This is a genomic window from Sphingomonas sp. LR55 (assembly GCF_036856015.1).
Taxonomy (GTDB): Bacteria; Pseudomonadota; Alphaproteobacteria; order Sphingomonadales; family Sphingomonadaceae; genus Sphingomonas.
In genome coordinates this window covers 3,357,501-3,413,679 of record NZ_JASPFO010000001.1, presented here as the reverse complement: position 1 = coordinate 3,413,679, position 56,179 = coordinate 3,357,501, and the positions used below count along the sequence as shown (strand labels likewise).

The window sequence follows — 56,179 nt, the reverse complement described above, 5'->3', positions numbered from 1 at the left end:
GCCGCGCTGGAGGCGGCGATCGCCGGCACCGCGGCGGGCGAACTGCGCCCGCTCACCGAAAAGATCCCCGCCCTGCTCGCGTTCGACGAGATCGTCGGCTCCTCCCCCGATTTCCGCGCCGCGCTGGCGATCGCGGCCAAGGCGGCCGCGCGCGCGTCGCGGTGCTGGTCGAGGGCGAGAGCGGGGTCGGCAAGGCGGTCGTCGCCGAGGCGATTCACGCCGCCTCGCCGCGCGCCAAGAAGCCGATGATCACCGTCAATTGCGCGGCGATGCCCGCCAATCTGATCGAATCGGAACTGTTCGGCCATGAGGAAGGCGCGTTCACGGGCGCGTTTGAGCGCAGGATCGGCCGCTTCCACGATGCCGATGGCGGCACCTTGTTCCTTGACGAGATCGGCGAGATGCCGCTCGAGGCGCAGGCCAAGCTGCTCCATCTGCTCCACACCGGCGAGGTCCAGCCGATCGGCGCGCGGCATGCGCGCGACGTCGATGTCCGCGTAATTGCCGCAACCAACCAGCGGCTGCTCGACGAGGTCGAGGCGGGGCGGTTCCGCGAGGACCTGTATTACCGGCTGAACGCGGTACAGGTGACGATCCCGCCGCTTCGCGAACGCACCGGCGACATTCCCGCGCTCGCTCGCCACCTGCTCGCGCGGATCGCCGAGCAACCGGGGCTACGGCCGCTCGGGATCACCGACGCCGCGCTGAAGCTCCTCGTCCAGTACGACTGGCCCGGCAATGTCCGCCAATTGCAGAATGCACTCTTCCGCGCCGCCGTGCTGTGCGAAGGCGCCGCGCTGACCGAAGAGGATTTTCCGCAGATCGCCGCGCTCGGCAACCGCCAACGCGGCCCTGCCGCAGTTGCAGCGGGCGGCGGCGGCGTCACGCTGTTCCGCCCAGACGGCAATTTGCGTGCGCTCGAGGAGATCGAGGCCGACGTCATCCGCCTTGCGATCGGCCATTACCGCGGCCGCATGACCGAAGTCGCCCGCCGCCTCGGCATCGGCCGCTCGACTTTGTACCGCAAGCTAAGCGACCTAGGGATCGACAACGCCGCATGAGGCAAAACGGGATGGCGACCGCCCTGCCGTCGGAATAGCCTATCCCAGGCTTGGACAATCGAGATTGCTCGAATTGTCGTTTGTGCAGCCGATTGTACGTTTCGAGTCGGATGTTCCTGCTGGCACCAGTTCCGCAACGCCCCCGTCCGAAAACTTGATGTGCAACGTCCTCCCTTGCAGCGACCATGCATTCGCCATGCGCATCTTTCGCCAGAACCGATCGGCGACCTCGGTTGCGCGGCTGTCGAGGCATCCGACCACCGTAGTAATCGTCGCTTCGGTCCGATCGCGTTTGAACGCACCTGCCTTGCCGGATGGGCCCGAAAACCACTTGAGCTCGCTGCCGCCGACATCGTTACAGACGGATGTTCCCCCGACGCCGTGATCGGCCAGGAACTGAATGGTCGCCGTTTCGGGGCGGGCGCGGTGCACAGATTTGCCGTCGAGCTGGCGAAGCGCCCATACCTTGTTGGTCACCTCGGTTCGTGAAGTTGGCTGCTCGACGGCGGCTAATCCGCCACACCCTGAAACGGCCATGAGGACGAAAGCTGGCCATCGGAAGGCCCGAAGAACGCCAGCGTGCGGCATCGCCCAAACGGCGCCGAGGAAGATAAGGCCTTGGGTAGCATTATCCGCGTCAGGTCCGTTTTCGCCGGTTCTGACCCGCTGCCAAGACGACGACTGCGGTCGACAGAAGAATACCGGAAACGAGCACACCGACCGAAAGCAGTCCGACAGTCGTCATACGGGCATCGAATGTCACACGGGGTCCGATGTGGACCGACACTTCGGCAGCGGGATAACTCCCGCCGCCGCTTCGTTCGATATGCTGCGATTTCGCCATGCGTAAAACTGGGCTGTAGTTCGCCGTTGGACAAGTCATTTTACGTGCCGTCGACCTGACGGTCTTGCCGCGACAGCCGTCTGCCGCGGTTCAAATTACCAGAGCACACCCTTGTCGGGCGTCAACGGCTCGGGTGCGGGATCGCCGATCGCCTGGAGCAAGTCGATCTCGATCGTCCGGCACATCGCGTTGAGCGGCACGTCGTGGATCGTGTCCGCGAACGGATCGACCAGATCGTCGCCGATCTGCAGCACGGCGAGGAACATCAGCCCGGCGATCGTCGAACCGACCGGGGTCGCATAACCGAGCGTCTCGACCAGGCCGATCGGCAGCAGCACGCAGAACAGCCGCGTGAACAGGCTCGGGAAGAAGCGGTATTGATTGGGCAGCGGCGTGTTCTTGATCCGCTCCATGCCGCCTTGCGCATTGGCGATGTCGACCAGGATCGCCTCGAACTGCGTCTGCTGGATGGTATCGATCCAGCCGTTGCGCCGCGCGATGTCGATCCGGCGGCCGGTGCCGTCGAGCAGGCCGTTGGCGATGTTCGTACGCTCAAGCGCAAACGACGCCTCTTCCTTCGACAGGAATCGCAACACCTCGGGCGGTGCGGGCTGCTTGCGCAACTGACAGCGCAACGCATTCACATACGCGATCTGGCGGAGCACGATGGTCCGCTTCATGTCGTGGCCCTCGGGCTCGGGCAGCATGTTGCGCGCCATGCGCGCGAGGTTGCGCGAGGCGTTGATCATCAGGCCCCAGAGTCCGCGGCTTTCCCACCAGCGCTGATACGCCGAATTATCGCGGAAGCCGAGGAACAGCGCGAGCGCGGTGCCGAAGAGGGTCAGCGGCAAGGCCGGCGCGTGGAACGGCAGGACGTAATAGGTGATCGTGACGATCACGTCCCAGACGAAGAGGCCGAGCAGCGGGCGCCAAACCTCGCTCAGGATCTGACTGAGGCGCGGTGTTGCAGTGACGATCAAACGAAAGCTCCCTTGTTTAATGCGCTTTTAATGCGCGAAGAGGCGTTTCGCTGCAATGCAGCGCCAGTTACCGTCGACGATCAGCCCCCGACGAGCGACTGATCGCGCAGGCCACGCCAGATCTTAACCGCCTGGACCGTCTCGGCGACGTCGTGGACGCGCAGGATCTGGACGCCCGCATCCGCCCCTTTCAGCGCCAGCGCGAGCGAACCGGCGAGCCGCTGGTCGACGGGCGCTTCGTTCGAGAGTGCGCCGATCAACCGCTTGCGGCTCGCACCGAGCATGATCGGGCAGCCGAGGCCGTGGAAGATCGCGAGACCATTGAGCAGCGTGAGGTTCTCGGCGAGCGTCTTGCCAAAGCCGATGCCGGGGTCGACGATGATCCGCGATCGCTCGACGCCGCCCGCGACGACCGCGGCGATGCGCGCTTCGAGCCAGTCGAACACGTCGGTCAGGACGTTGGTGTAGCCGCCGTCGCCGTGTCCGCCCTTTTGCGGGTCGGGCGAGTGCATCAGCACGACCGGACAGCGGCTTTTCGCGACCACGTCGAGCGCGCGGTCGTCCCACAGAAGCGCGGCGACGTCGTTGACGATATGCGAGCCGGCGGCGAGCGTCGCCTCCATGACCGCCGCCTTGCGCGTATCGACCGAGACGATCGCGCCGGCGCGCGCGAGGCGTTCGACGACGGGGACCAGGCGCGCGATCTCGTCGCCTTCCCAGACCGCGGCGGCGCCGGGGCGGGTGGATTCACCGCCGACGTCGATCAGCGTCGCGCCGGCGGCGGCCATGTCGATCCCGGCAGCCGCGGCGGCGGCGGGGTCGTCGACATGCTTGCCGCCGTCGGAGAAGCTGTCGGGGGTGACGTTGAGGATGCCGGCGACGATCGGCTGATCGAAGCGGAGCGTGCGTTCGCCGAGTTGGAGCGCAGCGCGGGGGCGGTGATGGCCGCGTGGAGGTGGGCGGCGCGCTCGCCTAGCGTGGCGACATCGGCGACGGGGATGGTGCGGCGGTTGCGGCCTTCGATCACTTCATAGGCGGCGAACCATTGCATCCCGCCCGCGAGGCGCGCGACGCTGCCGTCTTCGTGGCCGATCGGGGTGTCGACGAACTGGACGGGGCGGAGGTGGGGGCTGGTCATCGGCGTGATCTACTCCAGTCCATCCACTCCGCGAAAGACGTTGCGCTCGCTAACCGTCACGTTCGCCGGACCGGCACGCAGCCAAACCGGTACGTTTGCCAAGACCCGTCATCCCAGCGAACGCTGGGATCTCCCGCCGCATCCGTGGCGCGTCGTTGCGGGAGACCCCAGCTTTCGCTGGGGTGACGGTTTAGTCTTTGCCGGGGTGGCAGTTCTGGCTCAGACCGTGGTCGCCAGCAGATACGTCTGGCGGAGGTCGTCGATCGGCTTCAGGCCCTTGTCGCTTTCGTAATGCCAGAAACTCCAACCGTTGCAGGCGGGGGCGTTCTGGAGCGTCGAGCCGAGCTTGTGGATCGAGCCGATCGTGCCGCAGTCGCTCAGCAGCGAGCCGTCCGCGCGGATCGTCGCGCGCCAGCGGCGCTTCGGATCGGTCAGCACCGCGCCGGGGACGAGATACGCGTTCTCGACGAGGACGCCGAACGCGACCTTGGGCTGCGTGCGCGGACTCATCATCGTGCGGATCGCCGATTCGTCGAGCGGCAGCGCGGCTTCGATCCGCTCGTGTGCGGCCTCGATATAGTCGCCCTCGCGGTCGATGCCGATCCAGCTGCGACCAAGGCGCTTGGCCACCGCGCCGGTCGTGCCGGTGCCGAAGAAAGGATCGAGCACGACGTCGCCGGGCTCGGTGCAGGCGAGCAGGATGCGGTACAGCAGCGCCTCGGGCTTCTGCGTTGGATGCACCTTGGTGCCGTTCTTCTTGAGCCGCTCGGCGCCGCCGCAGGTCGGGAACTCCCAGTCGCTGCGCATCTGGAGCTCGTCGTTGAGCGTCTTCATCGCGCGGTAGTTGAAGTGGTATTTCGCCTTCTCGCCCTTCGACGCCCAGATCAGCGTCTCGTGCGCGTTGGTGAAGCGGGTGCCGCGGAAGTTGGGCATCGGGTTGGTCTTGCGCCAGACGATGTCGTTGAGGATCCAGTAGCCGAGATCCTGCACCGCCGCGCCGACGCGAAAAATGTTGTGGTAGCTGCCGATGACCCAGAGCGAGCCGTCGTCCTTGAGGATGCGGCGCGCTTCCTTGAGCCAGGCGCGGGTGAACCGGTCGTAGGCGGCGAAGGTGTCGAACTTGTCCCAGTCGTCGGTGACGGCATCGACGTGGCTGCCGTCGGGGCGGTAGAGTTCGCCGCCGAGCTGCAGATTGTAGGGCGGGTCGGCGAAGATCATGTCGATCGAGTTCGACGGGAGCGCCTTCATGTGCTCGATGCAGTCGCCACGCAGGATCTGGTCGAGCGGAAGGACGGCTTGAACCGCCGGCTCCGCTGTCTTCTTCGCACGCGGCCGTGCGATCGTGTCGATCAAACCCATGTTTTCCGCCCCTTATCGACGCTCATAGCGGCGGAATTGTCCGACTCCGTCAAGCAAACATTCGTTAACGGCGTTTCGGTGCGATTCCGTCGCTGCGACCAATCGAGTCGGCTTCGTCCAGATGTTGAGTCGTGGGAGACTCGCGGCTCAAGCCCTTGGGGTGTGGCGCGAAAGACTCAGCTCGTCGTTTCCTTAGCGAAAAGTCCCTCGCGCGCCAGATAGGCGGCGGCGACAGGCGCAAAACTGCGGCGGTGAATCGGCGTGGGGCCGTGATCGCGAAGCGCCTTCATGTGGTGCGCGCAGCCGTAACCCTTGTTCGAATGCCAGTTATATTCGGGGTGGACGTCGGCGGCGGCGATCATGATGAGGTCGCGCGTTTGCTTGGCGACGATCGAGGCGGCGGCGATCGACAGCGACTTCGCGTCGCCGCCGACCAGCGGCGTGGCGGGGTAGGTCCAGCGGGGCAAGCGGTTGCCGTCGACCAAAACGTGGCCGGGGGCCTGGCCGAGTTCGATCGCCAGCGCGTCGACCGCGAGCGTCATCGCCTTCATCGTCGCCCAATAGATGTTGAGCGTGTCGATCTCGTCCGGCTGGACGATGCCGATGCCGACGATCGCACAGCCTTTCAGGCGCGCGCAGAGCCTCTCGCGCTCGGAGGCGGAGAGCTTCTTTGAATCGTCGATGCCGCGGGGGACACCTTTTGGCGGAAGGATCACGGCGGCGGCTACGACTGGCCCCGCGAGCGGGCCGCGGCCGGCTTCGTCGACACCGGCGACGGGGCCGATGCAGAGCTTTTCGTGTTTCATGCCGGGCATCGGGTGTCTTTCAACTGGTCGTACGGGCTGGTGCCGAGTGCGTGGCCCATCGGGCCGTGCCCTGTACCCAGCCCCGGCGCCTGCGCAAGCGCTGCGCGGACGAACGCAATGGCGCGCTCGATTGCGTCGGCGAGCGTCATGCCTTGGGCGAGGCCGGTCGCGATGCCGCTGGCGAGCGTACAGCCGGTGCCGTGCGCATGGCGGGATTCGATGCGGGGGTTGGTCCAGCGGGTTTCGCCGATGTCGGTGACGAGGCGGTCGGTGATGTGGGGGCCTTCGGCGTGACCGCCTTTTATGAGGACGGCTGGGCCTAGTCCGCGGATTGCGGCTTCCCCGCCGAGCGCTGCGAGTTCGGGGAGGTTGGGGGTAACGAGCGTGGCGATCCGCATGAGGCGGGTGAAGGCGGCGATAGTGGCGGCGTCGGCGAGGACGGAGCCGCTGGTTGCGATCATCACCGGGTCGAAGAGGATGGGGATGCGTGCCGAGTGATGGTGCTCTGCCCTTCCTGTTCTCCCGCGAAGGCGGGAGTCCAGTCTGGGCTCCCGCCTCCGCGGGAGAACAAGGAGGTCAGGTAGTCGGCGACGGCATTGGCGGTGTCTGCCGAGCCGATCATGCCGATCTTCACTGCGTCTACGCCGATGTCCGAGACGACAGATTTGATCTGCGCGAGGACCATGTCGGTTGGGATCCGATGGACTGCCTGAACGCCGAGCGTGTTCTGTGCGGTGATCGCGGTGACGGCGGTCATCGCATGGCCGCCGAGCATGGTGACGGTCTTGATATCCGCCTGGATGCCGGCGCCGCCGCCGGAATCCGAGCCGGCTATTATGAGGATTCTGGCAGTCATTGGAGGTCGGCGGAAAAAGTGAAGTATAGGAAGTGTAGACGCTCGCACGGTTTCGTTTGGGCGCCGTTTGGGGTCGCTGATCGGGGTTTGGCGCGGTTGGCGGTCATATGCTGGGCTATGTCATACCTGGTGAGATGTAGGACGGGGGTATGCCCCTTTACCACCCCGGCGGAGGCCGGGGCCCAATTGGGAAGGGCAAAGTAACGGAGCGATGCCCTTGGTTAGCACCGTCCCCCCATTTGGGCCCCGGCCTTCGCCGGGGTGGTAGAAGGGTTAAAGTGGCCGAAAGGAGCCAGGTGGCGCCTAATCGAACGGCGCCTAGTGCCGCCTGCCCGCTGCTGGCTTTTGCGGCGGTGCCTCGCCCAGCCTTGTCGGGCGGTCGAGCAGTTCGCCACCGCAGTTCGGACAACGCTCGTCGAGCGCATCCGCGCATTCCGCGCAGAAGGTGCATTCGAACGAGCAGATGAACGCGCCGGGTGCATCGGCGGGCAAGTCGGTCGTGCAGCGTTCGCAGGTGGGGCGCATCTCCAGCATCAGGCGGCGGCCTTCCGGACGGCGTCGCAGATCCGGTCGACGACGCGTTCGACCTGGGCGAGATCGTCGCCCTCCGCCATCACGCGGATCACCGGTTCGGTGCCCGACGGGCGGATGACGAGCCGGCCCTTGCCGGTGAGTTCGGCCTCGGCTTCGGCGATCACCGCCTTGACCGCGTCGTGATCGAGCGGCTTGCCGCCCGCGAACCGGACGTTCTTGAGCAGCTGCGGCAGGGGCTCGAAGCGGTGGAGGACTTCGCTAGCCGGTGCGCCCGAGCGCTTCACTTCAGCAAGAATCTGCAACGCCGCGACGAGGCCGTCACCGGTCGTCGCATAATCGCTGAGGATGATGTGACCCGATTGTTCGCCGCCGACATTATAGCCGCTGGTGCGCATCTTCTCGAGCACGTGGCGATCGCCGACCTTGGTGCGGACGAGGCCCAGGCCCTGCGCGGCGAGGTGACGCTCCAACCCGAGGTTGGACATCACCGTCGCAACCAGCCCGCCACCCGCGAGCCGGCCCTGCCGTGCCCAGCTTGCCGCGATCGTCGCCATAAGCTGGTCGCCGTCGACGATCGTGCCGGTCTCGTCGACGACGATCAGCCGGTCGGCGTCGCCATCGAGCGCGATGCCTATGTCCGCGCCGCTGGCGACCACCGTCTCGGCAAGCGCCTGTGGGGCGGTCGAGCCGACGCCGTCGTTGATGTTGGTGCCGTTGGGCGAGACGCCGATCGCGACGACGTCCGCGCCGAGTTCCCACAGCGCCGACGGTGCGACCTTGTAGGCGGCGCCGTTCGCGCAATCGAGCACCACGCGCATGCCGTCGAGGCGGAGATTCTCGGGGAAGGTCGACTTGGCGAAATGGATGTACCGCCCCTGCGCATCGTCGATCCGACGCGCACGGCCGATCTGGCTGGAGGGCACGAGCGGGATATCGCCGTCGATCAACGCCTCGATCGCCGCCTCGGCTTCGTCGGACAGCTTGTAGCCATCGGGGCCGAACAGCTTGATGCCGTTGTCCGCGTACGGGTTATGGCTCGCGGAGATCATCACGCCGATATCCGCGCGCATCGACTGGGTAAGCATTGCGACCGCGGGGGTTGGCATCGGCCCGACCATGACAACGTCCATGCCAACGCTGGTAAAGCCCGCGACCAACGCCGATTCGAGCATGTAGCCGGACAGTCGCGTGTCCTTGCCGATGACGACGCGGTGGCGGTGATCGCCGCGCTGGAAATACGCGCCCGCCGCCATGCCGACCTTCATCGCCATCGCCGCGGTCATCGGCGCGGTGTTGGTGGCCCCACGAATGCCATCGGTGCCGAAGTATTTTCTTGCCATCGCGTCCGCTTTCCGTCCCGTATCGGTGTCCGATCCGTTGATAGCGCGGTACATCACGAAGGGCGAGCATGTCGCAGACTACACGGATTCTAGCCGCCCTGATCGGCGGCATCGCGATCGGCATCGCCGCCGCCGCCCTATCGCCCGCCAACGCGATCGCGGCGACAGCGGTGACGCAGCCGATCGGGTCGGCGTGGCTGCACGGGTTGCAGATGGTGATCGTACCGCTCGTCGTCGGGCTGCTCGTAACCGGGATCGGCGCGACCACCGAGGCGGCGCGCGCCGGGCGGATCACGGTGCGGGCGATGGTGATGATCGTCGTCATCCTGTGGAGCACGACGATCATGTCCGCGCTGGTCATGCCGTTGATCCTGGATGCCTTCCCGCTGCCCCGCGCGTTAGGCTCCGCACTGCGCGCCGCGCTGACGGGTGCCGCGCCGGTCGGGCCGGTGCCGGGGATCGGCGCGTTCTTCGATACGATCGTGCCGACCAACATCGTCGCGGCCGCGTCCAGCGACTCGTTCCTGCCGCTCACCGTCTTCGCGCTGACGTTCGCGTTCGCCGTGACGAAGCTGCCCGACGATCGCCGCCGCATCCTGACCGGCTTCTTCCAGGCGGTCGTCGACGCGCTGCTGATCATCATCCAATGGGTGCTGAAGCTCGCGCCGATCGGCATCTTCGCGCTCGCCTACGGGGTCGGCGCGCGCACCGGTACGGCGGCGTTCGGCGCGCTCCTGCACTACATCATCTGCGTCTCGGCGATCGGGTTCATCGTCCTGCTGTCCGCCTATCCGATCGGGATGATCGGCGGCCGGGTCGGCTTCGGCCGGTTCGCGCGCGGTCGCGCCGGCACAGGCGGTAGCGATCAGCACGCAGTCGTCGCTCGCCTCGCTGCCGGCGATGCTGAAGGCGTCGACCGATCTCGGTGCGTCGCCCGCCACCGCCGGGATCGTCCTGCCGCTGTCGGTCGCGGTGTTCCGCGCGACCAGCCCGGCGATGAACCTGGCGGTCGCGCTCTACGTCGCGCACTGGCTGGGGCTGCCGATCGGGCCGGGGCAAATGGCGGCGGGCGTGGCGACCGCGGCGATCACGACGATGGGGTCGATCTCGTTGCCGGGCACGATCAGCTTCGTCGCCTCGGTTGCGCCCGTTGCGCTGGCGATGGGGATCCCGCTCGAGGTGCTGGGTCTGCTCATCGCAGTCGAGACCATACCCGACCTGTTTCGGACCGTCGGGAACGTGACGATGGACACCGCCGTTACCATCTCCGTCGCAGCGCGGTCCGATCGCGTCGGCGCTCAGGAGAACACTCATGAAGTATCGCACGCTCGGCCCTGATTTCGAGGTTTCCGCGCTGGGTCTCGGTTGCATGCCGATGGCCGGCATCGGCAAGGGCATGTACGGCGAGGCGAACGCCGACGAGAGCATCGCCACGATCCACCGCGCGATCGAGCTTGGCGTGACGCTGTTCGACACCGCCGAGATCTATGGCCCGCTGGTCAACGAGGAGCTGCTCGGCAAGGCGATCTGGGGCAAGCGCGACGGCGTCGTGATCGCGACCAAGTTCGGCTTCCGCTATGACGAGAACGGGATGACGGGGGTCGATTCCACGCCGGCCAATGTGCGGCGTGCCTGCGAGGGATCGCTCAAGCGGCTGGGGGTCGAAACGATCGACCTGTTGTACCAGCACCGCGTCGATCCTGGCGTGCCGATCGAGGATACTGTCGGCGCGATGGCCGAGCTGGTGCGCGAGGGCAAGGTTCGGCATCTCGGGCTGTCGGAGGCCGGGCTCGACACGATCCGGCGGGCGGCGGCGACGCATCCGATCGCGGCATTGCAAAGCGAATATTCGCTGTGGGAGCGCGATGTCGAGGACGAGATCCTGCCACTGTGTCGCGAACTCGGGATCGGGTTCGTGCCGTATTCGCCGCTCGGGCGCGGCTTCCTGACGGGGCAGATTACCGCGCGGTCGGATCTGCCCGAGGGGACTATCGGCGCAACGATCCGCGGTATTCGGAGGAGAACTTCGCCAAGAACATGGAGATGGTCGCGGTGGTGAAGTCCATCGCCGATGCGCATGGCGCTTCGCCGGCGCAGGTGGCGCTCGCGTGGTTGCTGGCGCAGGGGGATGACATCGTGCCGATCCCGGGATCGAAGCGTCGGGTTACGCTGGAGGACAGCATGAAGGCGGCGGACGTGACGCTGTCGGCAGACGATCTGACGAAGCTGGATGCGGCCGCGCCGCGGGTGGGACGGCGGGGCCGCGCTACGGCGAAAAAGCACTGTCGATGACGCGGATCTGACTGCTCCCCTCCCGCTTGCGGTAGGGGTCGGGGAGGGGTGTGCCTCATACACCGGACGCCAGCACGTACGTCGCGCCCTCCCTAACCCCTCCCGCGAGCGGGAGGGGAATTTTGCTTCACCCTCGCGGCACCTGTTCCCCGCGCGTGTCGAGCCCCGCCGCACTCGGCTCGCCGAGTTCGTTCTGGCCGGCCATCGCGTGATCGACCGTACCCAGCTGGTCGAGATGCATCAGCTTGGTGACGAACGGCGCGAGCACCAGCACGACCACGCCGACGCCGATCGCGAACCAGCCGATCCGGCTGTAGACTTCGAGCACCAGCCCGACGCCGGCGCCCTCGCCGCCGGTCGCCTGCGCGATCAGGCCGGCGAGGAAATTGCCGCCCGCGGTCGCGAGGAACCACGTGCCCATCATCAGCCCGGTCATGCTCGGCACCGAGAGCCGCGTCATCGACGACAGCCCGATCGGCGAGAAGCAGAGCTCGGCCATCGAGTGCAGCATGTAGAGCAGCACGACGAAGATCGCCGGGGTGAGGCCCTGTGCCGGCGCGCCGAGCGTCAGCACGAAGAAGCCTGCACCGACCAGAATCAGGCCGATGCCGAACTTGAACGGAGCGCTCGGCTCGCGCCCTGCCCGCCCGAGCTTGGTCCAGATCGCCGCGAAGACCGGTGCCAGCGTGATGATGAAGAACGGATTGACCGACTGGAATACCGACGCGGGGATGGTCCAGCCGAACACGACGCGGTCGACCGACTGGTCGGTGTAGACGTTGAGCGACGAGCCGGTCTGTTCGAACAGCGCCCAGAACAAGGGCGCGAGCGCGATCAGGAACAGCGCCGCGAAGATCCGGTCGCGGTCGACGCGCGGCAGCTTCGCGACCGCGGTCCACAGGATATAGCCGACCGTGACGAGCGACGCGACGATCAGCGCGGTGCCGACGACGCCCTGGCTACGCACCAGCCACCACGAGACGGCGACGCCGACGATCCCGCCGAGGTAGATCAGCCATTCGATCGACAGACCGGCGACCGGCTTCGAGGCGAGCTTGGCCGGCGCGGGGGATTCACCGACGCCGTGCAACTCGCGACGGAACAGCACGAACACGATCAGGCCGAGCGCCATGCCGATTCCGGCTGCGCCGAAGCCGTATGACCAGCCAACCGTCTCGCCGAGGATACCGACCGCGATCGGCCCGACGAACGCGCCGGTGTTGATCCCCATGTAGAAGATCGAGAACGCGCCGTCGCGGCGCATGTCGTCGCGCGCATAGAGCTGGCCGACGAGCACCGAGATGTTCGCCTTCAGGAAGCCGGTGCCGACGATGATGAAGGCGAGACCGAGATAGAAGCCGTTGAGCGCAGTGCCCTGCACGCCCTGCGGTGCCTCGACGATCGCGAGCAGCAGATGGCCGAGCGTGATGAACACGCCGCCCGCGAGCACCGCCTTGCGCGGCCCCAGGAACCGGTCGGACAGATAGCCGCCGATGATCGGCGTGATGTAGACCAGCGAGGTATACGCGCCGTAGATCGCGTAGGCGGGTTGCTCGGCGAACAGGAAATGCTTGGTGAGGTACAGCACCAGGATCGCGCGCATGCCGTAGAACGAAAACCGCTCCCACAGCTCGGCGAAGAACAGCATGAACAGCCCGCGCGGGTGCCCGAAAAACGTCTTCGCATCGGCGGGAACGCCGCTGCTTGTACTCGCTTTGGCGATAGCGCTGGCCATGGGGTGGTGATGCTCCGTGTGTGCGCCGCTGACGGACGCTCGATCGCGCGCAACTTAACGACAAAGCCCGGACTGTAAATATCGCACATCAGGGCCTATCTGCCGGGACATGCTCAACGATCGCTCCACGCCGCTCTCGCTGCTCGCCACCCGAAGGTCGGGCAAGCCGCGCGATTTGATCGCCCCCGGCCCCGATTCCTACCAGCTGGCGACGATCCTCGAGATCGCGGCGCGGACGCCCGATCATGGCAAGCTCGCGCCGTGGCGGTTCGTGGTAGTCGGCGACGAGCACCGCAAGGCGCTGTCGGCGCTGATCACCGACGCGTATCTCGCCGAGCGTCCCGACGCGTCGCGGCTCGAGCTGGAGTCGCTCGACCAGTTCGCGCATCAGGCGCCGACTCTGGTGGTCGTGCTGTCGTCGCCGAAGGAGAGCAAGATTCCGCTTTGGGAGCAGGAGTTGTCGGCGGGCGCGGCGTGCATGAACCTGCTTCATGCGGTTCATGCCGAGGGGTTCGCGGGCGGCTGGCTGACCGGCTGGGCGGCGTTCTCGGACAAGGTGCGCGATGCGTTCGGATCCGCGTCGGAGCGGATCGCGGGCTTCATGTTCATCGGCACGCCGTCGCGCGCGCTCGACGAACGGCCCCGCCCGGATATGGCACGGCTGGTAAGCCATTGGGGTTCCTGAGGACTCGACTTCCTACGCAATTACTGTATTAAGCCACTATGACAGCGCTCAGCAGCGACGACAGCCCCGTATACATCCGCCTCCGCAGCACGATCGCCGCGGGAATCCTGCGTGGCGACTATCGTGCGGGGGATCAGTTGCCATCGGTCCGCGCGTTCGCCGCCGAGCAGGGTGCGAACCCGCTGACGGTCGCCAAGGCGTATCAGAGCTTCCAGGACGACGGCTATGTCGAGGTGCGGCGCGGGGTCGGGATGTTCGTGATGCCGGGGGCGGCGGAAGCGTTGCGCGTGGCCGAGCGCGAGAATTTCGTGACGACGCAGTGGCCTAGGATTTTGGGGCATATCGATTTGCTGGGGCTGGATGCGCATGACCTGCTGGAGCGTGAGCGGGCCTGAACGTTCGCGAGCGATGCCCTTCTCCCTGCGTTTGTCCTCACTCTTACGAGCTCGGCATAGCGCTCTCCCGTTCGTACTCCCCCACCCCCGTTCGTCCTGAGTAGTCACCGAGTAGGCGCGAAGCCGCGTATCGAGAGGACGTATCGAAGGACAGGTTGGCGCGCGGAACCCATGCTTCGATACGCGCCCTCGATACGCTCCTGACGGAGCTACTCAATCGCTACTCAGCACGAACGGCAATGGGGATAGAAGCCCAACCAGGCCTCAGAAAATCCCCAGCGCGGCGACATCCTCGACGCTCAGGTCGATCCCGAACAACAGGCTCATGCGGATCCGGTACACGCGCGGATCGGTGACCTCGCCGACGCTGGTGTCGGTCCCCGAGCGCCGCCGGTAATTGCGCCCGATCAAAGAGGCGAAGCCGTTGGGCAGGACGATGCTGGCGATCGGCGTGTGCGTGAAACGGCTGGACGGCGCGGTCGAGGTCCAGTGGTTCGACAGCGCGAGATCCGCGTCGAACACTTGCGCGAGCGTGAAGCTATATTGCGGCTGGAACCCCTCGCCTGCCCCGCGACCATCGGTGGTCATCGGATCGCCGTCGCGGAGCAGCATCCAGCCGTTTTCGGTCGCCTCGAGGCGGAAGCGTGCACCGTCGGGCGCGGTCGCCTCGGCGCCGTCGGCGAGCGGGAGGACGGGCGTGTAGCTGCCGCCGAAGCCGGTGTCGGCGATCCAGTCCTGCCCGTCGATCGTCACCAGCGCGAAGGTGTGGGTGAGCGGTGGCGGCACGTCGGTCGCGGCATACCACACGCGCGCGAGCAACGGGCGGGCGGTAAAGCCGAGCTCGGCGAGGGCGTCGAGGAACAGGCGGTTATGCTCGAAACAATAGCCGCCGCGGCGTGCGGTCACGAGCTTCGCGAACACCGACGCGCTGTCGATCGCGAGGCCACGGCCCAGCACGACGTCGAGATCCTCGAACGGGATGGTTTGCCGATGCGCGAGTTGCAGGCGGCCGAGACCGATCGAGTCGAGCGTCGGCCGCGCGGGCATGGCGATGCGGTGGAGGTAGGCGTCGAGTTCGAACATCTGACAGGGTTTCCCATGATTCCCTCACCCCATACCGTTCGTCCCGAGCAGCCGTCGAGTAGCCCTGCAAATGGCGTACAAGGAACGGGCGGGATGCTGGCCTCACCTCATCCCGTCATCCTGGGCTCGACCCAGGATCCAGAGCCGTGGACGCAGCCGCTTTGGCTCTGGATCCTGACTTTCGTCAGGATGACGTGGGGTGGGGTGCGGGCCGCTAGATCAAGCCGCGAACAATTCCGGCTCGATCGAGTAGAGCACCGCCGCGCTGGCGTTCGCCGCAGCGTTGAGGCCCATCGCTTCGGGGACGATCTGGTCGAGGTAGAAGCGCACCGCTGCCGTCTTCATCCGGCCGAAATCGTCGGTGCCGGCGACGCTGCCCTGCCGTTCCATCAGCCAGCCACAGGTCGCGACCGACAGCATCGTGAGGAACGGGTAGCTCGCGGCGAGCTTGTCGTCGGCATCCGCGGTGGCGAGCTTCCGCCCGATCGCTTCGCAGGCATCGACCAGCGCCAGGAGCCGCTCGTCCTTCGCTTCCGCGCGGATGTCGGCGATCAGCGTGGCGAATGCGCCGCCGTTGTCGAGGCCGAGTTTCCGCCCGACCAGGTCCGCCGCCTGGATGCCGTTGGTGCCCTCGTAGATCGGCGTGATGCGGGCATCGCGGAAATACTGCGCGGCGCCGGTTTCCTCGACATAGCCCATGCCGCCGTGGACCTGGATGCCGAGCGATGCGACTTCGTTGCCGAGATCGGTGCCGTGCGCCTTCGCTAGCGGCGTGACGAGTTCCAAGCGATTCCGCGCGGCGCGGTCGCCGAGATTGGCGCGATCGACCTGCCCTGCCGCGTAGTAGACGAGCGCGCGTGCGGCCTGGGTCTGCGCCTTCATCCGCATCAGCATGCGGCGGACGTCGGGATGCTCGACGATCTTGACCGAGTCCTTGCTTGGCGAACCGGCGCGCGCCGACTGCACGCGGTCGAGCGCGTAGGCGACCGCGCCTTGGGTCGCGCCCTCGGCGACCTGCACGCCCTGGAGGCCGACGTTCAACCGCGCGTTGTTCATCATCGTGAACATAGCGCGGATGCCGCCGAGCTCCGCGCCGATCAGCTCGCCGATGCAGTCGTCGTTGTCGCCGAAGCTCAGCACGCAGGTGGGGGACGCGTGGAGCCCCATCTTGTGCTCGATCGAGACGACGCGGACGTCGTTGAAGTCACCCGGCGTGCCGTCTTCCTGGAGGCGGTACTTGGGGACGAGGAAGAGCGAGATGCCCTTTGTCCCGGCCGGTGCGCCCGGTGTCCGCGCAAGGACGAGGTGGACGATGTTCGGCGCCATGTCGTGATCGCCGAACGAGATGTAGATCTTGGTGCCCTTGATGCTCCACTTGCCGTCGCCGAGCGGGGTAGCCGTCGCGCGCAACGCGCCGACGTCGGAGCCGGCCTGCGGCTCGGTGAGGTTCATCGTGCCGGTCCATTCGCCGGTCGCGAGATGGGGCAGATACAGCGCCTGCTGCTCGGGGCTGCCGTGATGCTGGAGCGCCTCGATCGCGCCGACGGTCAGCGTCGGGCACAGCGCGAAACCCATATTGGCCGAGCCGAGCGTGTCGAGCACCGCGGTCTGGATCGCGAACGGGAGGCCCTGCCCGCCCCATTCCTCCTCGACGCCGATCGTGCCCCAGCCGCCTTCGACATAATCCTTGTAAGCCTGGGCGAAACCGTCGGGCATGACGACGCCGTCCGGGGTCCATTTCGCGCCGACCGTGTCGCCGGTGCGGTTGAGCGGGGCCCATTCGCCAGCGGCGAGTTGGCCGACGCCTTCGAGGACCGCGTCGACGACGTCGTCGCTGGCGGCGGCATAGCGTTCGGTGTCGGCGAGCTCGCCGATCCGCACGACATGGTCGAGCACGAAACGCTGTTCGGTGGTTGCTGGAGTGAAGGCCATCGCATCCTCTTATCGCTACGGTTTGGACCCGCTATAGGCCCTCAGGATGACCCGTCCACACCCCGGATTTTACCGTACGGCACGGCCGCGATCGCCGAGGCCGCCGCGCTGATTCGCGACGGGGGAATCGTCGCGGTGCCCACGGAGACGGTGTACGGGCTCGCGGCGGACGCGACCAATGCCAAGGCAGTGGCGCGGATTTATGCCGCGAAGGGCCGCCCGAGTTTCAATCCGCTGATCGTGCATGTGGCGGATCTGGCGGCGGCGGAGCGGATCGCGGTGTTCGATGCGGATGCGTTGGCGCTGGCAAAGGCGTTCTGGCCGGGACCGTTGACGCTGGTGTTGCCGGTGCGGGAGGATTCGGGGATCGCTTCGCTGGTGACCGCAGGATTGGCGACGATAGCGATCCGGGTGCCGCGGCATCGGGCCATGCAGGGGGTGATCGCTGCGTCTGGCCGGCCGTTGGCGGCGCCGTCGGCGAATGCGAGCGGGGGATTTCTCCGACGACGGCTGCGCATGTTGCTGGGAGTCTTGGGGGGAACGTGTCGTTGATTATCGACGACGGGGCGACCGAGGCAGGGCTGGAGTCGACGATCGTGGCGGGGCGGACTGTGCTGCGGCCGGGGCCGGTGACTGGGGAAGCGATCCTAAAGCACTTCCCCGGTGGAGGCCGGGGCCCAGTTGGAACGTCTAAAATAACTGCGCGCAACGCCGATCATAACCGTCCCCCAACTGGGCCCCGGCCTTCGCCGGGGGGCGTGAGAGTGTGGTGACGGCGCCTGGGCAGCTCGAGAGCCACTACGCGCCGAGCAAGGCCCTTCGGTTGAATGCTACGGAGACACATTCGGACGAGTGGCTGATTGGGTTTGGCGAAGTGGCGGGCGACGTTTCATTGTCGGCTTCGGGAAACCTCGTCGAAGCCGCCGCGAAGCTGTTCGACCTGCTCCATGCGGCCGACGCGAACGATCACGCAAAGATCGCCATCGCGCCCATCCCGTTCGACGGCATCGGCGAAGCGATCAATGACCGCCTTCGCCGTGCGGCACATCGTTAAAAGAAGATCGGTTCACGCGAAGGCGCAAAGGCGCGAAGAGGTTTAAGTCTCTCGATATGCCGGAACGGATATACCTAAATCCGACATCTTTGCGCCTTCGCGCCTTCGCGTGAACCCATTCTATCTTACGCGCTAACCGCCGCCTTAGACCGTGCCGCAAAGCTCTTGCGCAGCTTCTGCAGCTTCGGCGGGATCACCGCCATGCAATACGGGTTCGAACGGCCCGACGTCTCCCAGTAATCCTGGTGATAGCCCTCGGCCTCGTACCACGTATCCATCGGCTCGATCGTCGTAACGATCGGCTTGGGCGAATCCGCCTGGGCACGCTCGAGCGCCGCCTGCATCTCGGCCTTCTGTGCATCATCCGCCGGGAACATCGCCGAGCGGTACTGCGTGCCGACATCGTTGCCCTGCCGGTTCAGCGTCGTCGCGTCGTGAGTCGCGAAGAAGATGTCGAGCAGGTCGCCGAGCTTCAGCTGCTCCGGGTCGAAGCCGATCCGGATCGCCTCGGCATGCCCGGTGTCGCCACCGCAGACCTGCTTATAGGTCGGGTTGGGCACGTTCCCGCCAATATACCCGCTCTCGGCGCTCTCCACACCGATCACATCCTTGAACACGGCCTCGGTGCACCAGAAGCAGCCGCCGGCGAGCGTTACATAATCCGTCATCACGATCTCCTTTCCGCCAATGTAGGAAGCCGCTACCGCGCAACAAAGAGGAGACGCGTATGATCGACGGTAAGGTTATGGTCACCGGCGGCGCCGGTTACATCGGCAGCCATGCGGTATTGGCATTGCTCGACGCGGGATACGACGTCGTGGTGCTCGACAACCTCGTCACGGGATTCGACTGGGCGGTCGATCCCCGTGCGGCGCTGGTCGAGGCGAACGTCGCCGACGATGCGAAGGTCCGCGCGGCGATCCGCGAGCACAATGTGAAGGCAATCATGCATTTCGCCGGCTCGGTCGTGGTCCCCGAATCGGTCAGCGATCCGCTCAAATATTACCGCAACAACACCGCCGCGAGCCGTGCGCTGATCGAGAGCGCGGTCGTCGAGGGCGTGCCGCACTTCATCTTCTCGTCGACCGCCGCGACCTATGGCACGCCCGAAAAGGTGCCCGTCGCGGAGGGCGATCCGACCGTGCCGATCAACCCGTACGGCATGTCGAAGCTGATGACCGAGGCGATGCTGCGCGACGTCGCCGCGGCGCACCCGATGAATTACGCGGCGCTGCGCTACTTCAACGTCGCGGGTGCGGATCCGCAAGGGCGCAGCGGCCAGTCGACGGTCGGCGCGACTCATCTGATCAAGATCGCGGTCGAGGCGGCAACCGGCAAGCGCGGCCATGTCGGCGTCTACGGGACCGATTTCGACACCCCCGACGGCACCGGCGTGCGCGATTACATCCACGTCACCGACCTCGCCGCCGCGCATGTCGCCGCGCTGGAGGTGCTGGTCGCCGAACCCACCAAGAGCCACACGCTCAACGCGGGCTATGGCAAGGGCTTCTCGGTGCTCGACGTGCTCGATGCGGTCGACAAGATCACCAACCGCACGATCGAGCGTCGCCTCGAAGGGCGTCGTGCGGGCGACCCGGCGATGCTGATCTCGGACAATCGCGCGATCCTGAAGGCGCTCGACTGGACGCCGCGCCACGCCGATCTCGACGGGATCGTCCGCGATGCGCTGGCGTGGGAGCGTGCGCTCGCCGAGAAGGGTCGCTAGGACGCGGCCGGATCGGTGGGCGGCGTGCCGAAAGCATGCCGCTCGCCGCCGATCGCCTGCCGCGCGCGCGCGCGGTCGCCAGCCACCAGGCGAGTGCCCACAGCGTGCCGAAGCTCCACCCGGCCAGCACGTCGCTCGGCCAGTGAACGCCGAGATACACGCGGCTGCAGCCGATCGCGCCAACCAGCAGGATCGCGACGACGAGCATGTATGCCCGCGTCGCGCGATCCTGAGTCACCTGCGAGGCGAGACCGGCGAGCGTCAGATAGACGATAGCGCTGTTCGCCGAATGCCCGCTGGGGAAGCTCATATGCGTGACCGTGACGAGGTGCGTGACGATGTCGGGACGCGGACGGGCGACGTGCAGCTTGACCAGCTCCACGACGATATTGCCGCTGACGCTCGACGCGACGATCGCGAGTGCGGTCAGCCAGAGCCGCTGGACGATCAGCAGGCCGGCGACGATCACCACGACGATCGTCAGGACGATCCCGCCGCCGAGCGCAGTGACGTCGGCGGCAACCTTCGGCAACCAGGACGGGCCACCCCAGGCGCGCAGGCCGAGGATGATCGAGCGGTCGAACGCGAACGGCCAATGGTCGACCGCGAGACCGACGAGCAGGATGAGAACGATGCCGACCGCAGCGACCGACGCGCCGGCGAGAACCGCGGGCAGACGTCTTTGCGCGCCCTCAGGCGGCGTGCCGTCGATGGTGGGTCCGCCGGGGCTCGAACCCGGGACCTCTCGATTAAAAGTCGCTTGCTCTACCAACTGAGCTACGGACCCCCGCCATCGTGGACCGCGCACCTAGTCGCGCGGGTGCCGTCGGTCAACCATCTGTGCCAATTGGCGGATCGTCCGATGGGTCAGCGGATCGCGCCATTTCGGGACGAGCGCGGCAAGGGGGCCGAGCACGAAGCCGCGGGTGCGGAACGCGGCGTGCGGCACGGTCAGTCCGGGCGACGACCATGCGCCGCCGGACCAGAGGATGATGTCGAGGTCGAGCACGCGGCTGCCCCAGCGGCGGCCGGGGCGGCGGCCGAACCCGCGTTCGATCCGTTTGAGGCGGACCAGTAGCGCGGCGGGGTCCTCGGGCGTTTCGATCAGCGCGACGGCGTTGGCATAGCGGCGGTTCGAGGGACCGAGTGGAGCGCTGGCAACGGTCGGCGATCGGGCCACGACATTCCCGAGCGCCTCCAGCGCGGCGGCGATCCCGCGCTCGGGGGCGCCGTGTCGGCCGCGTCGATTCGAGCCGAGCGCGATCGCATAGGTGGTTGCGGCCGGCGCGATCATCGGGTGCGGGGTTGCAGGCGACATTTGGTCCGCCTAGCGCACTCCGATGGATTCCACACCTTACACCACCGAGCTTCCCGAAACCGTCGACGAGACCGGCGAGATCGACGTCACGACCGTCTTCGCGCCCGTCTCCGCGCTGCCCGAGACCGAACCGCCGCATGACTGCCCGCTCTGCCCGCGCCTCGTCGGCGTGCGCGAGCAGTTGCGGACCGAGTTCCCGACCTGGTGGAACGCGCCCGTCCCCGCGTTCGGCGATCCGGCGGCATGGCTCGGCATCATCGGCCTCGCGCCCGGCAAGCATGGCGCGAACCGCACGGGCCGCGCGTTCACCGGCGATTATGCGGGGCAGTTCCTGTACGAGACGCTCGGGCGGTTCGGGCTGGCCACCGGTACGTATGGCGCGAAGGCCGAGGACGGGCTGGCGCTCGACGGCGCAATCATCCTCAACGCGGTGAAGTGCCTGCCGCCCGAGAACAAGCCGACGCCGGAAGAGATCCGCACCTGCCGGCCGTTCCTCGAGACGCAGGCGGATGCCGTGCCGACCGCGCGCGTGTTCGTGGCGCTGGGGCATATCGCGCATCAGTCGGCGGTGAAGATGCTCGGCGGGCGGTTGCCGAAAGCGCGGTTCGCGCATGGCGCGGAGCATGTGATGCCCGATGGCCGCGTGCTGATCGATAGCTTCCACTGCTCGCGCTACAACGTGAATACCGGCGTGCTGACCGCGGAGATGTTCGACGCGGTGTTCGAGCGGGCGCTGGCGTTGCGCGAGACGGTTTGAAGCCCCTCCTTCGTCATCCTGACGAAAGTCAGGACCCAGGGTAACGAGATGCAGTCCTGTTTGGCTCTGGGTCCTGACTTTCGTCAGGATGACGGGAGGGCGGTATTCGACCACACGATCCTCCCCCGCCAGGGGGAGGTGGCTGGCGCTGGCCAGACGGAGGGGGAGGTAAGTGCAACCCCTGCTCCGTGTCCTCCCCCTCCGTCACCTCCGGTGCCACCTCCCCCTGGCGGGGGAGGATCGTTCGGTTTCTACTACTCGATCACCCAGGCCTCGCCGGCCTCTGGCGTACGGAAGCGATCCGCCGCGATATGCTCGCGGGCCAGCGCTGCGCGGAGGTGGTCGGGCGGTTCGTTAATGCCCTCGGAGGTCAGCTCGAACGTGCCCCAGTGGACGCCGAGCGCATACGCCGCGCCGAGTTGCTCGAACGCCGTCACCGCCTGGTCCGGGCCGATATGGTTGTCGGTCTCGTGCCCCGCGAAATGATACGCGCCGATCGGCAGGATCGCCAAGCGGACCGGTCCGGCGCGGCGAGCCTCGATCGCCCAGCGCATGTCGCCGGGCCCTGTGTCGCCCGCGAAATACAGGTTGCCGCCGGGGAGCGTCACGGTGAAGCCCGCCCATAAGGTCTTGTCGCGGTCGCCGGGGTCGTATTCGCTCCAGTGATGCGCGCGCTCGACGATCACGTCGATGCCGGGACGCAGCGTGACCCGTTCGCCCCAGTCGCGTGCGACCGCGTGGACGCCGTTGCGGGCGAGGATCTGGTCGTTGCCGAGGCCCGTAACGATCAATGGTTTGTCGCGGTGCCAGAGCCGCTTCATCGCGCCCATGTCGAGATGGTCGCGGTGGTCGTGACTGAGCAGGATGAGGTCGATCTTCGGCAGGTCCACAAGCCGCACGCCGGGTTGGCGGACGCGCTTCACGCCGAGGAACTGGACCGGCGACGAGCGCTCGAGCCACATCGGATCGGTCAGGATGTTGAGCCCCTGCGTCTGCACCAGCACGGTCGAATGGCCGATCCAGGTGACGCGCATCGACTGGCCCTCGACACGCGACGGGGGCCGCGTCGGGGTCACGGGGACTTCGGGCCAGCTCCGATAGGGCGGCTTCACCAGATTGCGGAGCAGCGCGACCGGGCCCTGCTTCTGCTCGCCGATACTCCCCTGCACGCCATCGGGGTTGAAGAAGCGCGTGCCGTTGAAGTGATCGCTCGGCGGGATGCTCTTCACCGACGGCGTCGCGCAGCCGGCAAGCAGCGCGAGAACGGGCAATATCGAGCGGGGGCGGAGCATGTCGCGCTGACGAATATGTCACCCGATCATCAGGGTCCAGTCACGCGCGGCGGGTCAGAGCGACCGGCATGGACGATGATTTCGAGGTGCGCGGGTTGCACGAGCAGCTGTCGGAAGAGCGTGCTGCCAGTGGGGAAGCGTTCGATCAGCGGATCGCGTTGTTCACCGCGATCCTGGCGACGCTGGCGGCGGTGACCAGTTTCCTCGGCGGGCATACGCAGAACGAGGCGTTGCTCCACAAGAACGAGGCGGTGCTGATCAAGGCGCAGGCGTCGGATGCGTGGGGCTATTACCAGGCGGAGGATCTGAAGCGGCATATCGCGGAGATGGAGGTCGATCTCGCATCGCCCGGGTTCGGTGCAACGCAGATGGCGAAGCATCGGGCGGATATCGCGCGATACAAGGCGCGCGGGGCTGGGTTGAAGCGGCAGGCGGAGGCGCTCGACCGGCAATCGGCGATGGCGAACGGGGAGTCGGACGAGGCGCTTCGGCCGCATACCAAGCTGGCGCTGGCGGTGACCGCGATCCAGGTGGCGATCGCGCTGGCGTCGATCACCGCGCTGACCGGGCGGCGGTGGTTGCTATGGGTCGCGGGGGCGGCTGCGCTGGTGGGGGCGTTGCTGGCTGGACTGGCTTGGTTCTGATCCTCCCCTGCAAGGGGAGGTGGCGCGAAGCGGCGGAGGGGTGATGCCCTATCGAGAGCGTGTCACCCCTCCGTCATCGCTGCGCGCTGCCACCTCCCCTTGCAGGGGAGAACTGAGCGTCAGATATCCTGAATCAGCCGGCCGTAGAGATCCGGCCGGCGGTCGCGGAAGAAGCCGAAGGCGGCGCGGTGGCGCTTGACGATGTCGAGGTCGATCGTCGCGGTGATCACGCCTTCGTCGTCGCGGCCGAGTTCGGCGAGGATGTCGCCGCGCTCGTCGGCGATGAAGCTGGTACCGTAGAAGGTCTGGCCGTGCTCGACGCCGACGCGGTTGGCGGCGACGATGGGCACGACATTGCTGACCGCGTGGCCGACCATCGCGCGGCGCCAGAGCCGGGCGGTGTCGAGCGAGGTGTCGTGCGGCTCGCTGCCGATCGCGGTCGGGTAGAACAGCACTTCCGCGCCCATCAGCATCATCGCGCGTGCGGTCTCCGGGTACCATTGGTCCCAGCAGACGCCAACGCCGAGCTTGCCGGCGGGGTGGGGCCAGACCTTGAACCCGGTGTTGCCAGGGCGGAAGTAGAACTTCTCCTCGTAGCCGGGACCGTCGGGGATGTGGCTTTTCCGATAGACGCCTTGCACGTTGCCGTCGGGACCGATCATCGCGAGGCTGTTGTAATGATGCGGGCCGTCCGCCTCGAAGAAGCTGGTTGGGATCGTGACTTTCAGCGCTTCGGCGAGCGCCTGCATCGCGAGCACCGCCTTGTGCTCGCCGACCGGGGCGGCGTTGGCGAACAGGCCCTCGTCCTCGACGCGGCAGAAATACTCGCCTTCGAACAGCTCGGGCGGCAGGATCACCTGCGCGCCCTTCGCGGCGGCCTCGTGGACGAGGCGCGAGACGTTGGCGATGTTGCGGTCGATGTTGGGCGTGAAGCCCAGCTGCAGCGCGGCGACGGTGATCTCGGTCATGGCGGCGCATATAAGGTGACGCGCCATGGAGTGCGAGCCTTCTTGCTGTTCCCCGCCTTCGCGGGGGAACAGGAGCGGCGATTGACACTGCCCTGCCCTGTCCGACATGCGCCGGGGATGATGACACCCACCCTCCCCGCAAGCTGGCAGTCGCTCCAAGCCGAGCTCGAGGCGCCGTATATGCGGGCGCTCGATGCGTTCCTGGAGACCGAGCGGGCAGCAGGCGCGCGGATTTTTCCGGACGAGGCGGACCGGTTTCGGGCGCTGGAGCTTACCCCGCTCGATCAGGTGCGGGTCGTGATCCTGGGGCAGGATCCGTATCACGGCGAGGGGCAGGCGCATGGGCTTAGCTTCTCAGTGCGGAAAGGCGTGCGGACACCGCCGAGCCTGGTGAATATCTACAAGGAGCTGGAGGCGGATCTCGGGATCCCGCGAGCGCGCCATGGCATGCTCGATCACTGGGCCGCGCAGGGCGTGCTGTTGCTCAACGCAGTGCTGAGCGTGCGGATGGGCGAGGCGGCGTCGCACCAAAAGCGCGGCTGGGAGCAATTTACCGACGCCGTCATCGCGGCGGTGAACGCGCAGGACAAACCGGTCGTGTTCCTGCTGTGGGGGGCGTATGCGCAGAAGAAGGCGGCGTTCGTCGACGATATCGAAAAGGGCGGGCGACACCTGGTGATCCAGTCCGCGCACCCGTCGCCGCTGGCCGCGCGAACCGGGTTCTTCGGATCGCGGCCGTTTAGCCGGGCCAACGACTTTCTTAGAACCCATGGGCGCACCCCGATCGATTGGGCGCTGCCGGAGACCGACCGATGAGTGACGAATACACCTATGACGAAGCAACCGGCGAATGGGTCGCCGGCGGTGCTACGACCGCGGTGGCGGTGGATGACGGCGCGGTCGTGGTGCGGGATTCGGTCGGCAACGTGCTGGCGGATGGCGATCAGGTGACGCTGATCAAGGACCTGACCGTGAAGGGCGCTGGCCAGACGCTCAAGCGCGGGACGCTGATCAAGTCGATCCGGCTAACCGGCGACGCGCAGGAGATCGACTGTCGGTACGAGGGGATCAAGGGGCTGGTGCTGCGCGCGGAATTCGTTCGGAAACGGTAAGACTGCAACCACGGCGCCGTCGATGCGCGATGAGATGGTGGACATCCGATCGCGTCGCCAAAGTCGGGGTAGTGCCCGATCCATCGCATCACAGGGACATCACAATGGTCAGATGCCGGATGCCCGCCGGCCAGCCTTTTCGCGAAGGACCAGACGGAAAATCCGGGGGCAATCGATCAGATAGCGCCGCCACAGCCGGGCAGGATTCGACATCAGGCGATGCAACCATTCCACGCCGGATTTTTGCATCCAGACCGGCGCCCTGCGCTGGCGGTCGGTCAGGAAATCGATCGACGCACCAACGCACAACGCCACGCCGGGCCGCTCCCGAAACGCGGCCAGCGCGTCGGCGAATCGTTCCTGCTTGGGCGAGCCGAAACACACGAGCAGGATGTCCCAATCGGCATCCGCAGCGTCGTGCAGACAGGCAGACCAGGCCTCGCTCCCCACCGCCATGCTGGCCGGCGATGCGATGAAGGTGGTTCGTGCCTTGGGGAAACGCGCCACCAACGTTCGCCAGTCATCATGGCTGGGTCCGATGATACCGATATTGTGCATCATGTTGTTTGCCAGCAGATCGGCGACGAGATCCGAACCGGGATAGACGTCGAGCGCTACGCCGGTCATCCCGGCCAGCTTTGCCAAGACCCGGCTGTCGCAGATCTGCAGGGCGGCGTGGTCGTACACCGCTTTGATCGCGGGATCCTGATCGGCCCGGGTCACGAAATCGACGTTCGGCGTGATGACGAAGCCGTAGGACTGTCGGGACAGCGTTTCGATACGACGGGTCAATGCCTCGTGGCTCCCCTGCGCGAAGCGGAACCCCAGGAATGCCTTGTCGTCGTGCACCGGCATCGTTGTACTTCGCACTATATCGTCATCCTCGCACCACGGTAGACGACCGGGCAGACCACCCTGCCCCGTCATCCCGTACCGTCTCAATTATTCCTATGGTCGGCGTCCCTATCAGCGGATCGCCATAGTGCAAGCCACGACCTTCGTTCGATCTTTCCCGAACATGGCATGCCGGGATCACTATTGCGCGGCGTGCGGGACCGGCTTGATCATGGCCAATACTGCGCTCTTTTCCATGGAGACGAGGGCGCTCGCCTTGTCGCCGAGACCATAGGACATGACGACCCTGCCATCGTGCTCCGCCAACCCCGCGCAGAACTCGATACCGCGCTTTTCGAAGAAAAACGGCTCGGACATACCGACGACATTCCAGTCGGGATCCAGGACGACGAACCGATGAGGATAGAGCGGCTCCATCTTCGGCAAGCTTGCCGTCAATTTGCGCGCCGCCAGATGCGCCACGCACAGCCAATTTCCATCCCACGCAATGATCTGAGACGACCCGGACCAGTTGGCCAGCGCGGGAATACGGGTCGAACGCCGATATCGCTTCGCCAGACGCTCGCCATCGAACGCATAGACCTGCATGTCTTCAAGACGGTACAGGAACGTCGGCTGCTCGGCGTCCAGCACGGGCATCCAGTTTTTCACGCGGAGCGCCGTGCGGCGAGGGCAACAGCTGGAGCGGCCCGACATCCGTATCGCGGATCTCGGCGATGCACATCGTGTTGCGCGTTCCCGTCCAGTCCGGCATCACGGCGCCTTCCAGATCGGGGACGGCGGCCTGCGGGGCGAGTTGCAGCGCGCTCCATAGTCCGAAGAGCCGTCCATGATCGATGAAGAGGCGTGGATCCTCCAAACCGTTCCGCGCCTCGGGCACGGTCGACCGCGCGACATGGTCGTCGAGACGAAAGGCAGCGACGGGGTTGAGGGAGTCATCGCACTCGACCAGCCAGGTTTCCGACGCGAGATTGTCGATCCCGCCGGGCACGACATAGGCCCCCTGCGCGGTCATGCGATAATTCGGCCGCCGCGCCGCGACGAGCCATTTCCCCTGCCACCGCAGAATGCTCGGATTGCAGAGCCCCTCGACACCCGCCACGCGCAATGGCGTGTGCCGAACGCCTGGGCGCCTCGCCAGCAGCGGCGCGCGAACCGCAAGCAAGGCTTCGCGGATCTGACCAATTCTGAAGTCCAGATATGAGGCAGCCTTTGCGGACCAACGTGCCATGCTCATCCTCGTAAAAATTCAGGTTTTCACCGCGCGAGCGGCGGTACTGCGGTTCGGTCGAGTCGTCCACGAAGCAAACGCTGTGCAAACCCGCCGCTGCGAGCGGAACGACACCAGATCGGCGTGCCTGATACTCGCATGTCCGGCGGGGTGGAGCACCGTGCTCGCGAACGTTGACGGGGGTGCACGCAACGCCTTGCAAGGCCTCGCTGCGGGACATCGGAAAACCGACCGCTCGGCGTGGAATCGAGGCTTTCTACATCAGCTTTTAACCTGCTGTAAAAAAATTGTAAAAAAGTCTTGTCAACGCCAGCAAGATGGTGAACCTTGCTCATGTGTCCGCGTTTGGGACACATATGGAAACGAGACCGGGATACCGGCTTACCAATGGAGTGGGTATGAATAATCACCAGACCGTCATCCGAGAGGCTCCGTCCGCTCAAGGTGCCATGTCCCTGTTGGGCGCTGTGCTCGTCGGTATAACAGTCTGGGCTGGAGCGATTACATACCTGCTGTGACCGACGCAAAACCGCCGCTAGCGGAATGTGTCTAGCGGCGGCGGAGCAGACGCGACGCGCTTCCCCGAGCCCCCCACGGTCTTTGGGCTATTGTTAAGCACGCGAACAAGCTTGTCCCTGACCTTGCGAACGTCCTTGAACAGATTGCTGGTTGCGGCCTTGTCACAGCCGGTCTCGGTCACAGCCAAAGTTTCCGATCCCACCGACGCGTCGACGACATACCCGCCGAACCGCTGGTAGGCACGAGCCAGCGCAGCACCTTCGCGGGTCAATCCCAGCGATGCGATATCGACATCGGGTCGGATCCCGATCAGCGCGCCCATCGGCACAAGTCCCGTATAATTATTCTTGCCGCCGCCGTCGCTCATGCTCGCCGGCCAGACCTTCTGGCCCGCCATGGTCGGTGATTTGCGCAGCATCGTCGTGCTAAAGACCATCGCGACGGCATGCGGGATCTCACCGCGCCGCAATTCGTCGCACCGCACCAGTCCGCCGAGCAGCGATCCGCCGAAGCCGCGAATCCCTTCCGATCGCCCCTCGCCGCTGGCGATGCCCGATCCCTTCAGATCGACGCGTACCAGATAGTTTGCGTGGATCGTCCGATGCGCCGAATCCCAATTGCCGATCCAGGCCTCATACGCCACCTGCCCGGTCGGATCGATCAAGACGGCATGTCCGTCGCTGCCACCGAGAAACTGTACCGAGGACGGCGTCCGCAGGTCGATCGAGCCATTGGTCATTGCTCCACCCGCCGGCCAGGCCGCGGTCGCCGAGCGTCGTTCGAACGTCCACCGCACGAGCGGGTCGCTCTCCTTGGCGCGGTACACGCCAAAGGCTCCGACCGCGATCCAGGCGTAGGACCCGCTATGGTAACCCACGTCGTCGCTGTGGATCATCGCCGTTTCGGCCGCGGTATCGGACTGGAATACCGCACCACGCCCCAGCGGCGTGTTCCATATGCTCGTATCGGCAAACGGCTGGTCGGCGGCTTGCCGCGTGGTCGTCTGGGCCGGGCTCGACGTCGTCAGCACCAGGCTTGCGCCTGCCAGAGCAAGCGCCGGGCCGAACCGCGAATTCACTCTTTTCGTCACGACTGTTCCCTTCGATGCGTCTCCGTTATAGTGAGCGCAATCAGACGCGTATGTAGTGGACGCGTCCGATCCCCTTCCATTCGCCGATGCAAATGCATCGTTCGATCGATTTCGAGGGCCCTCCCCAAAATGACGACGACGCCGCGCGAATTGCGCATCATCGCCCAAGCGGCATCTGCAACATCGGGTGAGAATCCCTATACGAAGCTGCTCTACGACGGGATGTCGGGGCTTCCCGTCCGCATCATTCCGTATACGCGCCATGCCATCGCGACGCAGGCGCCCGATGTCATCCACATCCACTGGCCGGAGTTTCTCGTCAGGTGGGATGCCGGACGGGTGGCCATGATCGCCGATGTCCTCAAGGAGTTTTCGCTGCTCAGGCTGGCGAAGGCGCGTGGCGCGCGGATCGTATGGACCGCGCATGATCTCGGTGCGCATGATCGTCCGGAAGCGGGCCGGCTCTACCGCTGGTTCCTGGCGCGCTTCAACCGAATGATTGATCTGGTGATCAGCCTCAGCCCTTCGGCGCTCGAATCGGTTCAGGCGCGGTTTCCCGAACTTGCCAAAACGCCCGCGCGGGTGATCCTGCATTCGCATTACATCGGCTATTATCCCGCAGCTGCGCCCGTAGCGCCCGCTGCCCCGCTCGCTACTGGCCGCGCGCTCACATTCATGACGTTCGGCCAGCTGCGGCGCTACAAGAACGTCGACGGCCTGATGCGGGCGTTCGGCGAGCGTGCAGCGGGCGAACGACTCATCATCGCTGGAGAAATCCGTGGAACGCAGGCGTTCCGCGAGGAGATTCACGCGCTGGCGGAGACGCCGGGCGTCGAGCTGATCGAACGACGCATCGAGGACGATGCGGTCGCCGGGCTCCATGCACTCGCCGATGTGGTCGTGCTGCCCTACGATCTCGGCACCGCGCTCCATTCGGGCGCGGCCATCCTCGCCTTGTCGTTGAACACGCCGGTCGTGGTGCGCGACACCCCCACCATGCGCGACCTTCAGGCGGTGGTCGGATCGGAATGGCTGGGGGTGTTCGAGGGCGAGCCCGCTGCCGCGCTGGCAGTAGCGGTGGAGTTGGCGGCAAAGCCACGCGCCGCGACGCCCGACCTCAGCCGGATGGACCCGACCCTGCTCGCGCATCAGACGCTCGACGCGTACGCCGCCGCGACGAACCGCGCCGCCGTTTGAGGCCAGCAGCGATTGCGCCGCGCCGCTAGCGCGGCCGGCGCAACGTCACGAACAGCGACCGACCGCTTTGCCCCACCCAGCGCATCCCGATCGACATCAGCTCACGCCCGAATGGGGACAGGAACTGGGCCGCGATCGACGCCGTGTAACTGACGATGAGGAGCACGCCGGGACGGACGACCGCCGGCAGCGTCGTCGGTAGCACCGCCATGACCGCCAGATCCGCCACCAGTGCGAACACCGTGACCACGTGTAGACCGAACAGATGGCGGACTCGCACCGACGTACCGCGCGTTGCGGCGACGAACAGCGCCGGCGCGCGGATCGCCTCACCCACGAAATAGGCGATCGCCATGCCGAGCGGGCCCCAGGGCAGCCCGGCGACGAACCCGATGATGACGGTTACCGCCGAGAACAGGCTCCACCGGACCAGCGCCCTGGTACGCGTCGTCGCAATGAACAGCGACAGCACGGCATCATTGACGATCAGCAGCGCGCCGGCCGCGGCGAGCCAGCGAAAGATCGGCGCGGCGCTGCTCCAGCGCGGGCCCATCAGCACCTGAACCACGTCCTCTGCCGCCACCGCGGCGACCAGGATACCCGGCACGGCGACGGCGGTGAGCGCCTGGAGGAACAGCATGAAGGCGCGTCGAAACCGCTCGCCATCGTCACGGGTTCGCGCCAGCACGGGCAGGACGTTGCGCGACATCGGCCCGGTAAAATTCTGCAGCGGGAACAGCATCAGCTTGTAGGCGCGGTCATAGAGACCAAGCGGCGCTGCCCCCCAGAACCGCGCGAGCAGCACGTTGTCGAGGTTGCGGGTGACGAACACCGAGATGTTCGCCGCCGATACTCCGCCACCGAAGCCGACCATCGTTCGGATCGCGCTCCAGCGAAACACGAATTTCGGCCGCCATCGTTCGAGGATCATGAACATGGCGGTATTGGCGATGGTCGACAGCAGCGAGCCGATCCACAGGGCCCAATAGGACCGCAGGACGATCGCGGCGATGACGGTTGCGGCAAAGCCTGCGACGCTGCTGACGATCTCGACCAGGCTCTGTGCGTGAAACCGCATCGATCGGTTCAGCATCGCATTGTAAAGCGGGTTCGGCGCGGTCGAGAGCAGCAACAGCGCCGACGCCGCAACAAGGACGCCACTGGCCGAATTGTGATAGAAGACCGAAACGAGCGGCGAGATGGCGACCAGAATGATCGACGTCACCGCGCATAACCCGACGTTCAACCACAAAAGCGACGACAACTGAACGTCGTCCACCTCGTCGGCTTGCACGATCGCATGATCGAAACCGATATTCTGGAACAGCATTGCAAAGCCGATGACCGGCGCCGCCATCGCATAGGTTCCGTAGTCGCTCGGCGACAACAACCGCGCGACGATGATCGTGCTGGCAAAGGTCAGGACGATGCGGATGACCTGCGCGGCACCGGTGCTCAAAGCGCCCGACATGACGCGTGCTTTGTATCCGTTGTCCGCCATCATCTATTCTCCCGCGCGTCCCCCTAGCGTCTCAGCCGACGATGTCACGATAATACACGGCCGACCGTGCGGCTGAGACGACCTCTCGGCCGGATCGCGGCCGACATAGGCTGAGCGATGGCCCCGTGCCGAAAGGGCGACGAAATACCCGTTCCCGGCCATACCCGCGTTACCGGACGCTTTGATCGAGATTAACCACGTGCCGGAACACTATATTGATAGACGACCGCTAGCACTCGGCCCTTAAGTTGGTCGGAGAACGTGCGTGGCACGACTGAAGCGACATTTGCTCTACGGCCTGACGGCGCAGTGCATCGTGATGCAGCCTGCGCTTGCGTCGCCGAAACCGTCTCCCTTCCTGATACTGGGCGGCAGTGCCGAGGCACCGAGAGGCTATCTCGCGATGTGCGCGCAGACGCCGGTCGAGTGTGACGGGGACCCCGCGGCATCATCGCTCTCCGCATCCGCAGACTCGGTCGACGTTCATACGCCAGTCGGTGCCTCGATCGGCGCGACGGGCGCTATCGTCGTCGCCCGCCCAGTCCTGCCTGCGCTCGCCCCGGCTGTCGCTTTTCGGCAGTCCCGGTTTTCGGTCAAAGTTCATGGACCGATGCTCAACGATCGCTTCGGGGATTCACGCTCACGATTGGATCGCCCACCCCACCGCAGGCGCTCGCCTTCGTCTACAGGGTCGATTCGACACCGATACTCGCGCCGATGCCGCATCCGGCGCCGGCACCGATGGCATCGATGTCGCCAGATATCGACGAGCAACAACTGCTTCGACAGATCAACGTACGCGTCAACCGGATCGTTCGCCAGGCTACCGATCTGGCGATCTACGGGCGCGAAGAAGTGTGGCACGCGAGCGGCGCGTATGACGGCGCCGCCGGCGATTGCGAGGACATGGCCCTCGAGAAACAGGCGGAGCTGATCACCGCCGGCTTTCCCAAAAGCCGGTTGTCGCTGGCCGTGGTTTATGCGCCGGCGGTCGGCCTTCACACGGTCCTGGTAGCGCGGACTCGCGACGGGGATCAGGTTCTCGACAGCCGCACGCCCTATCTGCGGCCCTGGTACAAGAGCGGCTATACGTGGCTTTCCGTACAGGCGTTCGCAGGATCGAAAGCCTGGCGCCAGCCGCTGTCGGAACGGCAGATCGCGCTGGCGGCGAGTGATACGGCCGATACCGACCGTTCCTGACGGTCACCGCCCACGCTCAACCGCCTATCTTCAATAGGTGTTCTTGTGAACGAGCACCTTGAACGTCGCGAATATGATGATCAGGTCGCGCTTCAGTCGCCAGCCATCGGCATATTCAAGATCGGCCTGAAGACGCAGGACGAGATCGTCGCGGGTATGCGTCGCACCCCGGAACCCACGGACCTGCGCCAGACCGGTAATGCCGGGCTTCAGCGCATGGCGATGCCAATATCGCTCGTCGACCTCCCAGAACAGATCCTCTCCAGCCAGCGACCCCAGCGCATGCGGTCGCGGTCCGACGATGCTCATATGGCCCAGCAGGACGTTCATCAGCTGCGGCAACTCATCGACGCTGGTGCTTCGGATCAGCCGCCCGACGCGAGTGATGCGATTGTCATCGCGCTGGGTCGAGCGAGCACCGTCGGCATCGCTGCTCTCGACGCGCATGCTGCGGAACTTCAGGATGTCGAAAAAGGCGTTGCCACGTCCCACGCGCCGCTGCCGGAACAATATCGGGCCGGGGCTGTCGACCTTGATGGCGATCGCGATCAGCAACAGGACCGGGAACATCGCGATCAGCGCAGCCGCCGAAACCGCGACGTCGAAGGCGCGCTTCATCGCCCGGTTACGCAACGTGAGCGGCCCTGCGGATACCCCGAGCGTGAAACGGCCATCGAGGGCGCCGACGCCGATCGGGCGCAATTCGTCGACATCCTCGACGATGATCTCGCCCCGGACGCCGGCCCCCTTGAGCATCATCGCCCAAGCCCGACGCGCGTCCGGCGGACACAGGATGACGGCACGGTCGAGCCCGCGAATGACCTGGCTGAACCTATTGAGCATCGTCGGATCCTGCAGATCCGGACGAAGCCCCAACGCCTCCGCATCGACAGTCGTGATACTGGCCCTGTCGCCGAGCGAAACTCGGTCGACGATAAGGATCTCGGCGGTGACGGCCGTGCCCAGATACGGGATCAGCCACTGGCCGACGACCTCACGGAAACCATACATCAGGATCGCCGCCGCAACGGCGGAACAGATCATGATGAGCCGCGACGCCAAAGGGTCGACCTTGAACAGGTAATAAGTGAGAAATAACAGCGTGTAGGAAAGAAACAACGACTGCAGGCTCGCCCAAATACCGGTCTCGGTCGAATGGAGTGCATCGACCGAATAGGCCTTCGAATTGAACGAGATCGTCACGAACAGCGGCAGGAGGAGTATCAGCACGCCAAACCAATTTGCATGCGTCACGCGCAACGGTATCGCCATCACCACGCCGAGGATAATCGCGGTCACGTCCAGCGCGAGCAGCAATGCATAAATGCGGATACGTACCATGTGTGCCGAGGCCCGCACCATCCCGGTTTTCGCGTGTACGCCAATAGCGGAATCGTCGGCCGTACGATTCATGAATTACCCTCCAACCACCACGCGAGACCGGGAAACTACCCAATCCGGGTGCGTTGATAGGTGCCTTGGCGGCGTAGTCAACGGAGTTGTTTGCCAACCCATTCCAACACATACGGTGAAATCGGGACAGTTTTGGGTGTCGCTGAACACTTTATTAACCGCGCGCAATTAGGTCGGGAGACCGGAGGACTTTATGCGTGCCATGCGTTCCCAGGCCAAAGTAAACACGACCGACTTGCGAAGCGAACCGCGCGTGCCGCTAGGCCGTTCGGGCACGTTGCGCAGCGAGAATCGCGCCCAGCTGGTCATTCGTATTGCCGATCTCACGCGCGACGGATGTCGTATCGAGACCGACGAGACGTTGCTGCCCGACGAGCAGATCACGATCGGCATCGCCGGCGTCGGCAGTGTCAAGGCGCGCGTCGTCCGGCGCAGCGCAACGGGCTATGGCTGCGTGTTCATGACGTCGCTGCCGCGCGGCCGGGTTAGCGCCGCGTTCGAGGAAAACGTCGTTACGCTTCCGGTCGGTGCAAACCCGATTGCCCCCGATTCGGTCGCGACCGGCACGACCGATGCCGACCGCGCTTCCGATGTCCGCCGTGTGGGGCCTTCGCCGCGGTCCGCCATGACTATCATAGCCGCCATCTCGATCACCGGCTGGGCATTGCTGATCTGGGGATTCACCGCCTTTTGATCCCGACGCCGGTGGTGTGCCGGCGTCCGCATCGCGCCGGCCGCGACCGATTTAGTTGATGTGATAGCCACCGAATGTATCGCGAGATGGTCGCAGCCGGTGCAGCGGCGACGCGCGCCGGCGGGCCTTTCGCAATGCCTCATACGGTGACACCGCGTGCCGGCCGCGTTCGGCCCAGACGATGCGGTAGTGGCTGGACAGCTTCCACCAGCGCCCGCCGGCCGTGCTGATGACGGTGGCCCCGCAATGATCGCAAACACCGACGCAAAGCCCGGCATTGCGCTGGCTCGCACGGGCTTGATGACCAAATACACAGCGGATCGACATGGCCGCACACTGGCGCGATCGTTTCGCATTGCAAGATCGGAATCGGTCCTGGAATGGCACATCGCCGGTGCGCTGGTGGCCCGCCAAAAGCGCTGGAGTATTCCAGGCCGCGCTCTATGACCGCGAACAATTCGCCGACCTTAGCGCGATAAAGCAAGAGGATAGCATGATGACGCGCTCCGGGTCGGATCGTCGGACCCGCATTGCCGCAGTGATCGTCCCCGTCGTCCTGTTCGGCCAGATGATGGCTCTGGCCGCCGACGGCCCCTTGCTGGCCGCCGCCGCCGCGGCTGTGGAAATCCTGGCGACGATCCTGGTCTTGCTCCTGGTAGCGCCGCCGTCGACGTTCTGGCGGCGTCTGGCACCGCCGCTGGCGGTGCTCGGTCTTGCCGCCGTGTGGCTCGCCTCCGGCACGATGCCTGGCATCGATCTGCTCCATCGTGGCTGGATCGCCCCGGATCTCAATCTTGGCGGCGTCGTCCGCTATATCGGCGGCGTTGCTGTCCTTGTCGCCGCGGCGGCGGTGGCGTGGCGACCGGGCGGCGCGCGCGTCTCGCTCGATGCCTGGATCATGGTCTCGCTGATCCTGCTGGCGGCCGGGTTTGCGATGAACGAAGCCGATCCGAGCCGGGTCTGGGGCTATGACAAGGGCTTCCTCGCGGGTCGCTTCACTGGGACGATCTTGAACGCGAACGCCGCCGGATGTCTGTTCGGCATCCTTGCGGTGCTCGGCCTCGGACGATTTCTCACCTTGCTGCCACGACGGCTCGATCCTGCCCCGCTGCCGATCATGATCGCCGCCCCTGTCGCGCTGCTGGCGGGGATCGGCGCGTGTGCGATCACCGCGTCGCGGACGGCGCTGGCGGCAACCCTGGTGGCCCTTCTGCTCGCGACGATATTCGACCAGGAGCTGCGAGAACAGGCCCGACAGCGGACCCGGTACGTCGTCTTGCTGCTGGCGGCGCTCGCGATCGGCGTCGCAGTCATGCTGTTCCTGGTCGGCGATGTCGTCAGCGACAGGTTTCAGACGGTGTCGACCGACGGTATCGAACGGACCAGGATTTGGGCGTTCTACGGCAGGATCGTGCTCGCGCATCCCTGGGGCGTAGGACCCGGCGGACTCGACGACATCACGCTCCACGCGCTCTCGTCGACGACGGACGCGGCGCGGATATGGTTCGTCCATTCGCCGCATAACCTATTCCTCTCGCTGCTGCTGGTCGGCGGATGGCCCTATCTAATGTTGATCCTGACCGCGGCGGGGTTGCTCGCCTGGCCCGCGATCCGGTCATCGGCCATCCGGCGACAACCGATGATCCGCGCCTCGATATCGGCGATCGGCGTCATCCTCGCCTGTGCCAGCGTCGATATCACGCTCGATATACCGGCCTTCGCATCGCTCGCGGCGTTCCTGATCGGAACCGTCTGGGGTGGCTCGGTGAGACAGCCCATGACGATGGCATGATCGACGGTGCCGCCGCCGGGATCGATCGGGGCGCAGCTTCGGCGATCGTCATAGGACGCAGGCAAACGGGACCGAACGATCTTCGCCCCCTCCCCGCGCCACCATCATACGAGCCATTGGTCTAGCGCGCGGTCTCAGCAAGTCTCGCTGCCACCGGCGCTTCGGCCGGGGTCCCAGCAACCAGTCCGGTTGCGTAGCCATAGGTTCGCCCCGACGCACCCGCGAGCCAGACCGTCTCGTCCACGATCCGGGCATGATCGGCCGCTGAAAGCTTTGCCCACAAGGCCGCGCCATAGCGTATCCGCCACGGCGCCGCACCGCGCAGGAACGGCGCCGATTCGTAGCTCCGCACGAGTCCCGCCAGCGCGGCAGGCGAGTCCGGTCCGTCTGCCAGCAACGCCCGATACGACTGCGCCACGTCCGCTTCGGCCCACCAGGTCCGAACGCCCCGCGTCCGCGCCAGATCTACCGCGGCGTCCGCCAGCATCGCAGCGCGACGCGGCGCAGGTTCGTCCAACGCATCATAGGTCCGCAGCATCCCCCGCAGCAGCGCAGTGCGGGGCGCGAGCATCGCGGCGGGTCGATCGTCGATCAGCCAAGGCCATGCGACCTCGGCCTCGGATTGCTGTGCATCGAGTGCGGTTCGCATTGCCGCGACACGGAGTTCGGTGACAAGATTGACCAACGCCAGACACAGCGCCGCTACCAGAACCGCGATAGCGGCGCGCTGCATCCAGTGGCTCGCATAAGGCGCATCATAGTCGCCTGGCCGGAGGGGCACCGCCCCTCCGGCCCGCCGCGTACCGATCGCCGCAGACTGTGCCCCGAAAGGGTCAGTCCGCATTGTAATAGTTGGCGTATTTCTTGGAGTAGTACATCCCGCCATACGCCTCGGACGAAATCTCGACCATTGAGAAGACCGCACCCGCGACATCGACGCCGTCATGACTCAGCCACGCCAGCGCGCTGCGAACCGCATTCTCCGGCGTCGCACCCCACTTCACCACGATCACGGTTCGCTCGGCCACATTGGCCGCCGACCGCGCGTCGGCGACACCCAGCAGCGGCGGCGTATCGATCACGATCCGATCGTAGCGATCCATCTGCGACGCGATCAGATTGGAGAGCGCGTTGCCCGCAAACAGATCCTCGGCGATGAACGAGCTGTTCGCGACCGGAATGAGATCCAGCCCAGGGACGGCATCGGGGATGATCACGTCGCTAAGCGAAGCCTCGCCGCGCAGCAACTCGACCAAGCCACGCTCGGGCTTGATGCCGGCTGCTTCGATCAAGCCCGCCCGACGCAGATCGGCATCGATCAGCAGCACGCGCTCCTTCGACATCGCGCAGATCCGGGCCAGCGCCAGCGCGCTGCTCGTCTTACCTTCGTTGGGAAGCGTGGACACGATCGCCACGCTCTTGGCGGGGCCGATCGAACGCCGGAGCGTGCGAAACGCTTCGGCATAGGCACTCATCGGACGATCGATCAGATACGTTGCCGGCGAATGCTTTGCCGAGCCGCGACCAGACCGCAACTTGGGGATCGTCGCGAGCACCGGGAGGCCAAGCTGTTCCAGATCATCGATCGAGTACAGTCCCTTGGCCAGCACTTCCTGTGCGCCGATCACGACGATGCCCGCACCGATCGCGGCGATGATCGTGAGGATCACCAGCATCGGCCGGTTCGGCGACGTGGGCGCAGACGGCGGCACCGCCGACTCGATGATCTGCGCCTGCGTCAGCGAACTGCGCGCAACCTGGTTCATCGTCTGCGCCTGCTCGGCCAGACGATTATACGCCGCATGCGCCGCGTCGGCCTGACGCTGGTAGGTTTCCGCGAGCGCGGAGGCGCGGGTATCGCTGGACTGCTGGCCGCGAAGCTTGCCCATTTCGCTGCGCAGGCTGCCGGCCCGCGCCGCGGCGGCACTGGCTTCGCTGCGAAGCCCGCCGATGTTGCGATTGGCCTCGTCCTGGATCTGCTTGTCGATCGCGGAAAGCTGCTCCTTGATCTTCACGCTCTCGGGATGCCGCGCTCCGTACCGCGACAGCACCTCGCCCTGACGCTGAACGATCTGCGCCCGCTGCGAACGGAGATCGGCGATGACCTTCAGAATCGAGCACGGCCGAAACCGCATCAATGCCGCCGGACGCAATCTGGCTGCCGGCGACTGCCAGGCGAGCCTGCGCTGCAGCGGCTTCGGACTCGGCGGTCGCAAGCTGACCCGCAAGCGGGCTGATCTGCTGATCCGTCACGGTCGACGATCCGCCGCCGACGATACCGGCCTGCGCACGATATTGCGCGAGCCGTGCATCCGCCAACGCAGCCTGCTGATTCAGCGCGGCCAGACGTTGATCGAGATAGCTGGTTTCCCGCGACGCCGCGCCGGTTCGCTGGCCGCGGCTGTACGCGATATACTCGCTGGCAAAGCCGTTGGCGACCTCGGCTGCGAGCAAACGATCTGCCGCGGTGTAACCGATGTTGACGACGTACGTCATCTTGTCACGGTCCGCGGAGATCTTCGACAGCAACCGCGAAGCGATCATGTCGACCCGCTTCTGCTCTTGTTCCGGGGTCGGATTGCGCGGCAATTCCGGCAGGCCCTTGGTCAGGTCGGCCCGATTGGCGAGCCCGAGCTTGCGCACGACGCCGATCGCGACGTCGCGCGACTTGACGACGTTCACTTCGGTATCGAAGATATTCTGGTCGGGGCGCTCACCGTCCATCCGACCCAGCGCGGCGTTTGCCGACGGGTCGATCTTGACGCGCGCCACCGCTTCGTACCGCCAGGGCATCATCATGACGAGCGCGATGCCGACGACCAGCACGGTCGCCGCCACCGCAACGAACGTCCGCCACCGCCGCTGGAACATCGCCTTTACGGCGCCAGACAGCGACCGAATCACGCCGACACCGCTCGGCGGCATCGCAGGACCATTCAGGTCCCCCGGACGTTCCATTACCATGAGTTTACGTCTCCGTACGTGATTAGCGGTGATTTAGCGGTGGATCGCGACGCCGACGAGCGCCCGGAATTCGGACAATCGCGGACCGTTCACGCCGACAAAATCGCTCTTGCGGTTTGCATAGGTCAGATCAAGGTTGCCCGTCAGCAGTCGGTTCATGAGATAGCGTGCACCGCCGCTCACCTGCCCGATCTTGGCCTTGCCCGGTATGCCGATATACGTATCGACTTCGTACGACACGGCGTAATTCAACAGCAGCGTGCGCAACAGCTCGTGATCGAGACGAAACGCCGTGGTGGTGTTGAAGAAGCCGCCGCTAGCCAGCGTGGCATCCTGAACCGTGCGGTTGACGGCCAGCGTCGCCGTCGTCAGCGGCGTCGGGAAATATTCCAGCCGGGCATCGATCGTCAGGCCCTTGGCCGTCTTGTAGGCGGCGCTCTCGAAATTGCGCGTGATATACCCTGCGCCGAACGAACCGCGCATCAACGCGGTCAGATCGAAGGTGACGCCGGCCAGTGCACGCACTTCGTGCGAGCTGCGGCTCGGCTGGTCGAACGTCAGCGGCAGGCGATAGCTCGTGTCGGTATAACCAAGCTGGACGAAAACACCGGCGTCCGGGCTCAAGCCATATTCGAACTGGCCCGCACCGCGCGCAACCTTGCGGTCACGCCCGTCCTGCGACACTTCGACATTGTCGAGCGTGCGAACCGGCTTGAAGTTATAGTCGGTATAGTCGCCGGACAGCACGGCGCGAATCCGGCCGAACCGTGCGTCGCCCAGCAGCTTGGCCTGCGAGCGCTGATACGGCGTGATCGTCAGGACGTTGACCAGCGAGGCGCCGGAGAACTGCGTCTCGTACCGGCGAGCGGTATCGAGCTGTCCGCTGATCGCGATATCGCCGTTCACATCGTAGCGACCGCGGCTGCTCACGCTCCAGCCGTTTTCGTTGCGGGCGGTCTGGTCGGCGTAGCGGACGAAATCGCCCGCGCCCTCGAGCTGCAGACTGTGCAACGACCAGTTCGACTTCGCGAGCAGGCGCGGCTGAAACCGCACGAACGCGTCGGACTTTTGATTGTCCGCGGTCTGCAGAACGTTGCTGGTATACCCCAGCTGACTGGTAAATTGGGGCAGGACCGTAAAGCTGCCGAGCGGTACGCCGACTGCGTTCACTTCGGGCCTGGGTCGATCGAGAACGCTCTCGTTGCGACCGCGGTTGTAGATCAAGGGGACGACAGCATCGATCGGATCGTTGCTGATGTAGATCTGAGCCTCGGCGACCCCCGTCCAGAGCGAAGAAAGGCCGACACAAGCGGCCGCGTAACGTTTAATCATGATACGCTCCCGCGCTATTCAAAGGCGGGATCCATTTGCTCCCGCGATGGTCAAAAGCGGGCCGGGCCCGTCTGGCTTTAGTTCGGTGCCGAATACGTCGCGCCGGCGTTCCCGCCGGTCACGATCGGCCCCGCAATCAACGTCGGGTCGCCACCGTCGGCGATCGACGCCGTACCGCGCTGTCCACGCCGCACCGAAAGGCGCACGTTCACCAACGCCGCCCGAACCTTGTGGGCATAGTCGGGGTTACCCAGCAGATAGTTCAGCGCGGTGAGAGACACCGGAGCCGGTTGCTGTTGCTGGTCGAGCGCGAAGACGAGCGCAGCCTCGATGTCCTGAGACGTGGCGCTGGCCGCCTGTGCACGCATCACGCCGCGCAACGCCGCGATGACCGACTGGACCGCCAATGCGTCCGGCTCGGCTGCACGCACGACCGGACGCACGGCGTTGGCTGCCGTCGGCAGTGCGACCGCACTCAATGCGACAACGACCATCGCCCTAGAAAACTGCTTCATCGTATCCCTCTCTTTACCCGCCCCCTAAGCCCGCTCGTTTAGAAAAAGCGTTCGCCAATTCGTACCGTGTCCCCGGGGTAAACGCGCAAATCAGCCTGCAGCGGATAGCGACGTTCTTCGGTCTCTCCCGCGCGCTTGATAAACACTTTTCCCTTATTTGCCCGGTAGGTGAAACCCTCTGCGCGCGCGACCGAATTCATCACGGTCAGCCCGTTTGTGTAAGGATATTCGCCGGGCTTGGTCACTTCGCCCATGATGTAGAACGGGCGATAGGTCAGCACATCCAGGCTGACGCGGGGCTCGCGAAGATACCCGTCGGCCAGCTTGGCGGTGATGTCCTTGACGACTTCGCGCGGCGAACGGCCGCGTGCCTGGACGTCACCGATCAGCGGCAGCGACAACGTTCCCAGAATCGCTTACCGAAAACTCGCCGGACAGCGTTTCCTCGTTGAAAACGATGATGCGAATCTTGTCCGCCACGCCGAGTCGATAATCGTCCTGCGTGCTATCCGACACCGTCGTCGAACCCGGCGATGCCCCTGCCGAGGCCGTTGCCGATGCCGTGACAGGCGGGGCGGCAGAGGTCGCCGTCGCCGTCGCCGTAGCAGGCGTCGCCGACTGAACCTTACCCGCCGGTGCCACCGGATCGGCCGGCCGCTGCGCCACGGCGAGCGATCCCGACGCGAACAATACCGCAAATAACATTGAGCGAATTAAATGCATTAGCCACCATTCCTTCGGCTCGTCATATTCCAGGCGCGACAAATCGGCAACTTGCCTGCTGCGATTCACCGCTCGATGCAGCATTATGGGACACTTCGTGACAATCGTCTGAATGCACGTAAAAAAGATTGGCGCGATGCGGCCATCGAACAGGTCAGAAAACTGGCCGTCCAGACAGTCGCGGGGGGCCTGTTAAGGCAATTTTCCCGGAACGCCATGGCCCCATTCTTACTATTCGATCGCCTGTGACGAAGATGCGCCAGAGCCCACCGCATTTTGCCTAGGGTTCGCGATCCTCGCTATCGCGCGGTCCGTACCCAGCCCTGCTGCGGGCGCCGTGCGAGCCGGACATAAAAGGAATCTTGGCGAAAATTTTCAGCGGCAAGGCGATAAAGTCGCCGAAGTTGAGCAGGTCTCGACCATATACCAGCCAGCCGGTCGTCACGGTGATGAGAAACACGGCGAGCTGGATCGCTGCAATGATGAAGCCCGCGGGCGACGCACCGAACAGCATGCCGGCGAGCGTGACCACGACCAAACCCATCAATGCAACCGCGAACAGGCTGAGCGGCGGAATTGCGATGTCGATACCCATGCCGATCAGCCGGGGCGAACGACGACGAAACCCCGCAGCGACGAGGCGCCAGGCGAAACGGCGCGCGACCGACAGATACCCGCGCTCCCACCGGGCACGCTGACCATCCGCCGCGGCACGATCGAGCGGCAACGGACTGGTGATCCGCGCGTCGGGGCAGAACCGTGCCGGTGCGCCAGCAAGCGCCAGGTCGACCGACATCAACAGATCCTCGACGATTTCGCCCGATCCCAGGTGGATGTCGTCGAGTACCGCGCGGAAACGCCATGCCGCTGCCGGTGAGAACGCACGGAATACCGAGCCGCTGCGAACCCAGGAGCCGCGCCCGGTTCTTGATCCGAATCGCGAAGGCACTGAAGCGTGTGCCCGGCCCTGCACCCGCAGGCGCCTCGAGCAGGTAATCCCCCTGCACCGGCCGACCGCTCACCGCCGCCTCGCGTGCCAGCGCCTCCAGCCCCCCGGACTGACCAGACAATCCGCATCAACGACGATCGTGACCGCGGTCGCCCGCGCCAGATCGTGGCGGACGCCCCATTCCAACGCATAGCCCTTGCCACGGCGTTCGGCGTCGAACCGCTCCGTCACCATGGCCCCTTCGGACCGCGCGATCGCGGCGGTATCGTCCGTGCAATTGTCGGCGACCACCAGCAGTCGGTCGTCGGGGCGCAACTGCGCCCGCAGCGAGCGTATCGTCGCGGCGATGACCGTAGCTTCATCATGCGCCGGCACCACGACCGTGAAGGCGGGACAGGCCGCCCCCGTCCCCGTTCCCGTCCGCGACTGGAGGCGGTCCGGTCGACGCTTGAGCGAGGCCAACATCTGTGCCGCCAGCAGCATGCTCGCCGGAAGCGGCACCAGCGCGATCACGACCAGCACCGCACTCAATAGCGTCATGCGCGGCGTTCCATCTTATGGCCCATCTTATGGGCGGTCATCAAATCGTAGATCTTGCGCGCCTCGCGTGACGCGTCGTGACGGTCGCGAATCAAGGCCCGGCCGCGCTCGCCCATCGCTGTGCACGTCTCGACCGGCGTTGCGATGCAATCGGCCATCGCCCGCGTTACCGCATCCACCGACCCTGGCGAAAAGAGCCAGCCGGTTTCACCGTTGACGACGAGATCCGCCATCGCCGCGACGTTGGAGGCCAGGACCGGGCGGCCAAGCGCGAGCGCTTCCATGACCACGATCGGCAACCCTTCGGCGAAGCTCGGCATCACCATCGCGCGCGGCAACGATATGCGCGCGCACCTCCGCCTCGTCGGCCCAGCCGGTGATCGTGACATCCTGCGCGATCCCGAGACGCGCGATCGCCGCTTCGAGCTGCCCGCGGGCATCGCCGTCGCCGACCAGCGTCACGTGGACGGGCGTCCCGGCGGCCCGCAGCCGCGCCACCGCCTCGACCAGGATCAAATGCCCCTTTGCTGATCCAGTCGCCCGACGTTCACGAAATGCGGAACCGCCGGCACGGGGGTCGGCACCTGTTCCAGAAACGCCTGCGACAGGCCGCAGTGCACGACATGGATCTTGTCCCAATCGGCGACCTCGGCCCACCGGTAGAGCTGGCTCGCGCAATAATTGGTGATCGCCACGACGAACGCGGACCGCGCGACCTTGAGGTTCAGCTTGAGCGCAACGGGGGCATCGAACTCGCCCTGCCCGTGCACCGTCATGCTGTACGGCACGCCGCTCAGACACGACGCGATCATCGCGATCTCCGCGGCATTGGTCCCGAAATGCGTGTGAAGATGATCGAGCTTGGCCGCCTGCATGCCGCGCGACAGCATCGCGCCCTCGAGAAAGGTGATGAGATGGAGCAGCGGCCCACGATCGGACCGCTTCATCATCCGGAACGACAGGCGCAACGCCGCGAACCACGCCTTTGGCGTCCGCAGCAGCTCTACGAATGCCGCGGTCAGGAGCGGAAGCGCCCCGCCCCGCAACAGATACCGCGTACGCTGCTGCTCTGCCGCGTCGAGCGGGTCCGCGATCTCGGCATCCCAGCCCCTGATCGCCCAACGCTCGACGGTTGTCCCAAGATTCTCCACTGCGGCGATCTCGCGCCGAATGAAGGTATGACTAATCTTAGGATATTGATTAGTAAAATAGCCAACGTTCATGCGCCGCACCTCCAGTTCAGGCCCGCGGCCGCCGCACGCGCTATCAATACCTCAGGTCGCTCGCAAGTGGTGTTGTACAAGCGTGAACATCTCAATGTGCCATCGTGGCAAAGGATGAATATGGTCCAGTCCGGTTCCGATAGTATCGCCAAAACGCCGCTCGGCATCGCGACTGGATTGCCGCCTTTTGCGTGGGGGATACTCGCGCTGATCGCGTTGCGCCCCTCGCTCGACGTGATCTTTGCCAGCGTCACGATGCAGGTCGGCGCCCTGAATTTGTCGGCGGGCTTCCTGTTCAACCTGCTGCTCGTCGGCCTCGCCGCAGCGATCGCCGTCAATGCCGCTTTGGTCCACCGCACGCCCGATCGCGCGGTCGTGACGACGCTGATCATATGGGCACCGATGCTGGTGGCGGCGGGAATCGCGGCAGCGCGATCGCCGGTCCCGGCGCAGGCGCTGCAGGTTCTCTTCAACTATCTGTCCTATGCGGCGGTGTCGTTGCTGGCGCTGACATGGGCACCGCATATCGGCCGTGAGCGACTGACGATGCTGATCGCGGCGTCGGGCGTCATCCCGATCCTGACCGCCTTGTTCCAGGCCGCCACCGGCGGCGCCGGCACGCGGGTCATGGGTACCTTCCCGCACCCCAACATCCTCGCCTTCTTCCTGCTGATCTACGTCGCCTTCCTGTTTCATGCGCAGGTCAGCGCCTATCTACAGAGTGCCGGCGCGCGTCTGGTCCTGTGGCTGCCGATCGCGCTCGGCCTGCTGGCACTGCTGCTGACCGGCACGCGCGCAGGCTATGCCGGGATGTTCGTCTTCCTGTTTCTCTATGCCGCCCTGCGCCGGCCGATCTACCTGATACCGCTCATCATCCTGCCACCGCTCGCGCTGCTGGTGCCGGGCGTACTCGACCGGATCAGCGACGCGACCAGCGGCCCACCGGTCTTCACCTATGACTATCTCGTCAGCGTCGCGCGCGGCGATATCGCCGATTCTGGGCTATGTCGCGGTCGATTCGGGGACATGGCGTCGCTACCTCTGGGAATCGGCATGGCCATGGGTCACGAGCCATCCCCTGCTCGGCAGCGGGCTAGCGTCGTTCCCGCATTATTCGAGCCAGTTCTTCGCGCTGCTGCCGAACGGCGAGAGCGAGGTCTTCGCGCACAACACCTATCTCCAGCTCGTGTTCGAGGGCGGCGGCGTCCTGCTGCTCGGCTTCCTGTGGACGTATATCGCGTCTGCCTTGCAGAACGCGGCCAATCTCCCGTTCGGACGCGGCGAGCTGATCTTCGCGCTTCTCCTGGTGCTCGCCTATGCGATCGTTCTCGCGAGCGACAACATCCTCTATTACCTGTCCGCCAACCTTTCGCTGTTCTTCGTCCTGTTCGCGATCCGCGGCGTCGGGGCGGATGATTCACGGCGATGGCACTCGCAAGCACGTTTAGCTACGAAGCGAAGGCGACTGGCGGCGAACGGATCGCGGAGCGCTTGAAACCCCGCAGCGATAATGCAAAACGCGGCGCCAATGGAGAGGTATCTCGCCGTCGCCGCAACGCCATGGCCTGTACTGGAAGAGCCAGGGCTTACTAGAGTCGGACCGAGGTGAGAGCCGGTCCGCAACCGGGGGAACATCGCTCCATGATCGCCGTGCCCCAAAGACGAACGCTGCCGTTCGTATCAATCGTACTGCCTATGCTGGTGGCGCGTCCTTCGCTGGATCCTTTATTCGGTCTTGGTCGGATGAATCTTGGTGCTTTCAGCATCACACCAGGATTCCTGTTCAATTTCCTGTTCGTGGCCCTGGCCAGCTTGGTGATGCTCCATGCGCTACTCGTGGATCGACGGGCACAAACCGTCATTCGCACAGCAGCGATTATCTGGGCTCCATTCTTGCTGGCGGCGTTGATCGCAGCGGTGCACTCTCCAGTGTTCGCGGAAGCCATTCAAGTTCTCTTCAATTACCTGACCTTCGCAGCAGTATCCATGCTCGCGCTGTACTATGCGCCGTATATCGGGCGACGTGTATTAACGCTGGCGGTTGCACTGTCAGGCGTGGTGCCATTGGCAACCGGCCTTATACAAATCGCGTTAGGAGATATGGGAGAACGGCTGGAGGCTAGTTTCACGCATCCGAACATCCTCGCCTTCTTCATGATGATCTACATATCGTTCCTGTATCATGCGCAGCTGAGCAACTACCTACGCAGCGGATGGCAACGCAATGCCGTCTGGATATTGCTCGTTGTTGCGGCACTGGAACTTCTACTCACCGGGACGCGCTCTGCCTATGTTGCGACGGCGTTGTTCTTGATCGTCTACACGGCGTTTCAGCGTCCTCTGTATCTGATACCGATATTATTGGCGGGACCGCTCGCCATGTTGGTTCCGGGCGTTATGGACCGCATCACCAATGCGGCGGAGGGCGCACCGGAAATGAGCTATGCATATCTGGTCAGCATATCGCACGGTGACGTTGACGCATCGCAGTTCGTCGAAGTCGATTCTGGAACATGGCGTCGCTACCTGTGGCAGGCGGCATGGCCTTGGATCGAACGCAAAATGACGTTCGGATATGGCCTGTCGTCTTTTGCCCCGCTGTCGCGGGACTTCTTCGCCCTCACCAGCACCAACGGAAGCGGTGCGCACAATGTGTATGTCCAAACGATCTTCGAAGGCGGCCTCGTGCTCATGCTTTCGTTCGTCTATCTCCTGGTCAGCATCGTTGCCGTGAGCCTGTTCCGGGCTACAACGTCGTCGGAAAAACTGTATATTTTCCTAGCGATAGTCGGTTATGCGGTCGTGTCTGTCAGCGACAATATGCTGTATTATCTGTCCGTAAACGTAGAGTTTGTCTTCATACTTGGGTGTATAATAGGGCAGGCTCCAAGCCTTCCTAGCTGGCTGACTGCAAGTCGGCGTCAACCGCAGCTTATGATTGGTGGCCTGCGGTAAAAGGTACGATGACCGAAAAATTTGCTTACGACCCCCGCGCCAAAGCACACCTCGCGGTGCTTGACGGATGGAGGGGGCTTTCCATCTTAATGGTTCTCGCGGGTCATATGCTCCCGATCGGGCCAAAAGCGTATTTTCTAAACGAAGCCGTCGCCGCTGCGGGAATGGCGATATTCTTTGTGCTGTCCGGATTCCTGATAACGACCACGTTGCTGAGAGATCAGACGGTCGTGACGTTCCTGATCAAACGCCTGTTTCGCATCGTGCCACTCGCCTGGACGTTCATCGCCTTCGTTTTGATTGCCCCGGGACGTCCTATGGACATCGTCGTAGCCAACCTGTTTTTCTATGCGAGATCTTTCGCAATATTATTTGCGATACGCACCGCATTTCTGGAGTCTCTCCATCGAAATGCAGTTCTATATGTTCATTGCACTGATCGTTTCGGTTTTTCGTCGCAAGGGACTCTATCTGTTGCCGTTGTGTGGGATTGCGATCACCGCGGCACGTGTGTGGCGCGGGACAACAGTCGGCGTAACCACGTTCGACCGTGTCGACGAGATCCTGGCTGGCGCAATGCTCGCGCTATTGCTGTCCGGACGCAAACCTGTCGCGCTAGGGAAGGCCTCGGGCGCCGCATCGGCGTTGCTGATTGCGCTGCTCCTGGCGGGCACGCAGCAATATGTGCGCCATACCGTGCCCCTACTCGCTTATTTGAGGCCCTATTTCGCAGCCGGCTTGGTCGGCCTGTCTTTCGGCTATCCTCATTCCGGCTATCGACGCGTTCTAGAAAGCAAAATCTTGCGATACTTCGCCACGATTTCCTACGCATTATATGTGGTTCATCCCATCACATATGCGGGATGGTTGGGTTCAGGCGACCGGACAGAACGGTACCTCAAGAGACCACTCAGCTTCCTGATTACCTTTGTAATCGCGCATCTGAGCACACGCTACTTGGAGCGACCGTCGACCGATTTCGGGCATCGTCTGGCAGCACGCTATAAAGCGTCGCGCATAAGCAATGCATCCGCATGACTGAGCCGAGATCCTGGGCCGTTCGCGTTGCTCCGCGAAGATCGACGCAATCACCGCGAGGGCTGGCTGTCCCAGGGCTTCTGGGCGCTGGCGGTCTATCGGCTGTCGGCGCCCCGTCTGGCGCGCCGGCGCGGGATCGTTCGCACGATATGGGGCATATGGACCAAGCTTGCGGGCAAGTGGGTCGAGGTGCGGTGCGGTATCTCGCTGCCGGAAACCGCGCGGATCGGGCGGCGGTTGCGGATCGAGCATTTCGGCGGGATCGTCGTGCATGGCTCCAGCGTGATCGGCGACGACTGCCTACTGCGTCAGAACGTCACGCTCGGCAACCGTAGCGAACGGCGCCCGCTCGATGCGCCGACGCTGGGAAACCGCGTGCAGGTCGGCGCCGGTGCCGTCATCCTCGGCGCCGTCACGATCGGCGACGATGCCGTGATCGGTGCCAATGCCGTGGTGCTCGGCGATGTCCCGCCCGGTGCACGCGCGGTCGGCAACCCGGCAACCATCCGCATGCCCACGCCCCGCCCCTAGCCTAAGCTGCTACGGCTGCGACTGCGGATGCGCACGCAGCAACGCTGACCACACAGTCCATGCTCACCTCGCAGCCGTCGCGCAGTACCGCTACGCGGCCGATCAGCGCGGCGTCGCCATCTCCAGGCCCGGTTTGCCGGCGGCGCGCGACCGGATGCCCAGGAACAGCAGTGCGGTGATGCGGTTTCGGATCAGCACCTCGCCCATGATGATCGGTCCGATCAGCCCGGCACCAAGACCGCCGGCAAAATAGAACAATACCGGCATGCCAGGCGCAATCTTTTGCAGCGCGATCCGCGTCCCCGCCGCGAACAGGACGTGAAACAGGAATATCGGATAGGATTTGCCGCCAATCCACGCCAGCCACGACACCCGCGCCCGGATCGAGACTGCCAACAAGCAGATCGCCAGCCCGGCGGTATAGCCGAGCATCGACCCCATGAGGCTGTGGCCGGCGGTATCGGCGTTGATGCCGACCAGCATCAGGCCCAACACGCCGATCGCTAGCAACACCCGGCCCGGCAGCGTGTCCAGTCCGCGTATCCCCTGCAGCAGGTCATGCCGACGCATGAAGAGCCCCAGCAGGAAATAGGGCGCGAGGTACACGGCTTTCCCGGCCGAAAAGACGTCGGGCTGCCACGCGGATACCAGCGGATAGAAATATCCGATCGGTACCAGCGCCAGCGCATAGGGGGCAAGATCGCGGCCTGGCAGGAGCAGACTGACGGTGAGGATCGCGACCATCAGGACGAACGTCGCCTGCAGATACCAGAACTGATCGTACGAGAAGAAGAAGATCTCCCACAATGGCGGCGTCGCATTGTGGAGCACGAGCGACTGGATGCACCAGGACAGCGCGCTTACCGATGCCATCGGTACCAGCAAACGTCTGGCCTTCGCCAGGACCTTGCCCCGCCAGGCACCCGCATTCGGCACGAACGATGCGAAGACCGTCCCCGAAATAAAGGCGAACAGCGGCATCCGTACGACGTGGAGCGCATGATTGGCGATCGACAGCCAATGGTCCGCGGGCAGCCGTAGCCCCCGGATCGGGCTGTCGCCGACGACGTGAAACGCCACCAGCAACAGGCAGGCGAACCCCCGCAGCGTCTCGAGATATTCGATCCGCGACGTACCGCGCCGTTCCGCACCCACGGTCTTCGACCCTGTCATACCGCTCATCGACGACGGACCGTCTTGGCGGCGTATGCGCGAATGGTTGCGAGCTCATCGCTGTCGGGTCGGTGGGACAGGCTGAACCGGGCGAATCTGGCGAGCATCGCGGGCAGGCTGCGGGTCCCCAAAACGCTACGGAAGGCCAATTCTCGACGGACGCCGGGCGTGTCGCCGAACGCCGCCAGAATTGCCTGGCGCAAGGGGGGCCATTGCTCGGCCAGGTCCGTACCGGACGCGGGCTCTAGTCGCGCGCCATGATTACAGAACGGGGTCGGATCGCAATACGCCACGCCCCGCGTTGCCGCGACCAGCGCCATCAGGTGACGCGAGATGTCCAGCGACAGCTCCATCTGGCGTTGAAAGCCGACCGAACTCGTATTGCCGCCATGCCAGCGGTACAGCACGAGTTGCTCCGCCACGGTGGCGCACAGCCCCTCGATCGCGAGTTGGCCGAACATCAGATAATCCTCGACCAGCGTCGCCACCGTCATCGGCGCAGGGCCTCCGGATGGCGTGAGGAAGGTCTTGCCGTAGCGCGCACCGGCCTTGTCGAGCGCGAGACGTCGCAGCATTACGGTAGGCTGCGCGATCGGGTTGCTGAAGAGCGCAGCCACCGCAAGCCGATCCGGATCGCTTGGCAGCTTGCGCGTGCCTAGTGGTTTTAGCTGGGTATCGACGGTGACGTAATTGCTGCCGACGAGAACGAGATGGGGCTGGCGCTCCATCTCGGCCAGCAGCACCGCGATCCGCTCGGGCACCGACAAATCGTCGGCATCGTGGAGCAGGACGAACGGTGCGTCGCTCCGATCGAACCCCGCATTGCGGACATCCGACAGCGTCATGGCAGGACCACAATCTTGACGCTGTACGCGACGATCCTCCCCCCAGCCGATCAATAATCTCCCCGGTCGCATCGGTCGACGCATGATTCAGGACGATCAACCGCCAGTCGCGCTCGGTCTGCACCATCACCGATCGGATGGCGTCCTCGACAAATGCTTCCCCGTTTCGCACGGGCATAACGACATCAACGCGCGCCATGTGTTGCTCCAGTAGGTTCGGGACGGCGCCCGTTGGTTGGGCACTTATTGGTGTAAAGAGCCGTTGTAAATGCGGGTGTTATGCGACGGTTATGCAAAGCGGCGTCGGATGATCAACCAGGATCTCAAAAGAGAATATGACGCGGGACCTGAAATATCCGCAGAATTTATTGAATTGATCTCGCTCGGCTTCGCGGACGGACGAGGTGGGGCAATCGTGGGTGGCTCGGTTTGCCCTGACCTGCGATGTTCGAAGACTGCCTGCATATATCGATACAGAAATGCCAACGGCCCCGGAGCTTGCGCTACAGGGTTGGGAGTATTGTAGAAGATGGTTGCGGGGACAGGATTTGAACCTGTGACCTTCAGGTTATGAGCCTGACGAGCTACCGGGCTGCTCCACCCCGCGACTGTTCTCGTTGGAGAACGTGGGTAGAAGACATGGTGAATGGGTTTTAAGCGTTCTGTGTTACGTATCGTCGCACGGGCTTCAATGCCTGGCGACGACCTACTCTTCCATCGCTTGAGCGATAGTACCATTGGCGCGGTCGGGTTTCACGGCCGAGTTCGGAATGGGATCGGGTGGGACACCGACGCTATAGCCACCAGGCAATGGAGCCGGTGCGACGATACGTTGGGGAATGCTTTGGGTACCCCGTCGGCGCTTTCGCTGAGACGGGGCTTAAAATCGATACCGTGCACATATTGGTTGCCAGCCTCTCGGAACACCGAGTGCTGGTGTATTTGTAGTTGGTACCAATCCCTCGACGGCGAGGGGATTGGCAATCTGGCGTCGTCTTAATCATCCGCACGCATCGTTTGTCGCTACTGGTGACCCAGTGTTGTCATTGATGGTGTGAGACTCTCAAGCGCGAATAGAGCAATTAGTATCGGTTAGCTCCATGCGTTACCGCACTTCTACATCCGATCTATCAACGTCGTGGTCTCCGACGGCTCTATGAAATCTTATCTCGAGGGAGGCTTCCCGCTTAGATGCTTTCAGCGGTTATCCCGTCCATACATAGCTACCCAGCTGCGCTCCTGGCGGAACGACTGGTACACCAGAGGTATGTTCAACCCGGTCCTCTCGTACTAGGGTCAACTCCTCTCAAATTTCGACGCCCACGGCAGATAGGGACCAAACTGTCTCGCGACGTTCTGAACCCAGCTCACGTACCACTTTAATTGGCGAACAGCCAAACCCTTGGGACCTGCTCCAGCCCCAGGATGTGATGAGCCGACATCGAGGTGCCAAACAACCCCGTCGATATGAGCTCTTGGGGGTTATCAGCCTGTTATCCCCGGCGTACCTTTTATCCGTTGAGCGATGGCCCTTCCACGAGGGACCACCGGATCACTATGACCGACTTTCGTCTCTGCTCGACTTGTCAGTCTCGCAGTCAGGCGGGCTTATGCCATTGCACTCTAACAGACGGTTTCCGACCGTCCTGAGCCCACCATTGCGCGCCTCCGTTACTCTTTAGGAGGCGACCGCCCCAGTCAAACTACCCGCCACAGAGGGTCCCTGTTCCGGCTTACGGAACGAGGTTAGACATCAGAAACAAACAGGGTGGTATTTCACCTATGGCTCCACATCAGCTGGCGCCGATGCTTCAAAGCCTCCCACCTATGCTACACAGTTTCTTCCTAATGCCACTCTGAAGCTGCAGTAAAGGTGCACGGGGTCTTTCCGTCTAACCGCGGGTACTCCGCATCTTCACGGAGAATTCAATTTCGCTGAGCATGTCCTGGAGACAGTGGGGAAGTCGTTACGCCATTCGTGCAGGTCGGAACTTACCCGACAAGGAATTTCGCTACCTTAGGACCGTTATAGTTACGGCCGCCGTTTACCTGGGCTTCATTTCAGAGCTTGCACCCCTCCACTTAACCTTCAGGCACCGGGCAGGCGTCAGGCCCTATACGTCGTCTTGAAGCCGACTTAGCAGAGCCCTGTGTTTTTGCTAAACAGTCGCTACCCCCTGGCCTGTGCCCCCTCAAAGTGCTTGCGCATAGTGAGGGCCTCCTTCTTCCGAAGGTACGGAGGCAATTTGCCGAGTTCCTTCAGGACACTTCTCTCAAGCGCCTTGGTATACTCTACCTGACCACCTGTGTCGGTTTCGGGTACGGTCTATACGGTGGGGCTATTTCCTGGAACCATTTCGAAGCCATCCCAATCCGATAAGGGATGACAACACACATGATCCGTCACACACCACCAGGCCCACGAATATTAACGTGGTTCCCATCGACTACCCCCTTCGGGCTCGTCTTAGGGGCCGGCTCACCCTGCGCGGATTAGCCTTGCGCAGGAACCCTTGGTCTTTCGGCGAGAGGGCATCTCACCCTCTTTATCGCTACTCATGTCTGCATTCGCACTTCCGATACCTCCACGACCCATTACCAGATCGCTTCACAGGCTTACGGAACGCTCCGCTACCGCGTACCACATAAGTGGCACACCCTAAGCTTCGGCACGTATCTTGAGCCCCGTTACATCTTCGCCGCAGGACCTCTTGTTTAGACCAGTGAGCTGTTACGCTTTCTTTAAAGGATGGCTGCTTCTAAGCCAACCTCCTGGTTGTTTTGGAAGTCCCACATGCTTTCCCACTTAGATACGATTTGGGGGCCTTAGCTGTAGGTCAGGGCTGTTTCCCTTTTGACGACGGACCTTAGCACCCGCCGTCTGTCTCCCGCATATCACTCTTAGGTATTCGGAGTTTGGTTAGGTTTGGTAGATCTCGCGACCCCCTAGCCCATCCAGTGCTCTACCCCCTAAGGTGTTCGTGCGAGGCACTACCTCAATAGTTTTCGCGGAGAACCAGCTATTTCCCGGCTTGATTGGCCTTTCACCCCTAAACACAACTCATCCGGTAACTTTTCAACGTTAATCGGTTCGGACCTCCAGTGCATGTTACTGCACCTTCATCCTGGTCATGCCTAGATCGCCGGGTTTCGGGTCTAATACATCAAACTCTGGCGCCCTATTCAGACTCGCTTTCGCTGCGCCTACACCTATCGGCTTAAGCTTGCTTGATACATTAAGTCACAGACCCATTATGCAAGAGGTACGCTGTCAGGCCATAAAAGCCCTCCAACTGCTTGTAGGCAATCCGTTTCAGGTACTGTTTCACTCCCCTCATCGGGGTGCTTTTCACCTTTCCCTCACGGTACTAGTTCGCTATCGGTCACATACGAGTATTTAGGCTTGGAGGGTGGTCCCCCCATGTTCAGACAGAATTTCACGTGTTCCGCCCTACTCGAGTCCTGAATTCTCACTTTCGTATACGGGGCTGTCACCCGCTATGGCGTCACTTTCCAGAGACTTCTACTAGTTGAAATTCAGGCACTGGCCTGGTCCGCGTTCGCTCGCCACTACTAACGGAATCTCGGTTGATGTCTTTTCCTCCAGCTACTGAGATGTTTCAGTTCGCCGGGTTCGCTTCACGAAGCCTATGTATTCAGCTAAGTGATACCTAACCTAATTAACTCGACCTGTGCGTTACCGCGCAAGTAGAATTAATCGGGATAGGTGGGTTTCCCCATTCGGAAATCGTCGGGTCAAAGCTTGCTCACAGCTCACCGACGCTTATCGCAGCGTGCCACGTCCTTCATCGCCTGTATGTGCCAAGGCATCCACGAATTGCCCTTACCTCACGCTTGAGAGTCCACACCACCAACGACATCACTGGGTGCGTTCCGAAGAACGTCACCAACTCGGCAGAGCAGTGCGCGTTAGCTTTTGTCAGGTGCGGATGATTATAATCTCAGCCAGATTATTAGTTATGATGAT

General features: G+C 64.3%; 51 protein-coding genes, 2 tRNA genes, 2 rRNA genes and 8 pseudogenes (1 of these 63 running past the window's edge). 21 read left to right on the top strand and 42 right to left on the bottom strand.

The annotated features are described in order from the left end of the window. Positions 1-1,061, top strand: a pseudogene (locus QP181_RS16530) (sigma-54-dependent transcriptional regulator); it begins 354 nt to the left of the window's first position. Positions 1,062-1,100: 39 nt separating this feature from the next. Here QP181_RS16530 and QP181_RS16525 read toward each other — a convergent pair. The 8 genes and pseudogenes from QP181_RS16525 to glmM all read right to left on the bottom strand — a co-directional run bounded on the left by QP181_RS16525 (position 1,101) and on the right by glmM (position 8,918). Further along, on the bottom strand, positions 1,101-1,538 hold the full coding sequence (locus tag QP181_RS16525; RefSeq protein ID WP_333929212.1) for an META domain-containing protein: 438 nt from the start codon (positions 1,536-1,538) through the stop codon (positions 1,101-1,103). Between the two features lie 462 nt (positions 1,539-2,000). Continuing rightward, positions 2,001-2,885 carry a bestrophin family protein gene (locus QP181_RS16520; RefSeq protein ID WP_132742392.1) on the bottom strand — a complete coding sequence of 295 codons (885 nt, stop codon included), beginning with the start codon at positions 2,883-2,885 and terminating at the stop codon, positions 2,001-2,003. Between the two features lie 80 nt (positions 2,886-2,965). Continuing rightward, positions 2,966-4,023 (bottom strand): annotated as a pseudogene (gene folP / locus QP181_RS16515) (dihydropteroate synthase). Positions 4,024-4,242: 219 nt separating this feature from the next. Then, a complete protein-coding gene (locus tag QP181_RS16510) occupies positions 4,243-5,382 on the bottom strand; it encodes a site-specific DNA-methyltransferase (protein WP_333929211.1) in 1,140 nt (379 codons plus the stop codon). A gap of 176 nt (positions 5,383-5,558) precedes the next feature. After that, positions 5,559-6,197, bottom strand: coding sequence for a ribonuclease HII (gene rnhB / locus QP181_RS16505; protein WP_333929210.1), 639 nt, complete (start codon positions 6,195-6,197; stop codon positions 5,559-5,561). Further along, a pseudogene (gene thiD, locus QP181_RS16500) lies at positions 6,185-7,044 on the bottom strand (bifunctional hydroxymethylpyrimidine kinase/phosphomethylpyrimidine kinase). The gene rnhB and the pseudogene thiD overlap by 13 nt, the downstream one beginning before the upstream one ends. A gap of 318 nt (positions 7,045-7,362) precedes the next feature. Beyond that, complete coding sequence (locus tag QP181_RS16495) at positions 7,363-7,578, bottom strand: DUF1272 domain-containing protein (RefSeq protein WP_120300812.1); 216 nt, start codon at positions 7,576-7,578, stop codon at positions 7,363-7,365. Continuing rightward, positions 7,578-8,918: a phosphoglucosamine mutase gene (gene glmM / locus QP181_RS16490; RefSeq protein ID WP_333923861.1), complete on the bottom strand. Its 1,341-nt coding sequence runs from the start codon at positions 8,916-8,918 to the stop codon at positions 7,578-7,580. Before glmM ends, QP181_RS16495 begins: the two co-directional genes overlap by 1 nt. A gap of 68 nt (positions 8,919-8,986) precedes the next feature. Between glmM and QP181_RS16485 the strand changes: the two are divergent. From QP181_RS16485 to QP181_RS16475, 3 genes and pseudogenes are all read left to right on the top strand, one after another. After that, positions 8,987-9,664, top strand: a pseudogene (locus QP181_RS16485) (dicarboxylate/amino acid:cation symporter); the annotation flags it as partial. Between the two features lie 118 nt (positions 9,665-9,782). Further along, positions 9,783-10,256 (top strand): cation:dicarboxylate symporter family transporter, encoded by a 474-nt coding sequence (locus QP181_RS16480; protein WP_333929665.1) that lies wholly within the window; start codon positions 9,783-9,785, stop codon positions 10,254-10,256. After that, positions 10,231-11,221: pseudogene (locus QP181_RS16475) on the top strand (aldo/keto reductase). The gene QP181_RS16480 and the pseudogene QP181_RS16475 overlap by 26 nt, the downstream one beginning before the upstream one ends. A 116-nt stretch (positions 11,222-11,337) precedes the next feature. Here the strand turns inward: QP181_RS16475 and QP181_RS16470 are convergent. Next, positions 11,338-12,945 (bottom strand): peptide MFS transporter, encoded by a 1,608-nt coding sequence (locus QP181_RS16470; protein WP_333929209.1) that lies wholly within the window; start codon positions 12,943-12,945, stop codon positions 11,338-11,340. Positions 12,946-13,054: 109 nt separating this feature from the next. Here QP181_RS16470 and QP181_RS16465 point away from each other — a divergent pair, with 109 nt between their 5' ends. Next, a complete protein-coding gene (locus QP181_RS16465; protein WP_333929208.1) occupies positions 13,055-13,630 on the top strand; it encodes a nitroreductase family protein in 576 nt (191 codons plus the stop codon). 38 nt (positions 13,631-13,668) lie between these two features. Further along, positions 13,669-14,025, top strand: coding sequence for a GntR family transcriptional regulator (locus QP181_RS16460; RefSeq protein WP_056053547.1), 357 nt, complete (start codon positions 13,669-13,671; stop codon positions 14,023-14,025). A 264-nt stretch (positions 14,026-14,289) separates the two neighbouring features. Here the strand turns inward: QP181_RS16460 and QP181_RS16455 are convergent, their stop codons facing one another. Together QP181_RS16455 and QP181_RS16450 are read right to left on the bottom strand one after the other, a co-directional pair. Continuing rightward, positions 14,290-15,108, bottom strand: coding sequence for an arylamine N-acetyltransferase family protein (locus QP181_RS16455; protein WP_333929207.1), 819 nt, complete (start codon positions 15,106-15,108; stop codon positions 14,290-14,292). A gap of 219 nt (positions 15,109-15,327) precedes the next feature. After that, the gene (locus QP181_RS16450; RefSeq protein ID WP_333929206.1) at positions 15,328-17,040 is read right to left on the bottom strand and encodes an acyl-CoA dehydrogenase family protein; all 1,713 of its coding nucleotides are present in this window, start codon (positions 17,038-17,040) and stop codon (positions 15,328-15,330) included. A 33-nt stretch (positions 17,041-17,073) separates the two neighbouring features. Here QP181_RS16450 and QP181_RS16445 point away from each other — a divergent pair. After that, a pseudogene (locus QP181_RS16445) lies at positions 17,074-18,094 on the top strand (L-threonylcarbamoyladenylate synthase). Positions 18,095-18,219: 125 nt separating this feature from the next. Here QP181_RS16445 and msrA read toward each other — a convergent pair. After that, entirely contained in the window at positions 18,220-18,762 is a 543-nt protein-coding gene (gene msrA, locus QP181_RS16440) for a peptide-methionine (S)-S-oxide reductase MsrA (protein WP_333929205.1), read from the bottom strand. A 59-nt stretch (positions 18,763-18,821) separates the two neighbouring features. Here msrA and galE point away from each other — a divergent pair, with 59 nt between their 5' ends. Beyond that, on the top strand, positions 18,822-19,820 hold the full coding sequence (gene galE / locus QP181_RS16435; RefSeq protein ID WP_333929204.1) for a UDP-glucose 4-epimerase GalE: 999 nt from the start codon (positions 18,822-18,824) through the stop codon (positions 19,818-19,820). Between the two features lie 82 nt (positions 19,821-19,902). Here galE and QP181_RS16430 read toward each other — a convergent pair. From QP181_RS16430 to folK, 3 genes and pseudogenes are all read right to left on the bottom strand, one after another. After that, positions 19,903-20,289: pseudogene (locus QP181_RS16430) on the bottom strand (phosphatase PAP2 family protein); the annotation flags it as partial. A 242-nt stretch (positions 20,290-20,531) separates the two neighbouring features. Further along, positions 20,532-20,607 (bottom strand) — tRNA-Lys (locus tag QP181_RS16425). A 21-nt stretch (positions 20,608-20,628) separates the two neighbouring features. Continuing rightward, positions 20,629-21,138 carry a 2-amino-4-hydroxy-6-hydroxymethyldihydropteridine diphosphokinase gene (folK, locus tag QP181_RS16420; protein ID WP_333929203.1) on the bottom strand — a complete coding sequence of 170 codons (510 nt, stop codon included), beginning with the start codon at positions 21,136-21,138 and terminating at the stop codon, positions 20,629-20,631. A 22-nt stretch (positions 21,139-21,160) separates the two neighbouring features. Between folK and QP181_RS16415 the strand changes: the two genes are divergently transcribed. Continuing rightward, positions 21,161-21,895: a uracil-DNA glycosylase gene (locus QP181_RS16415; RefSeq protein ID WP_333929202.1), complete on the top strand. Its 735-nt coding sequence runs from the start codon at positions 21,161-21,163 to the stop codon at positions 21,893-21,895. A gap of 254 nt (positions 21,896-22,149) precedes the next feature. On the opposite strand, the gene QP181_RS16410 is transcribed toward QP181_RS16415, so the two are convergent. Next, positions 22,150-23,187, bottom strand: coding sequence for an MBL fold metallo-hydrolase (locus QP181_RS16410; RefSeq protein WP_333929201.1), 1,038 nt, complete (start codon positions 23,185-23,187; stop codon positions 22,150-22,152). Between the two features lie 68 nt (positions 23,188-23,255). On the opposite strand from QP181_RS16410, the gene QP181_RS16405 reads away from it, so the two are divergent. After that, positions 23,256-23,831 carry a DUF4337 domain-containing protein gene (locus QP181_RS16405; protein WP_333929200.1) on the top strand — a complete coding sequence of 192 codons (576 nt, stop codon included), beginning with the start codon at positions 23,256-23,258 and terminating at the stop codon, positions 23,829-23,831. A 119-nt stretch (positions 23,832-23,950) separates the two neighbouring features. On the opposite strand, the gene aguB is transcribed toward QP181_RS16405, so the two are convergent. Beyond that, positions 23,951-24,799, bottom strand: a complete 849-nt coding sequence (gene aguB / locus QP181_RS16400; RefSeq protein WP_333929199.1) for an N-carbamoylputrescine amidase — start codon at positions 24,797-24,799, stop codon at positions 23,951-23,953. Between the two features lie 120 nt (positions 24,800-24,919). On the opposite strand from aguB, the gene ung reads away from it, so the two are divergent. Further along, complete coding sequence (ung, locus tag QP181_RS16395; protein WP_443027560.1) at positions 24,920-25,615, top strand: uracil-DNA glycosylase; 696 nt, start codon at positions 24,920-24,922, stop codon at positions 25,613-25,615. Further along, positions 25,612-25,911, top strand: coding sequence for an alkylphosphonate utilization protein (locus QP181_RS16390; RefSeq protein WP_132742413.1), 300 nt, complete (start codon positions 25,612-25,614; stop codon positions 25,909-25,911). Before ung ends, QP181_RS16390 begins: the two co-directional genes overlap by 4 nt. A 108-nt stretch (positions 25,912-26,019) precedes the next feature. Here the strand turns inward: QP181_RS16390 and QP181_RS16385 are convergent, their stop codons facing one another. The 4 genes from QP181_RS16385 to QP181_RS16370 form a co-directional block, all read right to left on the bottom strand. After that, positions 26,020-26,766, bottom strand: coding sequence for a WecB/TagA/CpsF family glycosyltransferase (locus QP181_RS16385; RefSeq protein WP_333929197.1), 747 nt, complete (start codon positions 26,764-26,766; stop codon positions 26,020-26,022). 180 nt (positions 26,767-26,946) lie between these two features. Continuing rightward, entirely contained in the window at positions 26,947-27,399 is a 453-nt protein-coding gene (locus QP181_RS16380) for a hypothetical protein (protein WP_333929196.1), read from the bottom strand. Further along, the gene (locus tag QP181_RS16375) at positions 27,359-27,997 is read right to left on the bottom strand and encodes a hypothetical protein (RefSeq protein ID WP_333929195.1); all 639 of its coding nucleotides are present in this window, start codon (positions 27,995-27,997) and stop codon (positions 27,359-27,361) included. The genes QP181_RS16380 and QP181_RS16375 overlap by 41 nt, the downstream gene beginning before the upstream one ends. 535 nt (positions 27,998-28,532) lie before the next feature. After that, entirely contained in the window at positions 28,533-29,606 is a 1,074-nt protein-coding gene (locus tag QP181_RS16370; RefSeq protein ID WP_333929194.1) for a hypothetical protein, read from the bottom strand. A 129-nt stretch (positions 29,607-29,735) separates the two neighbouring features. Here QP181_RS16370 and QP181_RS16365 point away from each other — a divergent pair, with 129 nt between their 5' ends. After that, positions 29,736-30,803 (top strand): glycosyltransferase, encoded by a 1,068-nt coding sequence (locus QP181_RS16365; protein ID WP_333923842.1) that lies wholly within the window; start codon positions 29,736-29,738, stop codon positions 30,801-30,803. A 25-nt stretch (positions 30,804-30,828) separates the two neighbouring features. Here QP181_RS16365 and QP181_RS16360 read toward each other — a convergent pair whose 3' ends face one another. Next, positions 30,829-32,304 (bottom strand): lipopolysaccharide biosynthesis protein, encoded by a 1,476-nt coding sequence (locus QP181_RS16360; protein ID WP_243643536.1) that lies wholly within the window; start codon positions 32,302-32,304, stop codon positions 30,829-30,831. Positions 32,305-33,021: 717 nt separating this feature from the next. Between QP181_RS16360 and QP181_RS16355 the strand changes: the two genes are divergently transcribed. Next, complete coding sequence (locus QP181_RS16355) at positions 33,022-33,504, top strand: transglutaminase-like cysteine peptidase (RefSeq protein WP_333929193.1); 483 nt, start codon at positions 33,022-33,024, stop codon at positions 33,502-33,504. Between the two features lie 30 nt (positions 33,505-33,534). Here the strand turns inward: QP181_RS16355 and QP181_RS16350 are convergent, their stop codons facing one another. Then, the gene (locus tag QP181_RS16350; protein WP_332755780.1) at positions 33,535-34,917 is read right to left on the bottom strand and encodes a sugar transferase; all 1,383 of its coding nucleotides are present in this window, start codon (positions 34,915-34,917) and stop codon (positions 33,535-33,537) included. Positions 34,918-35,152: 235 nt separating this feature from the next. On the opposite strand from QP181_RS16350, the gene QP181_RS16345 reads away from it, so the two are divergent. After that, complete coding sequence (locus QP181_RS16345; RefSeq protein WP_333929192.1) at positions 35,153-35,611, top strand: PilZ domain-containing protein; 459 nt, start codon at positions 35,153-35,155, stop codon at positions 35,609-35,611. A gap of 51 nt (positions 35,612-35,662) precedes the next feature. Here the strand turns inward: QP181_RS16345 and QP181_RS16340 are convergent, their stop codons facing one another. Further along, complete coding sequence (locus QP181_RS16340; protein WP_332755782.1) at positions 35,663-35,938, bottom strand: hypothetical protein; 276 nt, start codon at positions 35,936-35,938, stop codon at positions 35,663-35,665. Between the two features lie 169 nt (positions 35,939-36,107). Here QP181_RS16340 and QP181_RS16335 point away from each other — a divergent pair, with 169 nt between their 5' ends. After that, positions 36,108-37,403: an O-antigen ligase family protein gene (locus QP181_RS16335; protein WP_333929191.1), complete on the top strand. Its 1,296-nt coding sequence runs from the start codon at positions 36,108-36,110 to the stop codon at positions 37,401-37,403. Positions 37,404-37,524: 121 nt separating this feature from the next. On the opposite strand, the gene QP181_RS16330 is transcribed toward QP181_RS16335, so the two are convergent. From QP181_RS16330 to QP181_RS20125, 13 genes are all read right to left on the bottom strand, one after another. Further along, the gene (locus QP181_RS16330; RefSeq protein WP_333929190.1) at positions 37,525-38,184 is read right to left on the bottom strand and encodes a hypothetical protein; all 660 of its coding nucleotides are present in this window, start codon (positions 38,182-38,184) and stop codon (positions 37,525-37,527) included. 52 nt (positions 38,185-38,236) lie between these two features. Continuing rightward, complete coding sequence (locus QP181_RS16325) at positions 38,237-39,169, bottom strand: polysaccharide biosynthesis tyrosine autokinase (RefSeq protein ID WP_333929664.1); 933 nt, start codon at positions 39,167-39,169, stop codon at positions 38,237-38,239. A 25-nt stretch (positions 39,170-39,194) separates the two neighbouring features. Beyond that, entirely contained in the window at positions 39,195-40,328 is a 1,134-nt protein-coding gene (locus tag QP181_RS16320; protein ID WP_333929189.1) for a GumC domain-containing protein, read from the bottom strand. A 72-nt stretch (positions 40,329-40,400) separates the two neighbouring features. Next, a complete protein-coding gene (locus QP181_RS16315; RefSeq protein WP_333929188.1) occupies positions 40,401-41,699 on the bottom strand; it encodes an outer membrane beta-barrel protein in 1,299 nt (432 codons plus the stop codon). Between the two features lie 77 nt (positions 41,700-41,776). After that, positions 41,777-42,214, bottom strand: a complete 438-nt coding sequence (locus QP181_RS16310; RefSeq protein WP_277983824.1) for a hypothetical protein — start codon at positions 42,212-42,214, stop codon at positions 41,777-41,779. Between the two features lie 38 nt (positions 42,215-42,252). Further along, positions 42,253-42,615 carry a polysaccharide biosynthesis/export family protein gene (locus tag QP181_RS16305; protein ID WP_333929187.1) on the bottom strand — a complete coding sequence of 121 codons (363 nt, stop codon included), beginning with the start codon at positions 42,613-42,615 and terminating at the stop codon, positions 42,253-42,255. Then, positions 42,593-43,021: a polysaccharide biosynthesis/export family protein gene (locus QP181_RS16300; protein ID WP_333929186.1), complete on the bottom strand. Its 429-nt coding sequence runs from the start codon at positions 43,019-43,021 to the stop codon at positions 42,593-42,595. Before QP181_RS16300 ends, QP181_RS16305 begins: the two co-directional genes overlap by 23 nt. A 196-nt stretch (positions 43,022-43,217) precedes the next feature. Further along, a complete protein-coding gene (locus QP181_RS16295; protein WP_522731692.1) occupies positions 43,218-43,733 on the bottom strand; it encodes a glycosyltransferase family 2 protein in 516 nt (171 codons plus the stop codon). Between the two features lie 222 nt (positions 43,734-43,955). Then, positions 43,956-44,426: a glycosyltransferase family 2 protein gene (locus tag QP181_RS16290; RefSeq protein WP_333929184.1), complete on the bottom strand. Its 471-nt coding sequence runs from the start codon at positions 44,424-44,426 to the stop codon at positions 43,956-43,958. Next, positions 44,423-44,710, bottom strand: coding sequence for a glycosyltransferase (locus QP181_RS16285; protein WP_333929663.1), 288 nt, complete (start codon positions 44,708-44,710; stop codon positions 44,423-44,425). Before QP181_RS16285 ends, QP181_RS16290 begins: the two co-directional genes overlap by 4 nt. After that, positions 44,634-44,924, bottom strand: a complete 291-nt coding sequence (locus QP181_RS16280; RefSeq protein ID WP_333929662.1) for a hypothetical protein — start codon at positions 44,922-44,924, stop codon at positions 44,634-44,636. Before QP181_RS16280 ends, QP181_RS16285 begins: the two co-directional genes overlap by 77 nt. Positions 44,925-44,938: 14 nt before the next feature. Further along, the gene (locus tag QP181_RS16275; protein WP_333929183.1) at positions 44,939-45,649 is read right to left on the bottom strand and encodes a glycosyltransferase; all 711 of its coding nucleotides are present in this window, start codon (positions 45,647-45,649) and stop codon (positions 44,939-44,941) included. Between the two features lie 51 nt (positions 45,650-45,700). Next, positions 45,701-46,345: a hypothetical protein gene (locus tag QP181_RS20125; RefSeq protein WP_443027559.1), complete on the bottom strand. Its 645-nt coding sequence runs from the start codon at positions 46,343-46,345 to the stop codon at positions 45,701-45,703. A 259-nt stretch (positions 46,346-46,604) separates the two neighbouring features. Between QP181_RS20125 and QP181_RS20120 the strand changes: the two genes are divergently transcribed. The 5 genes and pseudogenes from QP181_RS20120 (at position 46,605) to QP181_RS16250 (ending at position 50,173) form a co-directional block, all read left to right on the top strand. Further along, positions 46,605-47,144, top strand: a complete 540-nt coding sequence (locus QP181_RS20120; RefSeq protein ID WP_443027558.1) for an O-antigen ligase family protein — start codon at positions 46,605-46,607, stop codon at positions 47,142-47,144. Between the two features lie 146 nt (positions 47,145-47,290). Beyond that, positions 47,291-48,604: an O-antigen ligase family protein gene (locus QP181_RS16265; RefSeq protein WP_333929181.1), complete on the top strand. Its 1,314-nt coding sequence runs from the start codon at positions 47,291-47,293 to the stop codon at positions 48,602-48,604. Between the two features lie 8 nt (positions 48,605-48,612). Further along, positions 48,613-48,891: pseudogene (locus QP181_RS16260) on the top strand (acyltransferase family protein); the annotation flags it as partial. A gap of 61 nt (positions 48,892-48,952) precedes the next feature. Then, positions 48,953-49,642 carry an acyltransferase family protein gene (locus tag QP181_RS16255; RefSeq protein ID WP_443027557.1) on the top strand — a complete coding sequence of 230 codons (690 nt, stop codon included), beginning with the start codon at positions 48,953-48,955 and terminating at the stop codon, positions 49,640-49,642. 27 nt (positions 49,643-49,669) lie between these two features. After that, the gene (locus tag QP181_RS16250; RefSeq protein ID WP_333929179.1) at positions 49,670-50,173 is read left to right on the top strand and encodes a serine O-acetyltransferase; all 504 of its coding nucleotides are present in this window, start codon (positions 49,670-49,672) and stop codon (positions 50,171-50,173) included. Between the two features lie 102 nt (positions 50,174-50,275). Here the strand turns inward: QP181_RS16250 and QP181_RS16245 are convergent, their stop codons facing one another. The 5 genes from QP181_RS16245 to QP181_RS16220 all read right to left on the bottom strand — a co-directional run bounded on the left by QP181_RS16245 (position 50,276) and on the right by QP181_RS16220 (position 56,049). After that, a complete protein-coding gene (locus QP181_RS16245) occupies positions 50,276-51,355 on the bottom strand; it encodes an acyltransferase family protein (protein WP_333929178.1) in 1,080 nt (359 codons plus the stop codon). Continuing rightward, positions 51,352-52,191 (bottom strand): glycosyltransferase, encoded by an 840-nt coding sequence (locus QP181_RS16240; RefSeq protein WP_333929177.1) that lies wholly within the window; start codon positions 52,189-52,191, stop codon positions 51,352-51,354. The genes QP181_RS16245 and QP181_RS16240 overlap by 4 nt, the downstream gene beginning before the upstream one ends. A 530-nt stretch (positions 52,192-52,721) precedes the next feature. Beyond that, positions 52,722-52,798, bottom strand: a tRNA-Met gene (locus tag QP181_RS16230). Positions 52,799-52,884: 86 nt separating this feature from the next. Beyond that, a 5S ribosomal RNA gene (gene rrf / locus QP181_RS16225) occupies positions 52,885-52,999 on the bottom strand. Positions 53,000-53,253: 254 nt separating this feature from the next. Beyond that, positions 53,254-56,049 (bottom strand): 23S ribosomal RNA (locus QP181_RS16220). Between the last annotated feature and the right edge of the window lie 130 nt (positions 56,050-56,179).

What these genes read in the sequence shown, in the direction of transcription:
- QP181_RS16350 (WP_332755780.1), bottom strand. Translation starts at nt 34,917, where the DNA reads ATGAATCGTACGGCCGACGATTCCGCTATTGGCGTACACGCGAAAACC.
- QP181_RS16390 (WP_132742413.1), top strand. Translation starts at nt 25,612, where the DNA reads ATGAGTGACGAATACACCTATGACGAAGCAACCGGCGAATGGGTCGCC.
- QP181_RS16470 (WP_333929209.1), bottom strand. Translation starts at nt 12,945, where the DNA reads ATGGCCAGCGCTATCGCCAAAGCGAGTACAAGCAGCGGCGTTCCCGCC.
- QP181_RS16275 (WP_333929183.1), bottom strand. Translation starts at nt 45,649, where the DNA reads ATGAACGTTGGCTATTTTACTAATCAATATCCTAAGATTAGTCATACC.
- QP181_RS16285 (WP_333929663.1), bottom strand. Translation starts at nt 44,710, where the DNA reads ATGGAAGCGCTCGCGCTTGGCCGCCCGGTCCTGGCCTCCAACGTCGCG.
- QP181_RS16240 (WP_333929177.1), bottom strand. Translation starts at nt 52,191, where the DNA reads ATGACGCTGTCGGATGTCCGCAATGCGGGGTTCGATCGGAGCGACGCA.
- QP181_RS16310 (WP_277983824.1), bottom strand. Translation starts at nt 42,214, where the DNA reads ATGAAGCAGTTTTCTAGGGCGATGGTCGTTGTCGCATTGAGTGCGGTC.
- QP181_RS16460 (WP_056053547.1), top strand. Translation starts at nt 13,669, where the DNA reads ATGACAGCGCTCAGCAGCGACGACAGCCCCGTATACATCCGCCTCCGC.
- ung (WP_443027560.1), top strand. Translation starts at nt 24,920, where the DNA reads ATGACACCCACCCTCCCCGCAAGCTGGCAGTCGCTCCAAGCCGAGCTC.
- QP181_RS16405 (WP_333929200.1), top strand. Translation starts at nt 23,256, where the DNA reads ATGGACGATGATTTCGAGGTGCGCGGGTTGCACGAGCAGCTGTCGGAA.
- QP181_RS16320 (WP_333929189.1), bottom strand. Translation starts at nt 40,328, where the DNA reads ATGCCGCCGAGCGGTGTCGGCGTGATTCGGTCGCTGTCTGGCGCCGTA.
- QP181_RS16315 (WP_333929188.1), bottom strand. Translation starts at nt 41,699, where the DNA reads ATGATTAAACGTTACGCGGCCGCTTGTGTCGGCCTTTCTTCGCTCTGG.
- glmM (WP_333923861.1), bottom strand. Translation starts at nt 8,918, where the DNA reads ATGGCAAGAAAATACTTCGGCACCGATGGCATTCGTGGGGCCACCAAC.
- QP181_RS16325 (WP_333929664.1), bottom strand. Translation starts at nt 39,169, where the DNA reads ATGAACCAGGTTGCGCGCAGTTCGCTGACGCAGGCGCAGATCATCGAG.
- QP181_RS16245 (WP_333929178.1), bottom strand. Translation starts at nt 51,355, where the DNA reads ATGAGCGGTATGACAGGGTCGAAGACCGTGGGTGCGGAACGGCGCGGT.
- QP181_RS16290 (WP_333929184.1), bottom strand. Translation starts at nt 44,426, where the DNA reads ATGACGCTATTGAGTGCGGTGCTGGTCGTGATCGCGCTGGTGCCGCTT.
- folK (WP_333929203.1), bottom strand. Translation starts at nt 21,138, where the DNA reads ATGTCGCCTGCAACCCCGCACCCGATGATCGCGCCGGCCGCAACCACC.
- QP181_RS16355 (WP_333929193.1), top strand. Translation starts at nt 33,022, where the DNA reads ATGCCGCATCCGGCGCCGGCACCGATGGCATCGATGTCGCCAGATATC.
- QP181_RS16295 (WP_522731692.1), bottom strand. Translation starts at nt 43,733, where the DNA reads ATGTCGGTCGACCTGGCGCTTGCTGGCGCACCGGCACGGTTCTGCCCC.
- rnhB (WP_333929210.1), bottom strand. Translation starts at nt 6,197, where the DNA reads ATGCCCGGCATGAAACACGAAAAGCTCTGCATCGGCCCCGTCGCCGGT.
- QP181_RS16300 (WP_333929186.1), bottom strand. Translation starts at nt 43,021, where the DNA reads ATGCTGCATCGAGCGGTGAATCGCAGCAGGCAAGTTGCCGATTTGTCG.
- QP181_RS16360 (WP_243643536.1), bottom strand. Translation starts at nt 32,304, where the DNA reads ATGGCGGACAACGGATACAAAGCACGCGTCATGTCGGGCGCTTTGAGC.
- QP181_RS16340 (WP_332755782.1), bottom strand. Translation starts at nt 35,938, where the DNA reads ATGTCGATCCGCTGTGTATTTGGTCATCAAGCCCGTGCGAGCCAGCGC.
- QP181_RS16455 (WP_333929207.1), bottom strand. Translation starts at nt 15,108, where the DNA reads ATGTTCGAACTCGACGCCTACCTCCACCGCATCGCCATGCCCGCGCGG.
- galE (WP_333929204.1), top strand. Translation starts at nt 18,822, where the DNA reads ATGATCGACGGTAAGGTTATGGTCACCGGCGGCGCCGGTTACATCGGC.
- QP181_RS16255 (WP_443027557.1), top strand. Translation starts at nt 48,953, where the DNA reads ATGCGAGATCTTTCGCAATATTATTTGCGATACGCACCGCATTTCTGG.
- QP181_RS16265 (WP_333929181.1), top strand. Translation starts at nt 47,291, where the DNA reads ATGATCGCCGTGCCCCAAAGACGAACGCTGCCGTTCGTATCAATCGTA.
- msrA (WP_333929205.1), bottom strand. Translation starts at nt 18,762, where the DNA reads ATGACGGATTATGTAACGCTCGCCGGCGGCTGCTTCTGGTGCACCGAG.
- QP181_RS20120 (WP_443027558.1), top strand. Translation starts at nt 46,605, where the DNA reads ATGACTATCTCGTCAGCGTCGCGCGCGGCGATATCGCCGATTCTGGGC.
- QP181_RS20125 (WP_443027559.1), bottom strand. Translation starts at nt 46,345, where the DNA reads ATGAAACAGGAAGGCGACGTAGATCAGCAGGAAGAAGGCGAGGATGTT.
- QP181_RS16385 (WP_333929197.1), bottom strand. Translation starts at nt 26,766, where the DNA reads ATGCCGGTGCACGACGACAAGGCATTCCTGGGGTTCCGCTTCGCGCAG.
- aguB (WP_333929199.1), bottom strand. Translation starts at nt 24,799, where the DNA reads ATGACCGAGATCACCGTCGCCGCGCTGCAGCTGGGCTTCACGCCCAAC.
- QP181_RS16465 (WP_333929208.1), top strand. Translation starts at nt 13,055, where the DNA reads ATGCTCAACGATCGCTCCACGCCGCTCTCGCTGCTCGCCACCCGAAGG.
- QP181_RS16375 (WP_333929195.1), bottom strand. Translation starts at nt 27,997, where the DNA reads ATGGCACGTTGGTCCGCAAAGGCTGCCTCATATCTGGACTTCAGAATT.
- QP181_RS16365 (WP_333923842.1), top strand. Translation starts at nt 29,736, where the DNA reads ATGACGACGACGCCGCGCGAATTGCGCATCATCGCCCAAGCGGCATCT.
- QP181_RS16415 (WP_333929202.1), top strand. Translation starts at nt 21,161, where the DNA reads ATGGATTCCACACCTTACACCACCGAGCTTCCCGAAACCGTCGACGAG.
- QP181_RS16510 (WP_333929211.1), bottom strand. Translation starts at nt 5,382, where the DNA reads ATGGGTTTGATCGACACGATCGCACGGCCGCGTGCGAAGAAGACAGCG.
- QP181_RS16450 (WP_333929206.1), bottom strand. Translation starts at nt 17,040, where the DNA reads ATGGCCTTCACTCCAGCAACCACCGAACAGCGTTTCGTGCTCGACCAT.
- QP181_RS16335 (WP_333929191.1), top strand. Translation starts at nt 36,108, where the DNA reads ATGACGCGCTCCGGGTCGGATCGTCGGACCCGCATTGCCGCAGTGATC.
- QP181_RS16410 (WP_333929201.1), bottom strand. Translation starts at nt 23,187, where the DNA reads ATGCTCCGCCCCCGCTCGATATTGCCCGTTCTCGCGCTGCTTGCCGGC.
- QP181_RS16495 (WP_120300812.1), bottom strand. Translation starts at nt 7,578, where the DNA reads ATGCTGGAGATGCGCCCCACCTGCGAACGCTGCACGACCGACTTGCCC.